This is a genomic window from Pseudomonas sp. FeN3W, assembly GCA_030263805.2.
GTDB classification, from domain to species: domain Bacteria; phylum Pseudomonadota; class Gammaproteobacteria; order Pseudomonadales; family Pseudomonadaceae; genus Stutzerimonas; species Stutzerimonas stutzeri_G.
The window spans coordinates 1,955,605-2,008,708 of record CP136010.1 but is presented as its reverse complement, the minus strand read 5'-3'; the positions used below and the strand labels follow the sequence as shown (position 1 = coordinate 2,008,708).

General features: G+C 63.3%; 67 protein-coding genes and 1 riboswitch (2 of these 68 running past the window's edge). Of the genes, 49 read left to right on the top strand and 18 right to left on the bottom strand.

What is annotated here, in order from left to right; translation table 11 throughout:
• The 24 genes from rpsS to P5704_009510 form a co-directional block, all read left to right on the top strand.
• Positions 1–154 carry the 3' portion of a 30S ribosomal protein S19 gene (rpsS, locus tag P5704_009625; protein ID WOF80718.1) on the top strand. 122 nt of this gene lie to the left of the window's left edge, so 154 of the gene's 276 nt are visible here — the last part of the coding sequence; its start codon lies beyond the left edge, outside the window; the stop codon is at positions 152–154.
• A gap of 13 nt (positions 155–167) precedes the next feature.
• On the top strand, positions 168–500 hold the full coding sequence (gene rplV / locus P5704_009620; GenBank protein ID WOF80717.1) for a 50S ribosomal protein L22: 333 nt from the start codon (positions 168–170) through the stop codon (positions 498–500).
• Positions 501–513: 13 nt separating this feature from the next.
• Entirely contained in the window at positions 514–1,200 is a 687-nt protein-coding gene (gene rpsC, locus P5704_009615; protein ID WOF80716.1) for a 30S ribosomal protein S3, read from the top strand.
• 12 nt (positions 1,201–1,212) lie between these two features.
• Entirely contained in the window at positions 1,213–1,626 is a 414-nt protein-coding gene (gene rplP / locus P5704_009610; protein WOF80715.1) for a 50S ribosomal protein L16, read from the top strand.
• Positions 1,626–1,817 carry a 50S ribosomal protein L29 gene (rpmC, locus tag P5704_009605; protein ID WOF80714.1) on the top strand — a complete coding sequence of 64 codons (192 nt, stop codon included), beginning with the start codon at positions 1,626–1,628 and terminating at the stop codon, positions 1,815–1,817. The genes rplP and rpmC overlap by 1 nt, the downstream gene beginning before the upstream one ends.
• 2 nt (positions 1,818–1,819) lie before the next feature.
• A complete protein-coding gene (gene rpsQ, locus P5704_009600; protein ID WOF80713.1) occupies positions 1,820–2,086 on the top strand; it encodes a 30S ribosomal protein S17 in 267 nt (88 codons plus the stop codon).
• Positions 2,087–2,109: 23 nt separating this feature from the next.
• Positions 2,110–2,478, top strand: coding sequence for a 50S ribosomal protein L14 (gene rplN, locus P5704_009595; GenBank protein WOF80712.1), 369 nt, complete (start codon positions 2,110–2,112; stop codon positions 2,476–2,478).
• An 11-nt stretch (positions 2,479–2,489) separates the two neighbouring features.
• Positions 2,490–2,804 (top strand): 50S ribosomal protein L24, encoded by a 315-nt coding sequence (gene rplX, locus P5704_009590; GenBank protein WOF80711.1) that lies wholly within the window; start codon positions 2,490–2,492, stop codon positions 2,802–2,804.
• Positions 2,805–2,823: 19 nt separating this feature from the next.
• On the top strand, positions 2,824–3,363 hold the full coding sequence (rplE, locus tag P5704_009585; GenBank protein ID WOF80710.1) for a 50S ribosomal protein L5: 540 nt from the start codon (positions 2,824–2,826) through the stop codon (positions 3,361–3,363).
• Positions 3,364–3,376: 13 nt separating this feature from the next.
• On the top strand, positions 3,377–3,682 hold the full coding sequence (gene rpsN, locus P5704_009580; protein ID WOF80709.1) for a 30S ribosomal protein S14: 306 nt from the start codon (positions 3,377–3,379) through the stop codon (positions 3,680–3,682).
• A gap of 183 nt (positions 3,683–3,865) precedes the next feature.
• On the top strand, positions 3,866–4,258 hold the full coding sequence (rpsH, locus tag P5704_009575) for a 30S ribosomal protein S8 (protein WOF80708.1): 393 nt from the start codon (positions 3,866–3,868) through the stop codon (positions 4,256–4,258).
• 12 nt (positions 4,259–4,270) lie between these two features.
• Positions 4,271–4,804: a 50S ribosomal protein L6 gene (rplF, locus tag P5704_009570; GenBank protein WOF80707.1), complete on the top strand. Its 534-nt coding sequence runs from the start codon at positions 4,271–4,273 to the stop codon at positions 4,802–4,804.
• Between the two features lie 10 nt (positions 4,805–4,814).
• Positions 4,815–5,165, top strand: coding sequence for a 50S ribosomal protein L18 (gene rplR / locus P5704_009565; GenBank protein WOF80706.1), 351 nt, complete (start codon positions 4,815–4,817; stop codon positions 5,163–5,165).
• A 3-nt stretch (positions 5,166–5,168) separates the two neighbouring features.
• Positions 5,169–5,669, top strand: a complete 501-nt coding sequence (gene rpsE, locus P5704_009560; GenBank protein WOF80705.1) for a 30S ribosomal protein S5 — start codon at positions 5,169–5,171, stop codon at positions 5,667–5,669.
• A gap of 2 nt (positions 5,670–5,671) precedes the next feature.
• A complete protein-coding gene (gene rpmD / locus P5704_009555) occupies positions 5,672–5,851 on the top strand; it encodes a 50S ribosomal protein L30 (GenBank protein WOF80704.1) in 180 nt (59 codons plus the stop codon).
• A gap of 3 nt (positions 5,852–5,854) precedes the next feature.
• Positions 5,855–6,289: a 50S ribosomal protein L15 gene (rplO, locus tag P5704_009550; GenBank protein WOF80703.1), complete on the top strand. Its 435-nt coding sequence runs from the start codon at positions 5,855–5,857 to the stop codon at positions 6,287–6,289.
• Positions 6,290–7,618, top strand: coding sequence for a preprotein translocase subunit SecY (gene secY, locus P5704_009545; protein ID WOF80702.1), 1,329 nt, complete (start codon positions 6,290–6,292; stop codon positions 7,616–7,618).
• 29 nt (positions 7,619–7,647) lie between these two features.
• On the top strand, positions 7,648–7,764 hold the full coding sequence (gene rpmJ / locus P5704_009540) for a 50S ribosomal protein L36 (protein WOF80701.1): 117 nt from the start codon (positions 7,648–7,650) through the stop codon (positions 7,762–7,764).
• Between the two features lie 129 nt (positions 7,765–7,893).
• Positions 7,894–8,250: a 30S ribosomal protein S13 gene (rpsM, locus tag P5704_009535; GenBank protein ID WOF80700.1), complete on the top strand. Its 357-nt coding sequence runs from the start codon at positions 7,894–7,896 to the stop codon at positions 8,248–8,250.
• A gap of 30 nt (positions 8,251–8,280) precedes the next feature.
• The gene (gene rpsK, locus P5704_009530; protein ID WOF80699.1) at positions 8,281–8,670 is read left to right on the top strand and encodes a 30S ribosomal protein S11; all 390 of its coding nucleotides are present in this window, start codon (positions 8,281–8,283) and stop codon (positions 8,668–8,670) included.
• A 17-nt stretch (positions 8,671–8,687) separates the two neighbouring features.
• Positions 8,688–9,308 carry a 30S ribosomal protein S4 gene (gene rpsD / locus P5704_009525; protein WOF80698.1) on the top strand — a complete coding sequence of 207 codons (621 nt, stop codon included), beginning with the start codon at positions 8,688–8,690 and terminating at the stop codon, positions 9,306–9,308.
• Between the two features lie 22 nt (positions 9,309–9,330).
• Positions 9,331–10,332, top strand: coding sequence for a DNA-directed RNA polymerase subunit alpha (gene rpoA / locus P5704_009520; GenBank protein WOF80697.1), 1,002 nt, complete (start codon positions 9,331–9,333; stop codon positions 10,330–10,332).
• 45 nt (positions 10,333–10,377) lie between these two features.
• Positions 10,378–10,764, top strand: coding sequence for a 50S ribosomal protein L17 (rplQ, locus tag P5704_009515; GenBank protein WOF80696.1), 387 nt, complete (start codon positions 10,378–10,380; stop codon positions 10,762–10,764).
• Between the two features lie 184 nt (positions 10,765–10,948).
• Complete coding sequence (locus tag P5704_009510; protein ID WOF80695.1) at positions 10,949–12,409, top strand: catalase; 1,461 nt, start codon at positions 10,949–10,951, stop codon at positions 12,407–12,409.
• Between the two features lie 58 nt (positions 12,410–12,467).
• On the opposite strand, the gene uvrA is transcribed toward P5704_009510, so the two are convergent.
• A complete protein-coding gene (uvrA, locus tag P5704_009505; protein WOF80694.1) occupies positions 12,468–15,314 on the bottom strand; it encodes an excinuclease ABC subunit UvrA in 2,847 nt (948 codons plus the stop codon).
• A 131-nt stretch (positions 15,315–15,445) separates the two neighbouring features.
• Between uvrA and P5704_009500 the strand changes: the two genes are divergently transcribed.
• From P5704_009500 to P5704_009485, 4 genes are all read left to right on the top strand, one after another.
• Positions 15,446–16,813, top strand: a complete 1,368-nt coding sequence (locus P5704_009500) for an MFS transporter (protein ID WOF80693.1) — start codon at positions 15,446–15,448, stop codon at positions 16,811–16,813.
• Positions 16,814–16,970: 157 nt separating this feature from the next.
• Entirely contained in the window at positions 16,971–17,465 is a 495-nt protein-coding gene (locus P5704_009495; protein WOF80692.1) for a single-stranded DNA-binding protein, read from the top strand.
• A 10-nt stretch (positions 17,466–17,475) separates the two neighbouring features.
• A complete protein-coding gene (locus P5704_009490) occupies positions 17,476–18,360 on the top strand; it encodes a sugar nucleotide-binding protein (GenBank protein ID WOF80691.1) in 885 nt (294 codons plus the stop codon).
• Positions 18,353–19,282, top strand: a complete 930-nt coding sequence (locus P5704_009485) for an NAD-dependent epimerase/dehydratase family protein (GenBank protein WOF80690.1) — start codon at positions 18,353–18,355, stop codon at positions 19,280–19,282. The genes P5704_009490 and P5704_009485 overlap by 8 nt, the downstream gene beginning before the upstream one ends.
• A gap of 72 nt (positions 19,283–19,354) precedes the next feature.
• Here P5704_009485 and P5704_009480 read toward each other — a convergent pair whose 3' ends face one another.
• Positions 19,355–20,032: an OmpW family outer membrane protein gene (locus P5704_009480; GenBank protein WOF80689.1), complete on the bottom strand. Its 678-nt coding sequence runs from the start codon at positions 20,030–20,032 to the stop codon at positions 19,355–19,357.
• A gap of 184 nt (positions 20,033–20,216) precedes the next feature.
• Here P5704_009480 and P5704_009475 point away from each other — a divergent pair, with 184 nt between their 5' ends.
• Genes P5704_009475 through P5704_009450 form a run of 6 tightly spaced genes read left to right on the top strand, consistent with a single transcriptional unit; the run spans position 20,217 to position 25,114 of the window.
• Positions 20,217–21,002, top strand: a complete 786-nt coding sequence (locus P5704_009475; protein ID WOF80688.1) for a DUF3450 domain-containing protein — start codon at positions 20,217–20,219, stop codon at positions 21,000–21,002.
• Positions 20,999–22,345, top strand: a complete 1,347-nt coding sequence (locus P5704_009470) for a MotA/TolQ/ExbB proton channel family protein (GenBank protein WOF80687.1) — start codon at positions 20,999–21,001, stop codon at positions 22,343–22,345. The genes P5704_009475 and P5704_009470 overlap by 4 nt, the downstream gene beginning before the upstream one ends.
• Positions 22,338–22,883 (top strand): MotA/TolQ/ExbB proton channel family protein, encoded by a 546-nt coding sequence (locus P5704_009465; protein WOF80686.1) that lies wholly within the window; start codon positions 22,338–22,340, stop codon positions 22,881–22,883. The genes P5704_009470 and P5704_009465 overlap by 8 nt, the downstream gene beginning before the upstream one ends.
• A gap of 11 nt (positions 22,884–22,894) precedes the next feature.
• Positions 22,895–23,308: a biopolymer transporter ExbD gene (locus P5704_009460; protein ID WOF80685.1), complete on the top strand. Its 414-nt coding sequence runs from the start codon at positions 22,895–22,897 to the stop codon at positions 23,306–23,308.
• On the top strand, positions 23,308–24,021 hold the full coding sequence (locus P5704_009455; protein ID WOF80684.1) for a TonB family protein: 714 nt from the start codon (positions 23,308–23,310) through the stop codon (positions 24,019–24,021). Before P5704_009460 ends, P5704_009455 begins: the two co-directional genes overlap by 1 nt.
• A gap of 1 nt (position 24,022) precedes the next feature.
• Positions 24,023–25,114 (top strand): hypothetical protein, encoded by a 1,092-nt coding sequence (locus tag P5704_009450; protein ID WOF80683.1) that lies wholly within the window; start codon positions 24,023–24,025, stop codon positions 25,112–25,114.
• A gap of 43 nt (positions 25,115–25,157) precedes the next feature.
• On the opposite strand, the gene P5704_009445 is transcribed toward P5704_009450, so the two are convergent.
• From P5704_009445 to P5704_009430, 4 genes are read right to left on the bottom strand one after another with little or no spacing between them, the layout of a single operon-like run.
• Positions 25,158–25,652 (bottom strand): DUF3299 domain-containing protein, encoded by a 495-nt coding sequence (locus P5704_009445; GenBank protein ID WOF80682.1) that lies wholly within the window; start codon positions 25,650–25,652, stop codon positions 25,158–25,160.
• A gap of 8 nt (positions 25,653–25,660) precedes the next feature.
• On the bottom strand, positions 25,661–26,926 hold the full coding sequence (locus P5704_009440) for an ABC transporter permease (GenBank protein ID WOF80681.1): 1,266 nt from the start codon (positions 26,924–26,926) through the stop codon (positions 25,661–25,663).
• A 3-nt stretch (positions 26,927–26,929) separates the two neighbouring features.
• On the bottom strand, positions 26,930–27,637 hold the full coding sequence (locus P5704_009435; protein ID WOF80680.1) for an ABC transporter ATP-binding protein: 708 nt from the start codon (positions 27,635–27,637) through the stop codon (positions 26,930–26,932).
• Between the two features lie 16 nt (positions 27,638–27,653).
• Entirely contained in the window at positions 27,654–28,283 is a 630-nt protein-coding gene (locus P5704_009430; GenBank protein WOF80679.1) for a DUF2796 domain-containing protein, read from the bottom strand.
• Between the two features lie 93 nt (positions 28,284–28,376).
• On the opposite strand from P5704_009430, the gene P5704_009425 reads away from it, so the two are divergent.
• Entirely contained in the window at positions 28,377–28,730 is a 354-nt protein-coding gene (locus P5704_009425; protein ID WOF80678.1) for a hypothetical protein, read from the top strand.
• A 25-nt stretch (positions 28,731–28,755) separates the two neighbouring features.
• On the opposite strand, the gene trxA is transcribed toward P5704_009425, so the two are convergent.
• The 4 genes from trxA to P5704_009405 form a co-directional block, all read right to left on the bottom strand.
• Positions 28,756–29,625 (bottom strand): thioredoxin, encoded by an 870-nt coding sequence (gene trxA / locus P5704_009420; GenBank protein ID WOF80677.1) that lies wholly within the window; start codon positions 29,623–29,625, stop codon positions 28,756–28,758.
• A gap of 102 nt (positions 29,626–29,727) precedes the next feature.
• Positions 29,728–30,246, bottom strand: coding sequence for an RNA 2',3'-cyclic phosphodiesterase (gene thpR, locus P5704_009415; GenBank protein WOF80676.1), 519 nt, complete (start codon positions 30,244–30,246; stop codon positions 29,728–29,730).
• Positions 30,247–30,314: 68 nt separating this feature from the next.
• Positions 30,315–30,971 (bottom strand): 50S ribosomal protein L11 methyltransferase, encoded by a 657-nt coding sequence (locus tag P5704_009410; GenBank protein ID WOF80675.1) that lies wholly within the window; start codon positions 30,969–30,971, stop codon positions 30,315–30,317.
• Positions 30,968–31,393, bottom strand: coding sequence for a YbaY family lipoprotein (locus P5704_009405; protein ID WOF80674.1), 426 nt, complete (start codon positions 31,391–31,393; stop codon positions 30,968–30,970). The genes P5704_009410 and P5704_009405 overlap by 4 nt, the downstream gene beginning before the upstream one ends.
• 112 nt (positions 31,394–31,505) lie before the next feature.
• On the opposite strand from P5704_009405, the gene nrdR reads away from it, so the two are divergent.
• The 12 genes from nrdR (at position 31,506) to P5704_009345 (ending at position 40,695) form a co-directional block, all read left to right on the top strand.
• Positions 31,506–31,973, top strand: a complete 468-nt coding sequence (gene nrdR / locus P5704_009400; GenBank protein ID WOF80673.1) for a transcriptional regulator NrdR — start codon at positions 31,506–31,508, stop codon at positions 31,971–31,973.
• Positions 31,970–33,073, top strand: coding sequence for a bifunctional diaminohydroxyphosphoribosylaminopyrimidine deaminase/5-amino-6-(5-phosphoribosylamino)uracil reductase RibD (gene ribD / locus P5704_009395; GenBank protein ID WOF80672.1), 1,104 nt, complete (start codon positions 31,970–31,972; stop codon positions 33,071–33,073). Before nrdR ends, ribD begins: the two co-directional genes overlap by 4 nt.
• Positions 33,074–33,665: 592 nt before the next feature.
• On the top strand, positions 33,666–34,328 hold the full coding sequence (locus P5704_009390; protein WOF80671.1) for a riboflavin synthase: 663 nt from the start codon (positions 33,666–33,668) through the stop codon (positions 34,326–34,328).
• A gap of 12 nt (positions 34,329–34,340) precedes the next feature.
• A complete protein-coding gene (ribBA, locus tag P5704_009385; protein ID WOF80670.1) occupies positions 34,341–35,420 on the top strand; it encodes a bifunctional 3,4-dihydroxy-2-butanone-4-phosphate synthase/GTP cyclohydrolase II in 1,080 nt (359 codons plus the stop codon).
• A 58-nt stretch (positions 35,421–35,478) separates the two neighbouring features.
• A complete protein-coding gene (ribE, locus tag P5704_009380; protein ID WOF80669.1) occupies positions 35,479–35,955 on the top strand; it encodes a 6,7-dimethyl-8-ribityllumazine synthase in 477 nt (158 codons plus the stop codon).
• Entirely contained in the window at positions 35,952–36,437 is a 486-nt protein-coding gene (gene nusB, locus P5704_009375) for a transcription antitermination factor NusB (GenBank protein WOF80668.1), read from the top strand. The genes ribE and nusB overlap by 4 nt, the downstream gene beginning before the upstream one ends.
• 12 nt (positions 36,438–36,449) lie before the next feature.
• Entirely contained in the window at positions 36,450–37,412 is a 963-nt protein-coding gene (gene thiL, locus P5704_009370; GenBank protein ID WOF80667.1) for a thiamine-phosphate kinase, read from the top strand.
• 51 nt (positions 37,413–37,463) lie between these two features.
• Positions 37,464–37,961, top strand: a complete 498-nt coding sequence (locus tag P5704_009365; GenBank protein WOF80666.1) for a phosphatidylglycerophosphatase A — start codon at positions 37,464–37,466, stop codon at positions 37,959–37,961.
• 85 nt (positions 37,962–38,046) lie between these two features.
• Positions 38,047–38,691 (top strand): TIGR02281 family clan AA aspartic protease, encoded by a 645-nt coding sequence (locus P5704_009360; GenBank protein WOF80665.1) that lies wholly within the window; start codon positions 38,047–38,049, stop codon positions 38,689–38,691.
• Between the two features lie 185 nt (positions 38,692–38,876).
• Entirely contained in the window at positions 38,877–39,494 is a 618-nt protein-coding gene (gene ribA, locus P5704_009355) for a GTP cyclohydrolase II (GenBank protein ID WOF80664.1), read from the top strand.
• Positions 39,491–39,898: a hypothetical protein gene (locus tag P5704_009350; GenBank protein ID WOF80663.1), complete on the top strand. Its 408-nt coding sequence runs from the start codon at positions 39,491–39,493 to the stop codon at positions 39,896–39,898. The genes ribA and P5704_009350 overlap by 4 nt, the downstream gene beginning before the upstream one ends.
• A complete protein-coding gene (locus P5704_009345) occupies positions 39,898–40,695 on the top strand; it encodes a cobalamin-binding protein (GenBank protein ID WOF80662.1) in 798 nt (265 codons plus the stop codon). The genes P5704_009350 and P5704_009345 overlap by 1 nt, the downstream gene beginning before the upstream one ends.
• Before the next feature lie 19 nt (positions 40,696–40,714).
• Here P5704_009345 and P5704_009340 read toward each other — a convergent pair whose 3' ends face one another.
• The 4 genes from P5704_009340 to P5704_009325 all read right to left on the bottom strand — a co-directional run bounded on the left by P5704_009340 (position 40,715) and on the right by P5704_009325 (position 49,544).
• Positions 40,715–42,568 (bottom strand): TonB-dependent receptor, encoded by a 1,854-nt coding sequence (locus P5704_009340; protein ID WOF80661.1) that lies wholly within the window; start codon positions 42,566–42,568, stop codon positions 40,715–40,717.
• A gap of 97 nt (positions 42,569–42,665) precedes the next feature.
• Positions 42,666–42,882, bottom strand: a riboswitch (cobalamin riboswitch).
• A gap of 185 nt (positions 42,883–43,067) precedes the next feature.
• A complete protein-coding gene (locus tag P5704_009335; protein ID WOF80660.1) occupies positions 43,068–46,721 on the bottom strand; it encodes an AAA family ATPase in 3,654 nt (1,217 codons plus the stop codon).
• Positions 46,718–47,953, bottom strand: coding sequence for an exonuclease SbcCD subunit D C-terminal domain-containing protein (locus P5704_009330; protein WOF80659.1), 1,236 nt, complete (start codon positions 47,951–47,953; stop codon positions 46,718–46,720). Before P5704_009330 ends, P5704_009335 begins: the two co-directional genes overlap by 4 nt.
• 718 nt (positions 47,954–48,671) lie before the next feature.
• Positions 48,672–49,544: a WYL domain-containing protein gene (locus tag P5704_009325; protein ID WOF80658.1), complete on the bottom strand. Its 873-nt coding sequence runs from the start codon at positions 49,542–49,544 to the stop codon at positions 48,672–48,674.
• Between the two features lie 325 nt (positions 49,545–49,869).
• Between P5704_009325 and P5704_009320 the strand changes: the two genes are divergently transcribed.
• Positions 49,870–50,085, top strand: a complete 216-nt coding sequence (locus tag P5704_009320) for a hypothetical protein (protein WOF80657.1) — start codon at positions 49,870–49,872, stop codon at positions 50,083–50,085.
• Positions 50,086–50,088: 3 nt separating this feature from the next.
• Here P5704_009320 and P5704_009315 read toward each other — a convergent pair whose 3' ends face one another.
• Genes P5704_009315 through P5704_009300 form a run of 4 tightly spaced genes read right to left on the bottom strand, consistent with a single transcriptional unit; the run spans position 50,089 to position 52,689 of the window.
• Positions 50,089–51,405: an ATP-binding protein gene (locus P5704_009315; protein ID WOF80656.1), complete on the bottom strand. Its 1,317-nt coding sequence runs from the start codon at positions 51,403–51,405 to the stop codon at positions 50,089–50,091.
• Positions 51,402–52,067 (bottom strand): response regulator transcription factor, encoded by a 666-nt coding sequence (locus tag P5704_009310; GenBank protein ID WOF80655.1) that lies wholly within the window; start codon positions 52,065–52,067, stop codon positions 51,402–51,404. The genes P5704_009315 and P5704_009310 overlap by 4 nt, the downstream gene beginning before the upstream one ends.
• Positions 52,067–52,372, bottom strand: a complete 306-nt coding sequence (locus P5704_009305) for a PepSY domain-containing protein (protein WOF80654.1) — start codon at positions 52,370–52,372, stop codon at positions 52,067–52,069. The genes P5704_009310 and P5704_009305 overlap by 1 nt, the downstream gene beginning before the upstream one ends.
• 8 nt (positions 52,373–52,380) lie before the next feature.
• Positions 52,381–52,689, bottom strand: coding sequence for a PepSY domain-containing protein (locus P5704_009300; protein ID WOF80653.1), 309 nt, complete (start codon positions 52,687–52,689; stop codon positions 52,381–52,383).
• Between the two features lie 172 nt (positions 52,690–52,861).
• Between P5704_009300 and P5704_009295 the strand changes: the two genes are divergently transcribed.
• Positions 52,862–53,104: the 5' portion of a copper-binding protein gene (locus tag P5704_009295; GenBank protein WOF80652.1), read on the top strand. 114 nt of this gene lie beyond the right edge of the window; the window shows 243 of its 357 coding nt (coding positions 1–243); its start codon is at positions 52,862–52,864; its stop codon lies beyond the right edge, outside the window.

Genomic DNA, 53,104 nt, shown 5'->3' with positions numbered 1-53,104 from the left:
GCCGCAAATGGTCGGTCTGACCATCGCTGTACATAACGGTCGTCAACATGTCCCGGTCCTCGTGTCCGAAGACATGGTCGGCCACAAACTCGGCGAGTTCGCTGCCACCCGTACATATCGCGGGCATGTGGCGGACAAGAAAGGCAAGCGCTAAGGGGTAAGGAACGATGGAAGTAGCCGCTAAGTTGTCGGGCGCTCGCATCTCCGCCCAGAAAGCCCGCCTGGTCGCCGACCAGATCCGCGGGAAGAAGGTGGGCGACGCGCTCAACCTCCTGGCTTTCAGCAGCAAGAAAGCCGCCGAGATCATGAAGAAAGTGCTGGAGTCGGCCGTTGCCAACGCCGAGCACAACGAAGGCGCAGATGTGGATGACCTGAAAGTCTCCACGGTCTTCGTCAACGAGGGGCGTTCGCTTAAGCGCATCATGCCGCGTGCCAAGGGCCGCGCTGATCGCATCGTCAAGCGGTCTTGCCATATCACTGTCAAGGTTGCGGACAAGTAACGGAGTCGATCAGATGGGTCAGAAAGTACATCCCACTGGCATTCGCCTGGGAATCGTCAAGGAGCACACCTCCGTCTGGTACGCAGACGGCCGTACGTATGCAGACTATCTGCTTGCAGATCTGAACGTGCGTGAGTACCTCCAAGACAAATTAAAAAGCGCGTCCGTAAGCCGTATCGATATCCATCGCCCGGCTCAAACCGCACGCATCACCATCCACACCGCTCGTCCCGGCATCGTGATCGGCAAGAAAGGTGAAGATGTTGAGAAGCTGCGTCAGGACCTGACCAAGCAAATGGGTGTGCCGGTGCACATCAATATCGAAGAGATCCGCAAGCCGGAGCTCGACGCAATGCTGGTTGCACAGAGCGTAGCTCAGCAGCTGGAGCGTCGCGTGATGTTCCGTCGCGCCATGAAGCGCGCCGTACAGAACGCCATGCGCATTGGTGCCAAGGGCATCAAGATCCAGGTCAGTGGTCGTCTGGGTGGGGCTGAAATCGCCCGTACCGAGTGGTATCGCGAAGGACGTGTGCCTCTGCACACCCTGCGTGCCGATATCGATTACAACACTTACGAAGCGCACACCACTTACGGTGTGATCGGTGTCAAGGTGTGGATCTTCAAGGGCGAAGTAATTGGTGGTCGCCATGAAGAGCTCAAGCCTCAAGCGCCTGCGCCTCGTAAAAAAGCTGCTAAGTAAGGGGTACGCCAAATGTTGCAACCCAAGCGTACAAAATTCCGCAAGCAGATGACCGGCCACAACCGTGGTCTGGCTCAGCGCGGTAGCAAGGTCAGCTTCGGCGAATTCGCGCTGAAGTCTGTTTCCCGTGGTCGTCTGACCGCGCGTCAGATCGAGGCTGCACGTCGTGCGCTCACGCGTCACGTAAAACGTGGCGGCAAGATCTGGATCCGCGTGTTCCCCGACAAGCCTGTAACCAAGAAGCCTCTGGAAGTCCGGATGGGTAAAGGTAAGGGTAGCGTCGAGTACTGGGTAGCCCAGATTCAGCCGGGCAAGGTGCTCTACGAGATCGAGGGTGTTTCCGAAGAGCTGGCGCGTGAGGCTTTCGCCCTGGCTGCTGCAAAGCTGCCGCTCGCCACCTCCTTTGTTAAGCGGACGGTGATGTGATGAAAGCGAATGAACTTCGTGAAAAATCCGTTGAGCAGCTGAACGAGCAACTGCTCGAGCTGCTGCGGGACCAGTTCAATCTGCGTATGCAGAAGGCGACTGGCCAGTTGGGGCAGTCTCACCTGCTCTCGCAAGTCAAGCGCGACATCGCTCGTGTCAAGACTGTGCTCAACCAGCAGGCAGGTAAGTGATCATGGCTGAAGCTCAGAAAACCGTCCGCACGCTGACCGGCCGCGTCGTCAGCGACAAGATGGACAAGACCATCACCGTTCTGATCGAGCGTCGCGTCAAGCACCCGATCTACGGTAAATACGTGAAGCGTTCGACCAAACTGCACGCCCACGACGAAACCAACCAGTGCCGTATCGGCGACAAGGTCACCATCCGCGAGACTCGTCCGCTGGCAAAGACCAAGTCCTGGATGCTGGTTGACGTCGTTGAACGCGCCGTCGAAGTCTAAGGGCTAGGGGTCGGAGAAATTATATGATTCAGACTCAATCCATGCTCGATGTGGCGGATAACAGTGGCGCTCGTCGCGTCATGTGTATCAAGGTGCTCGGCGGTTCTCACCGCCGTTACGCCGGCATCGGCGACATTATCAAGGTAACCGTCAAGGAAGCGATTCCTCGTGGCAAGGTCAAGAAAGGCCAGGTGATGACCGCTGTTGTGGTTCGCACTCGTCACGGCGTTCGTCGTCCTGATGGCTCCATCATTCGCTTCGATGGCAATGCTGCTGTTCTGCTGAACAACAAGCAGGAGCCTATCGGCACCCGTATCTTTGGGCCGGTGACGCGTGAACTTCGTACCGAGAAGTTCATGAAGATCGTCTCGCTCGCCCCTGAAGTGCTGTAAGGAGTAGCCGCATGCAAAAGATTCGTCGCAACGACGAGATCATCGTCATCGCCGGCAAAGACAAGGGCAAGCGCGGTAAGGTGCTGAAGGTGCTCGCGGACGACCGTCTGGTCGTTGGCGGGATCAACCTCGTCAAGCGCCATACCAAGCCGAACCCGATGTCCGGCGTTCAGGGCGGTATCGTCGAGAAGGAGGCGCCTTTGCACGTCTCTAACGTCGCCATTTTCAACGGTGAGACCAACAAGGCAGACCGCGTTGGCTTCAAGGTTGAAGAAGGCAAGAAAATTCGTGTCTTCAAGTCGACCCAGAAGCCGGTTGACGCTTGAGACTGCTAGGTAGATAACCATGGCACGACTAAAAGAAGTTTATCGGAAGGAAATTGCGCCCAAGCTGAAGGAAGAACTGAAGCTTGGCAACGTGATGGAAGTTCCGCGCATCACCAAGATCACCCTCAATATGGGTATCGGCGAAGCGATCGGTGACAAGAAGATCATCGATAACGCTGTTGCCGACCTGGAAAAGATCACTGGCCAGAAGGTTGTAGTGACCCACGCTCGCAAGTCCATCGCAGGCTTCAAAGTCCGCGAAGGCTGGCCGATCGGCGTCAAGGTCACGCTGCGCAGCGATCGTATGTACGAATTCCTGGATCGCCTGCTTTCGATCTCCCTGCCGCGCGTGCGTGACTTCCGCGGCCTGAATGCCAAGTCCTTCGATGGTCGCGGCAACTACAGCATGGGCGTGAAAGAGCAGATCATCTTCCCGGAAATCGATTACGACAAGATCGATGCCCTGCGTGGTCTGGACATCACTCTGACCACTACTGCTCGGACGGATGAGGAAGGTCGCGCTCTGTTGCGTGCTTTCAACTTCCCGTTCCGTAACTGATTGGAGTAGGCACATGGCTAAGCAAAGCATGAAGAACCGTGAGCTGAAGCGTCAGCAAACGGTCGCCAAGTTCGCCCAGAAGCGTGCTGCACTGAAAGCAATCATCGCCAGCCCGGAGTCCTCTCCGGAAGCGCGCTGGGAAGCTCAGGTCGCACTGCAGAAGCAGCCTCGTGATGCAAGCGCTTCGCGCCTGCGTAACCGTTGCCGCCTGACTGGTCGTCCGCACGGCGTTTACCGCAAGTTCGGTCTGGCGCGCAGCATGCTGCGTCAGGCCGCAATGCGCGGTGATGTGCCGGGCCTGGTTAAAGCCAGCTGGTAATAAAAGCATCCAGGACCTTCGGGTCCTGTTTGTTTTTCGATCAAGCCCCTTATGGGGCTTGATTCGTTTCTGGCAACTCTCTAGAATGCCCGGCTCGCCTGAGCCTTGCATTTTTGCAGGGTTTGCCCGTTGGCGACACGAGCCGTCCAAGGCTTATTTTTTTGTATTAGGAGCTAAGAGCCCATGAGTATGCAGGACCCGTTAGCGGACATGCTAACTCGTATCCGTAATGCCCAGATGGCCGAAAAGTCCGTCGTAAGCATGCCGTCTTCCACTCTGAAGGTGGCTGTTGCCAACGTTCTTCAAGGTGAAGGCTATATCGCGGGATACCAGGTCAGTGGCGACGCCAAGCCGCAACTGTCCATCGAGCTGAAGTATTTCGAAGGCCGTCCGGTCATCGAGGAGCTCAAGCGCGTAAGTCGTCCTGGCCTGCGCCAGTACAAATCCGTTGACCAGTTGCCGAAAGTACGTGGCGGCTTGGGTGTGTCGATCGTCTCCACCAACAAGGGTGTGATGACTGATCGGGCTGCTCGGGCTGCTGGTGTTGGCGGCGAAGTGCTTTGCACTGTGTTCTAAGGGGGGATAAGCATGTCTCGCGTTGCTAAGAACCCCGTCAAGCTGCCCGCTGGCGTCGAAATCAAGATGTCCGGTCAACAGCTTTCGGTGAAGGGTGCCAAAGGCGCTCTCGAACTGAATGTTCATCCCTCCGTGGAAATCATCCAGGAGTCTGGTGAGCTGCGGTTTGCTGGCCGTAATGGCGACCAGCAGACTCGCGCCATGGCCGGTACTACCCGCGCCCTGGTCAATAACATGGTGATCGGTGTCAGCCAGGGCTTCGAGCGCAAGCTCCAGCTGGTTGGTGTTGGTTACAAGGCGCAAGCCAAAGGTCAAGTGCTGTCCCTGGCTCTCGGTTTCTCGCATCCGGTGGATTACGAACTGCCGCAAGGCGTTACCGCTGAGACCCCCAGCCAGACCGATATCCTGATCAAGGGTGTCGACAAGCAACTGGTCGGTCAGGTGGCTGCTGAAATCCGTGACTTCCGTCGCCCTGAGCCTTACAAGGGCAAAGGTGTGCGGTACTCGGATGAAGTAGTCCGTCGCAAAGAAGCTAAGAAGAAGTAGGGCATAGCAAATGAGCGTAAAGAAAGAAACTCGTCTGCGTCGCGCTCGCAAGGCACGCCTGAAGATGCGCGAGCTGGAAACCGTACGCCTCTGCGTGTACCGCTCTTCCCAGCACATCTACGCCCAGGTCCTTTCGGCCGACGGCGGCAAGGTCCTGGCCAGCGCCTCGACTCTGGACAAAGAACTGCGTGACGCCGCCACCGGCAACGTTGACGCTGCCAAGAAAGTCGGTCAGCTGGTCGCTGAGCGCGCGAAAGCCGCAGGTGTCACTCAGGTGGCGTTCGACCGTTCTGGCTTCAAGTACCACGGTCGTGTGAAGGCACTGGCTGAAGCTGCTCGTGAAGGCGGGCTGGAGTTCTAAGTTATGGCAAATAACGAGCAAAAGCGCGACGAAGGCTACATCGAGAAGCTGGTTCAAGTTAACCGCGTCGCAAAAACTGTAAAAGGTGGTCGTATCTTCACCTTCACCGCGCTGACTGTGGTCGGTGACGGCAAGGGTCGTGTCGGCTTCGGTCGTGGCAAGTCCCGTGAAGTGCCGGCTGCTATTCAGAAGGCCATGGAGGCGGCTCGCCGCAACATGATCCAGGTTGACCTGAACGGCACGACTCTGCAGTACGCCACCAAGGCCGCGCATGGCGCGTCCAAGGTCTACATGCAGCCTGCCTCCGAGGGTACCGGTGTGATTGCCGGTGGTGCCATGCGCGCCATCCTGGAAGTTGCTGGTGTTCAGAACGTCCTAGCCAAGTGCTACGGCTCTACCAACCCGGTCAACGTGGTTCACGCCACCTTCAAGGGTCTGAAGGCGATGCAGTCGCCTGAGTCGATTGCTGCCAAGCGCGGCAAGAGCGTCGAGGAGATTTCCTGATCATGGCCAATACCGTCAAGGTCACGCTGATCAAGAGTGTCAGCGGTCGTATCCCCAATCACAAGCTGTGCGTCAAGGGTCTTGGCCTGCGTCGCATTGGTCACACCGTCGAGGTTCAGGACACTCCTGAGAATCGCGGCATGATCAACAAGGCTTATTACATGCTCCGTGTGGAGGGCTAAGCCATGCAACTGAACGATCTGCGTTCTGCGCCGGGTGCCCGTCGCGAAAAGCTGCGTCCCGGTCGTGGTATCGGTAGCGGCCTGGGCAAGACCGGTGGCCGTGGTCACAAGGGTCAGACTTCCCGTTCCGGCGGCAAGATCGCTCCCGGTTTCGAGGGCGGTCAGCAGCCTCTGCATCGTCGTCTGCCGAAGTTCGGTTTCGTTTCGCTGAAAGCCATGGATCGTGCTGAGGTTCGTACCTCTGAGCTGGCCAAGGTTGAAGGCGATGTCGTTACCGTGCAAAGCCTGAAAGACGCCAACGTGATCAATCAGAACGTACAGCGCGTGAAAATCATGCTGTCGGGCGAGGTTGGTCGTGCGGTTACTCTCAAGGGTATCGCAGCCACCAAAGGTGCGCGTGCGGCTATCGAAGCAGCTGGCGGCAAGTTCGAGGAATAAATGGCTAAGCAAGGTGCTCTCTCCGCGCTGAGTAATGGTGGTCTGTCCGAGCTCTGGGCTCGTCTGCGCTTTCTGTTCATGGCGATCATCGTCTATCGGATTGGCGCACACATCCCTGTACCAGGGATAAATCCCGATCGGCTGGCCGAGCTGTTCCGTCAGAACGAGGGGACCATCCTTAGCTTGTTCAACATGTTTTCCGGCGGTGCGCTGGAGCGTATGAGCATCTTTGCCTTGGGGATCATGCCGTACATTTCGGCGTCGATCATCATGCAGCTCATGACCGCTGTCAGCCCACAGCTGGAGCAGTTGAAGAAAGAAGGTGAGGCCGGTCGTCGCAAGATCAGTCAGTACACGCGTTACGGTACGCTGGTGCTGGCCATCGTTCAGGCGATCGGTATGTCGGTCGGGTTGGCGGGCCAAGGTGTCGCGTTCAGCAACGATTTCGGCTTCTACTTCGTGGCCATCACCACTTTCGTGTCTGGCGCGATGTTCATGATGTGGCTGGGCGAGCAGATCACCGAGCGCGGTGTCGGCAACGGTATCTCGATGCTGATCTTCGCGGGTATCGTCGCCGGCTTGCCGGGTGCGCTCGGTCAGTCGTTCGAGTCTGCTCGTCAGGGCGATATCAATATCATCGCGCTGCTGGCTGTCGGCCTGCTCGCTGTTGCGATTATCGGCTTCGTGGTGTTTATCGAGCGTGGTCAGCGCCGCATCGCGGTTCACTACGCGAAGCGTCAGCAAGGTCGTAAGGTCTTTGCTGCGCAGACCAGCCACCTGCCGTTGAAGGTGAATATGGCCGGGGTCATCCCGGCTATCTTCGCCAGCAGCATCCTCTTGTTCCCGGCTTCGTTGGGGCAGTGGTTCGGTCAGTCAGAGAGCATGGGCTGGTTGGCTGACATTTCGCAGGCGATCGCGCCCGGGCAGCCGTTGAACATTCTGCTGTTCAGTGCTGGGATCATCTTCTTCTGCTTCTTCTATACGGCATTGATGTTCAATCCGAAGGACGTAGCAGAGAACCTGAAGAAGTCTGGCGCGTTTATTCCCGGGATTCGTCCTGGTGAGCAATCGGCTCGCTACATTGATGGCGTGCTGACTCGCTTGACCATGTTCGGCGCCCTGTACATGACGGCTGTCTGCCTGCTGCCACAGTTTCTTGTGGTTGCAGCCAACGTGCCGTTCTACCTTGGTGGGACCTCGTTGCTGATCGTGGTCGTGGTTGTAATGGACTTCATGTCTCAAGTGCAGTCACACCTCATGTCGCACCAGTACGATTCCCTGATGAAGAAAGCCAACCTGAAGGGCTACGGCAGCGGAATGCTCCGCTGAGGTGGTTCGTAAGGTTCTAGGAGTTGGTGATGAAAGTTCGTGCATCGGTTAAAAAGCTGTGCCGTAACTGCAAGATCATCCGTCGCGACGGTGTCGTGCGCGTGATCTGCAGCGCAGAACCGCGTCACAAGCAGCGCCAAGGCTGATTGTGTAAGGCGTTATAACCCGGCAGCTAGTGCGCTGCCGGGTTGAATATTTGTTATTACAGCGTTAATATCTCGCGCCCTTTTCTTGGCTTCCGGGGCGTAGGTAGCTGTCAATTGGAGTTTCACTGAATGGCCCGTATTGCAGGCGTCAACATTCCGGATAACAAGCACACTGTTATCTCGCTGACCTACATCTACGGTGTTGGTCGCACCCGTGCACAGGAAATCTGTGCCGCTACCGGTGTGAATCCGGCAGCAAAGATCAAGGATCTTTCCGACGAGCAGGTCGAACTGCTGCGTGGCGAAGTCGGCAAGTTCATCGTTGAGGGCGACCTGCGTCGCGAAGTCAACATGAAAATCAAGCGCTTGATGGACCTGGGTTGCTATCGCGGCCTGCGTCATCGTCGTGGTCTGCCGGTTCGCGGTCAGCGTACCAAGACCAACGCACGTACCCGTAAGGGCCCGCGCAAGCCGATCCGCAAGTAATCGCGTTAGCGAATCGACAGGAATTTAGTCATGGCAAAACCTGCTGCTCGTCCTCGTAAAAAAGTCAAAAAGACAGTGGTTGATGGCATCGCCCATATCCACGCGTCTTTCAACAACACCATCGTGACCATCACCGATCGTCAGGGCAATGCGTTGTCCTGGGCCACTTCGGGTGGTTCCGGTTTCCGCGGCTCGCGTAAGAGCACTCCGTTCGCTGCCCAGATCGCTGCAGAGCGCGCTGGTCAGGCTGCGCTGGAGTACGGCCTGAAGAACCTCGACGTAAACGTCAAGGGCCCAGGCCCGGGTCGTGAGTCCGCCGTGCGTGCTTTGAACGCATGTGGTTATAAAATCGCCAGCATCACCGACGTGACGCCGATCCCGCATAACGGGTGCCGTCCGCCGAAGAAGCGCCGCGTGTAATCAGGAGACAGTGAAGAATGGCTCGTTATATTGGTCCCAAGTGCAAACTGTCTCGTCGTGAAGGCACCGATCTCTTTCTGAAGAGTGGTGCGCGCGCGCTCGAATCCAAGTGCAATATCGAAACTCCGCCGGGTGTTCATGGCCAGCGTCGCGGTCGCCTGTCTGACTACGGTACCCAGCTGCGTGAAAAGCAGAAGGTTCGCCGTATTTACGGTGTGCTGGAGCGCCAGTTCAGCGGTTACTACAAGGAAGCTGCCAGCCGTAAGGGCGCTACCGGTGAGAACCTGCTGCAGCTGCTCGAGTGCCGTCTGGACAACGTCGTGTACCGCATGGGCTTCGGCTCCACGCGTGCCGAGTCGCGTCAGCTGGTCTCGCACAAGTCGATCAGCGTGAATGGTCAGACCGTGAACATTCCTTCGTACCAGGTCAAGGCCGGTGACGTCGTTGCTGTTCGCGAGAAGTGCCGTAATCAGCTGCGTATCGCCCAGGCCCTCGAACTGTGCGCTCAGCGCGGTCGCGTTGAATGGGTCGAAGTAGATGCCGACAAGAAATCCGGTGTTTTCAAGAATGTTCCGGCTCGCAGCGATCTGTCCGCCGACATCAACGAAAACCTGATTGTCGAGCTCTACTCCAAGTAAGGGCTAGAAAATAGGTGTATCCATGCAGAGTTCGGTAAATGAGTTCCTGACCCCCCGCCATATCGATGTGCAGGTGGTCAGTCCGACCCGTGCCAAGATCACTCTCGAGCCCCTCGAGCGTGGTTTTGGCCACACCCTGGGCAACGCGCTGCGTCGTATTCTGTTGTCCTCCATGCCCGGCTGCGCTGTGGTCGAGGCTGAGATCGACGGTGTGCTCCACGAGTACAGCGCCATCGAGGGCGTGCAGGAAGATGTCATCGAAATCCTGCTCAACCTCAAAGGTATCGCCATCAAGCTGCACGGCCGTGATGAAGTGACCTTGAGCCTGGTGAAGAAGGGCGCGGGCGCTGTTACCGCTGCCGATATCCAGCTGGATCACGATGTTGAAATCGTCAATGGTGATCATTTGATCGCCAATCTGGCGGCCAACGGCTCGCTCAACATGAAGCTCAAGGTCGCTCGCGGCCGTGGTTACGAGCCTGCTGATGCGCGTCAGAGCGATGAAGACGAAAGCCGTAGCATCGGCCGTCTGCAGCTCGACGCGACTTTCAGCCCGGTTCGTCGCGTGGCTTATGTTGTCGAGAATGCTCGTGTCGAGCAGCGCACCAACCTGGACAAACTGGTCATCGACCTGGAAACCAACGGCACTCTGGATCCCGAAGAAGCGATCCGTCGTGCAGCGACCATCCTGCAGCAGCAGCTGGCTGCGTTCGTCGACCTCAAGGGCGACAGCGAGCCGGTGGTTGTCGAGCAGGAAGACGAGATCGATCCGATCCTGTTGCGTCCGGTTGATGACCTGGAGCTGACCGTACGTTCGGCCAACTGCCTGAAGGCGGAAAACATCTACTACATTGGTGATCTGATCCAGCGCACCGAAGTAGAGCTGTTGAAAACGCCGAATCTGGGCAAGAAGTCCCTGACTGAGATCAAGGACGTTCTGGCTTCGCGTGGTTTGTCCCTCGGTATGCGCCTGGATAACTGGCCGCCGGCAAGTCTCAAGAAGGACGATAAGGCCACTGCCTGATCGCCCCCAGTAACCGAACTGAACGTTTGGTAAGGAATTTCAATCATGCGTCATCGTAAAAGTGGCCGTCATCTGAGCCGCACCAGCGCCCACCGCAAGGCCATGTTCCAGAACATGGCGGTGTCGCTGTTCGAGCACGAACTGATCAAGACCACCCTGCCCAAGGCCAAGGAACTGCGTCGCGTTGCCGAGCCGCTGATCACTCTGGCCAAGGAAGACAGCGTCGCCAACCGTCGCCTGGCTTTCGACCGTACTCGTTCGAAAGCTGCCGTAGGCAAGCTGTTCAATGATCTGGGTAAGCGTTATGCCACCCGTCAGGGCGGTTACCTGCGTATCCTCAAGTGCGGCTTCCGTGCTGGCGACAACGCTCCTATGGCTTACGTCGAGCTGGTTGACCGTCCGGTCACCGGTGAGGTGGAAGCAGCCGAGTAAGTTTGGCGCTGTCGAAGAAAACCGAGCCCCAGGGCTCGGTTTTTTTATGCCTGAAAGATTTGCTCTATCGAAAGCGTTGACCTTCATCATTAGTCGGCGTTGCGCTTGATTCCTATGATGGCATTCAACCAGCAGGTGACCACTACCGTCCCTGGAAATGTTGAATGGCCAAGGAGATGCAGCCATGACTGACAAGCCCAAGCTCACTACCGTTGCCGGTGCGCCGGTATCCGAAAACCAGAATTCGATGACCGCGGGTCGCCGCGGGCCGATGCTGCTGCAGGATGTGTGGTTCCTGGAGAAGCTGGCGCATTTCGACCGGGAGGTCATTCCGGAGCGGCGCATGCATGCCAAGGGCTCCGGTGCCTTCGGTGAGTTCGTCGTGACCCGCGACATCACCCGCTACACCAAGGCCAAGCTGTTCTCCGAGATCGGCAAGCGCACCCCGCTGTTCGCCCGTTTCTCCACCGTGGCCGGAGAGCGTGGCGCCGCTGATGCCGAGCGTGACATCCGCGGTTACGCCCTGAAGTTCTACACCGAGGAAGGCAACTGGGACATGGTCGGCAACAACACGCCGGTGTTCTTCTTCCGCGACCCGCTGAAGTTCCCCGACCTCAACCACGCGGTAAAGCGCGACCCGCGCACCAACATGCGCAGTGCCAACAACAACTGGGACTTCTGGACCGGCCTGCCCGAGGCGCTGCACCAGATCACCTACGTCATGGGCGATCGCGGTATTCCGGCGTCCTATCGGCATATGCACGGCTTTGGCTCGCACACCTACAGCTTCATCAGTCCGAGCAACGAGCGCTACTGGGTCAAGTTCCACTTCCGCACCCAGCAGGGCATCAAGAACCTGACCGATGCCGAGGCCGCAGCGATCGTCGCCAGCGACCGTGAAAGCTCGCAGCGCGATCTGTTCGAGGCGATCGAGCGAGGCGAATATCCGCGCTGGACGATGTACGTGCAGGTGATGCCGGAAGCCGACGCGGCCAAGGTGCCGTACCATCCGTTCGACCTGACCAAGGTCTGGCCGCACGCCGACTACCCGCTGATCGAGGTCGGCTACTACGAGCTGAACCGCAATCCGGACAACTACTTCCAGGATGTCGAGCAGGCGGCGTTCACCCCCGCCAACGTGGTGCCCGGTATCAGCTTCTCGCCGGACCGCATGCTGCAGGGGCGGCTGTTCTCCTACGGCGATGCGCAGCGCTACCGCCTGGGCGTGAACCACCACCAGATCCCGGTGAACGCGCCGCGCTGCCCGGTGCACAGCTACCACCGCGATGGCGCCATGCGCGTGGATGGCAACCAGGGCGGTCGCCTGCACTACGAGCCGAACACCTATGGCGAGTGGCGTGAGCAGCCGGACTTCAGCGAGCCGCCGCTGGCGCTGGATGGCGCGGCGGATCGTTACGATTTTCGTGCCGACGACGCCGACTACTTCACCCAGCCGGGCAACCTGTTCCGCCTGATGCAGACCGACGAACAGCAGCGTCTGTTCGAGAACACTGCCAGGGCCATGACGGGTGTGGAGCGCCACATCAAGCTGCGCCACATCAAGCACTGCTACCTGGCCGATCCGGCCTATGGCGGCGGCATCGCCAAGGCCCTGGACATTCCGCTGGAAGAAGCCCTGGCCTGATCCAGCATCGCCAGAAAAAAGCCCGCAGCATGCTGCGGGCTTTCGTTTTTCAGCACGCTCAGCCCTTGGGCTGGGCGTCTCGTTCCAGCAGCGGTTTGAGGAAGTGACCGGTATGCGATTGCGCCATGTTTGCAACCTCTTCCGGGGTGCCGCAGGCGATGATCTGGCCACCTTTGGAGCCGCCTTCCGGACCAAGGTCCACCAGCCAGTCGGCTGTCTTGATCACATCCAGATTGTGCTCGATGACCACGACCGTGTTGCCGTGATCGCGCAGGCGGTGCAGTACATCGAGTAACTGCTGGATATCGGCGAAGTGCAGGCCGGTGGTCGGCTCGTCGAGGATGTAGAGGGTCTTGCCGGTGTCACGCTTGGACAGTTCGCGCGACAGCTTGACCCGCTGCGCCTCACCGCCGGACAGGGTTGTCGCACTCTGCCCCAGCTTGATGTAGGACAGGCCGACATCCATCAGCGTCTGCAGCTTGCGCGCGACCGCCGGCACCGGGTCGAAGAACTCCCGCGCCTCCTCAATGGTCATGTCGAGGACCTCGGTGATGCTCTTGCCCTTGTACTTCACTTCCAGAGTTTCGCGGTTGTAGCGCTTGCCCTTGCACACGTCGCAGGGCACGTAGATGTCCGGCAGGAAGTGCATCTCCACCTTGATCACGCCGTCGCCCTGGCAGGCTTCGCAGCGGCCACCCTTGACGTTGAAGGAGAAGCGGCCCGGACCATAGCCGCGCGAGCGTGCTTCCGGCACGCCGGCGAAGAGCTCGCGAATCGGCGTGAACAGCCCGGTGTAGGTCGCCGGGTTGGAGCGTGGGGTGCGGCCGATCGGGCTCTGATCGATGTCTACCACCTTGTCCAGGTGCTGCAGCCCATCGAAGCTGTCGTGCGCGGCCACTTCCAGCGTGGTCGCTCCATTGAGCGCGGTGGCGGTGATCGGGAACAGCGTGTTGTTGATCAGCGTCGATTTGCCCGAGCCCGATACGCCGGTGATGCAGGTGAGCAGGCCAACCGGAATCTCCAGGTCGACGTTGCGCAGGTTGTTGCCCCGTGCGCCCTTGAGCTTGAGCAGCTTTTTCGGATCGCGGCGGGTGCGCTGCGGCGGATAGTTGATCTTCACTCGGCCGGAGAGGTACTTGCCGGTCAGCGAGTCCGGGTGCGCCATCACCTCGTCCGGCGTGCCTTCGGCGACGATGCGGCCGCCATGCACACCGGCGCCGGGGCCGATATCGACTACGTAGTCGGCGAGGCGGATGGCGTCCTCGTCATGCTCGACCACGATCACCGTGTTGCCGATGTCGCGCAGGTGGCGAAGGGTGCCGAGCAAGCGTTCGTTGTCGCGCTGGTGCAGGCCGATCGAGGGTTCATCGAGGATGTACATCACCCCGACCAGGCCGGCGCCGATCTGACTGGCCAGGCGAATACGCTGGGCTTCGCCGCCGGACAGGGTGTCGGCGCTGCGGTCCAGGGTCAGATAATCCAGGCCGACATTGACCAGGAACTGCAAGCGCTCGCGGATCTCTTTGAGGATCTTGTCGGCGATCTCGCCGCGTCGTCCGCTGAGCGACAGGTCGCCGAAATAGTCGGTGGCGTCGCCGATGGGCATGGCCGTGACCGCAGGCAAGGTCTTGTCGCCAACCCAGACGTGGCGGGCTTCGCGACGCAGGCGCGTACCACGACAGTCCGGGCAGGGCTGGGTGCTGAGGTACTTGGCCAGCTCTTCGCGCACCGAATTGGATTCGGTTTCGCGGTAGCGGCGTTCCAGATTGGGAATGATGCCTTCGAAGGGATGCGAGCGCTTGACGATATCGCCGCGATCGTTGAGGTAGCGGAACTCGACATTCTCACGGCCGCTGCCGCGCAGGATGGACTTCTGATGATCGGCGGCCAGTGAGTCGAAGGGCTCGTCGAGACTGAAGCCATAATGTGAGGCCAGTGAGCCGAGCATCTGGAAGTAATAGACGTTGCGCCGATCCCAGCCGCGTATGGCGCCCTCGGCCAGGGTCAGCTCGCCATTGACCAGGCGCTTGGCGTCGAAGAACTGCTTCACGCCCAGGCCGTCACAGGTCGGGCAGGCACCGGCCGGGTTGTTGAAGGAGAACAGCTTGGGCTCAAGCTCGCTGATCGAGTGGCCACAGATCGGGCAGGCGAAGCGCGCGGAGAAGATTATCTCCTCGCTGTCGTCGTCCTCTTCCATGGAGGCGACCAGGGCGATGCCATCGGCCAGTTTCAGCGCCGTTTCGAAGGATTCGGCCAGGCGCTGCTGCAGGTCACCACGAACCTTGAAGCGATCCACCACCACGTCGATAGAGTGCTTCTTCTGCTTGTCCAGCTTGGGCAGTTCGTCCAGTTCGTACAGCTTGCCGTTGACCCGTGCACGGACGAAGCCCTGGGCGCGCAATTCGTCGAACACCGCCAGGTGCTCGCCCTTGCGCTCGCGGATGACCGGCGCCAGCAGCATCAGCTTGCGCCCTTCGGGCAGTGCCAGCACTTGGTCGACCATCTGACTGACGGTCTGTGCTTCCAGCGGTGCGTCATGGTCCGGGCAGCGAGGCGTGCCGACCCGCGCGTAGAGCAGGCGCAGGTAGTCGTAGATCTCGGTGATGGTGCCGACGGTGGAGCGCGGGTTGTGCGAAGTCGATTTCTGCTCGATGGAAATCGCCGGAGAGAGCCCTTCGATGGTGTCGACATCGGGCTTTTCCATCATCGAGAGGAACTGCCGAGCATAGGCCGAAAGCGATTCGACGTAACGGCGCTGGCCTTCTGCGTAGAGGGTGTCGAATGCCAATGATGATTTGCCGGAGCCGGACAGGCCGGTGATGACGATCAGCTTGTCGCGCGGCAGGGTGAGGTCGATGTTCTTCAGGTTGTGGGTGCGGGCCCCACGAATCAGAATCTTGTCCAAAACAGCCTCGCGTGGCGGGCGGAAACCCGAAAGTATACGGCCGGGGTGATGGTCGCGGCAAAACCGCGCGCCTGTGCCGAACAGGGTAGGGCTGCTAGAATCGCCGCCGGTTCATACAAGCGAGACCCTCCATGCAGGACCCCTACAGCGAGCGCATGAGCGCCAGCGAAACACGCGCAGCTTCCGGGCTGGCTCTGGTTTTCGCTTTTCGCATGCTCGGCATGTTCATGGTTTTGCCCGTGCTGGCAACCTACGGCATGGACCTGGAAGGCGCTACGCCGACCCTTATCGGCCTTGCGATAGGTGCCTATGGTTTGACCCAGGCGCTGCTGCAAATTCCCTTCGGTATCCTTTCCGATCGTATCGGCCGCTTGCCGATCATCTATTTCGGCCTGCTGATCTTCGCCGCTGGAGCGGTGTTGGCGGCGATGTCGGACAGCATCTGGGGCGTCGTTGCCGGGCGCATTCTGCAAGGCGCCGGGGCGATTTCTGCGGCGGTCATGGCGCTGCTATCGGACCTCACCCGCGAACAGCATCGGACCAAGGCGATGGCGCTGATCGGCGTGAGCATCGGGTTCTCGTTCGCTGTGGCGATGATCGTCGGGCCGTTGCTGACCCGCGCGTTCGGCCTGTCCGGGCTGTTCTGGGTAACTGCCGGCATGGCTTTGCTTGGCGGCGTCATCGTCGCGTTGCTGCCCAAGGCCCAGGCGCATGTGCGCCACCGTGAGTCGGGCGTCGCCAAGCAGGCCCTCGGCCTGACGCTGCGCCATCCTGATCTGCTGCGTCTGGATTTCAGCATTCTGGCGTTGCACGCGATTCTGATGGCCAGCTTCGTCGCTTTGCCGCTGGCGCTGGTGGAGCAGGGTGCGTTGCCCAAGGAGGAGCACTGGTGGGTGTATCTCACCGCACTGCTGGTCGGTTTCTTCGGCATGATTCCCTTCATCATCTACGGCGAGAAGAAGCGCCAGATGCGTCGCGTGCTGCTCGGGGCGGTTGTGGCGCTGCTGCTCTGCGAGCTGTTCTTCTGGTGGTTCGGTAATGGCTTGTGGATGCTGGTCGTCGGCATGGTGGGTTTCTTCATTGCGTTCAATCTGCTGGAAGCGTCGCTGCCTTCATTGATCAGCAAGGTCGCGCCGGCCGGCGGCAAGGGCACCGCGATGGGCGTCTATTCCACCAGTCAGTTCCTCGGTGCCGGTCTCGGTGGCGTGCTGGGCGGCATGCTCTATCAGCAGGGTGGCCTGGCGCTGGTGTTCGCCGGCTGCGCTGCGCTGTGTGCGCTGTGGTTCGTGGTGGCCTTCAGCATGCGCGAGCCGCCTTATGTAACCAGCCTGCGCTTGCCGCTGTCGGCCGGAGCGCTGGCCAACGCCGGGCTTGGGCGTGAGCTGCTGGAAGTCGCAGGCGTGAGCGACGTGCTCATCGTCACCGACGAGGCGGCGGCTTATATCAAGGTCGATACGCAGCAACTGGATCGTGAGGCTCTTGATCGCCTGGTTGCCTGAAGCGCCTGATCGCAGCTGCCTAATGCGGCGCAACTTGAAAGTGCGTCGGTTGGCCGTCAAGGGTGGCTGAGGTAAGATTCGCGGTCATCGGCTTTGCTGGCAGTACAACTGCCATCGGTGAACCCATCCAATTCAATGTTCCAATGAGGAGTTACCCATGGCCAGAGGGGTGAATAAAGTCATCTTGATCGGCAATGTCGGCGGCGACCCGGAAACCCGCTACATGCCCAATGGCAATGCGGTGACCAACATCACGCTGGCAACCACCGATAGCTGGAAGGACAAGCAGACCGGTCAGCTTCAGGAGCGCACCGAGTGGCACCGCGTAGTGCTGTTCGGCAAGGTCGCCGAGATCGCCGGCGAATACCTGCGCAAGGGTTCGCAGTGCTACATCGAGGGCCGCCTGCAGACCCGCGAGTGGGAGAAGGACGGCGTCAAGCGCTACACCACCGAAATCGTCGTCGACATGAACGGCACCATGCAGCTGCTCGGTGGCCGTGGTGGCAGCTCCGACGATGCCCCGCGTCAAGCCCGTCCGCAGCAGCGCGAGCCGCAGCAGGCGCCGCGTCAGCAGGCCCAGCCGCAGCAGCCCGCTGCACGGCAGCAGCCGGCACCGGACTATGACAGCTTCGACGACGACATCCCCTTCTAGAGTTATCTGAATGCGAATGCGCCTGATGCTGTTGGGCGGCGGCAATGCCCTGGGCCAGGCGCTCATCCGCCTCGGCGCCGAGGAAGACATCGGCTTTCTCGCGCCGCGGCCGCCCGCTCAGGGCTGGGATGCCGCCAGTCTTACCAAGTTGCTCGACGACAACCGCCCGGATGTCGTGGTCAACCTCGCCTACTATTACGACTGGTTCCAGAGCGGGCAGCCCAACGAGCCAGCGCTTGAAGCACAGGAGCGCGCGGTCGAGCGCCTCGCCGAGCTCTGTCAGCACCATGATTTCGTCCTGTTGCAGCCATCGAGCTATCGGGTATTCGATGGTGCCCGTACTACGGCCTACAGCGAAAAGGACGAGGTGTCGCCGCTGGATGCACGGGGCAGGGCGCTCTGGCGCATCGAGCAAAGTGTGCGGTCGCTATGCCCGCGCCATGTCTTGCTGCGTTTCGGCTGGTTGCTCGACGACAGCCGGGACGGTGTTCTAGGGCGCGTGCTACAGCGACTCGAGCAGAGTGAACCGATCTTGCTGGCGGATGACCGACGTGGCAATCCGACGCCTGTCGACGATGCTGCGCGTGTGATCCTCGCGGTGTTGAAGCAGCTCGACTGCCAGGCTCCACTGTGGGGTACCTATCACTACGGCGGACATGAAGCTTCCACCCCATTGCTGGTCGCCCAGGCGCTGCTCGGCGAGGCCGGGAAGTACCGCGATGTGACAACGGCGAACCTGACGGCCGTTGCTCATGCCGCCTGTTCGGACGCCGCAGCCGAGCCGCAGCATGGTGTACTCGCCTGCAAGAAGATTTTCACCACTTTCGGCATCAAGCCGCGCGCCTGGCGCACGGGATTGCCGAGCCTGCTGGAGCGTTACTACCGTCATGGCTGATGCGCCTATCCTGGTCACCGGTGGTGCCGGGTTCATTGGCTCGAACCTGGTCGACGCGTTGCTGGCGCGCGGCTATGCCGTTCGTGTGCTGGACAACCTCTCGACCGGCAAGCGCGAGAACCTTCCACAGAATCCACGCGTCGAGCTGATTGTCGGCGATGTGGCAGACGCCGGCTGCGTGCGTCGTGCGGTGCAGGGGTGTCGGGCGGTGGTGCATCTGGCTGCGGTGGCGTCGGTGCAGGCGTCGGTGGATGATCCGTTCGCTACTCATCAGAGCAACCTGATCGGCACGCTCAATCTGTGCGAGGCGATGCGCGAGGCAGGTGTGAAACGTGTGCTGTTCGCCTCGAGCGCGGCGGTCTACGGCAACAATGGTGAAGGCCATGCTATCGATGAGGAAACACCGAAGGCGCCCCTGACACCCTACGCGGTGGACAAGCTGGCCAGCGAGCACTACCTGGATTTCTATCGGCGCCAGCATGGGCTGGAGCCGGTGATCTTCCGCTTCTTCAACATTTTCGGGCCGCGGCAGGATCCGTCGTCGCCCTATTCCGGGGTGATCAGCATCTTCACCGAGCGGGCGCAGAAGGGGCTGCCGATCGCGGTGTTCGGCGATGGTGAGCAGACACGAGATTTCCTCTATGTGGCCGATCTGGTCGAGGTGCTGGTGCAAGCTTTGGAGGCGCCCGAGGCGGTGGAGGGTGCGGTGAACGTCGGGCTGAACCAGGCTACGTCGCTGAATCAGCTGCTTGCGGCCATCGGTGACGTATTGGGCGGGCTCCCCGAGGTGAGCTATCAGGCGGCGCGGCCGGGGGATATTCGTCATTCACGGGCGAACAATGCTCGGCTGCTGCAGCGCTATCGTCTGCCGGAGCCGCCGACCGGCATGCGCGAGGGGCTGGCCCGGTTGCTGGGCAAATAAGCGCAAGCGGAAAACACAAAAGGCGCCCTTGGCGCCTTTTGCTTGGCTGCGATTCGGCGAATGCCGGTGTCGTCAGAACTTGTAGCCGAGACCGACCATATAGACGAAGGGGTCTACGTCTACGTCGACTTTGACTTTGCCCAGTGCGGCATGATTGGAAGTCGCTTCAGTATCGATGTCGATATAGCGAACCTGGGCGTTGAGCATGATGTTGTCTGTGAGCATGTAATCCATGCCTACTTGTGCAGCCAGGCCCCAAGAGTCTTTCAGGTCCAAGCCGTTGAAACCATTGCCCTCAGCCTGGCTGCTCAGCTTGTCGTCGAAGAACCATGTGTAGTTTATGCCGGCCCCAACATACGGTTGAAACGCCGACGTTTTATCCAGCGGGTAGTAGATAACGCTCAGGGTCGGCGGCAGGTGTTTGATGGTTCCGAACTTACCGTCCAGCGGTGCGCCAAGGCCTTTCACGCCAACGTCGTGGCTGAATGGTGTAGCGGCCAGCAGTTCGATCCCTACCTTGTCGGTGACCATGTAGGCGAAGTTGAGGCCAAGCTGAGTATCGCTGTCGAGTGTGGCCTTCGTGCCCGCAATTGGGCCGGTCACTGCGGTAGAGATAGAGCTGCTATCTTCACGCGGATCAACGGTAACCGCACCAGCGCGAACGATGATGTCCCCGGCTTCGAAAGCCTGGGCGAAGGGGGCGGCCAGCGCCAGGGCCAGCGCGGAAGCGGTGAACAGGGTCTTGCGCATGATGATGCTCCGTTTGTTGGAATGCGATTGAGCGCCATGGTAGGGATTGAGCGCTGGGGCTTTTTGATCCAGCTCAATGAAAAATGCCTGCTCGACTGCGACGAAACGCCTGGGTTGCTTTGCGTCAACTCACAGATGATAATGTTTCTCTTTTGAGTTAACGACCGTCTGCAAGGACCCTTCAATGCCTTCGTTCTTTTCCCGCCTGTTGGCGGTTGCCGTGCTGCCATGCTGTCTTCAGCTTTATGCCGGGTCGCTGTCTGCGGCACCGCTGGACGCTGCGCTGGATGAGAGCGAGCGTTTGTCTGCCGAGGCGAAGGCTTCGCAGGCACGGATCGACCAGCTCGATGACGCCACCCGCGAGATGCTCAACGAGTACCGCAGTGCTTTGCAGCAGACCGAAGCGCTGAAGGCCTACAACAAGCAGTTGCAGGCGCTGACCGCAGCGCAGAACAAGGAGCTGGTGGGCTTTCAGCGCCAGCTGGACAGCATCGAACGCACCCAGGAAGCCGTGACGCCGCAGATGAGCCGCATGGTCGACGTGCTGGGTGAGTTCATCGCGGCCGATCTGCCGTTCCTCCCCGATGAGCGTGCCGACCGCCTGGCCGGCCTGCAGGACCTGCTGCCACGCGCTGACGTCAGCCTGGCGGAAAAGTACCGGCGCATCCTCGAGGCCTATCAGATCGAAAGCGACTACGGTCGCACATTGGAAGCCTGGCGTGGCGAGCTGCCGGGCGACGCCGAGTCACGCAGCGTCGAATTCCTGCGGCTCGGCCGAGTGATGCTCTATTACCAGACCCTCGATGCTCACGAGAGCGGCTGGTGGAATCCGCAGACGCGCGCCTGGGAAGTGCTCGACGGCAGCGCCCGCCGCCCGCTGACGCAGGCCATCGCCATCGCCCGTCAGCAACAGGCTCCGGCCTACCTGCAATTGCCCGTGAAGACCCTGGCCGAGGAGGCCGCGCAATGAGCCGTCTGTTTTCCCTCTTTCTTGTCGCGCTGTTGCCTCTCACGGCTCATTCGGCAGAACCGCTCAGCCCCGACCAGCTGCTCGAGCGCATTCGCAGCGATCGTGCCGCCGAGGTCAGCGCCATGCAGGCCCGCGAGCAGGCCTTCGTGCGCGATCGTGGCGAGCAGCAGCAACTGCTTTCCCGTGCCCGTGCCGCACTGGCCGAGCAGAAGGCCGAGGCCGAACGCCTGAAGGCCGATTTCGATCGCCAGGAGGCCGAGCTGGCGGAGCAGGAAAAACTCCTGGCGCAGCGTGTTGGCCATCTGGGTGAGCTGTTCGGCGTCGTGCGCCAGAGTGCAGGTGACATCGCTGGCCAGTGGCAGGACAGCCTGCTCAATGCCCAGTACCCCGAGCGCCTGACCCAGCTGCGCAGCCTGGCGGAAAGCCGCGAGCTGCCGTCGGCCGAGGATCTGGACGCATTCTGGATGACCCTGCTGGAAGATCTGGCCGCCAGCGGCCGGGTGGAACGCGTGCAGCTGCCGGTGGTGGGTACCGACGGTGCGCGTAGCGAGCAGCCGGTGCTGCGTGTAGGCAGCTTCTCCGCATTCACCGACGAGGCGTTCCTGCGTTACGACGCCGATGCCGGCGAGTTGCTGGTGCCGACACGCCAGCCGTCCGGTCAGGGGCTGATCGAAGACTATCTGAGCAGCTCCGATGCGCTGGCCACATTGCCGGTGGATCCGAGTCGCGGCACGCTGATCGCCCAGTTGCAACGCCAGCCTGATCTGTGGGATCGCGTCAAACAAGGCGGTCTGGTGGGTGGCGTGATTCTGGTGCTCGGTGCCATCGGCCTGCTGCTGGCGATCTGGCGCATGGTGTATCTGGGTGGCGTCGGTCGCAAGGTGGGCAGCCAGATGCGCGAACTGAACCAGCCGCGCGACGACAATCCGCTCGGGCGCATCATCGGCGTGCTGGGGCCGAAGCCTCAGCTGTCGGATCTGGAGACCCTCGAGCTCAAGCTCGACGAGGCGATCCTCCAGGAAACCCCTCCACTGGAACGCGGCCAGCCACTGCTCAAGCTGCTCGCCGCCGTGGCGCCGCTGCTCGGCCTGCTCGGTACCGTGACCGGCATGATCATCACCTTCCAGGCCATCACCCAGAGCGGTGGCGGCGACTCGCGGCTGATGGCCGACGGTATCTCCCAGGCGCTGGTGACCACGGTGCTGGGCCTGGTGGTCGCCATCCCGCTGCTGTTCCTGCACAGCCTGCTGGCTAGCCGCAGCAAGGCGCTGATCCAGTTGCTGGAGCAGCAGAGCGCCGGCCTCATCGCGCTGCACCTGTCGGGGGCGCCACGCCGTGACTGATCTGCGCGCTCACTGGCTGGGTCTGATCGACAACGGTCACGCGCTGCTCGATTTCATGGCTGCCGGCGGCGTGGTGATGTGGGCGCTGGCCGGCCTGTGCGTGCTGTATTGGACACTGGTCTTCGAGCGCCTCTGGTTCATGCGACGGGTCTTCCCGCACTGGGTCGAGTCACGCCGCCAGGCCTGGGCACAGATGGCCGATGAGCCTGGCAGCTGGCAGCGAGCAGTGCGTGCGGCCTGGCTCGCGCAAGCGCAGCAGCAGTTGTCCGGGCCGCTACGGCTGAGCAAGACCCTGGTGGCGATGTATCCGCTGCTCGGGTTGCTCGGCACGGTCAGCGGCATGATCGCGGTATTCGATGTGTTGGCGCTCAGTGGCTCCGGCAACCCCCGCGGCATGGCCGCAGGGGTCTGGCAGGCGACCCTGCCGACCATGGCCGGCATGGTGCTGGCCATCACAGGATTGTTCAGTCTGGCGCGCCTCGAGCGAATCGCGCGCCAGTCTCTCGACCGGCTGGCTGACCAGCTGCGTCACGACTGAGGATTAGCGGGATGCGTATGCGTCGTCATCATTACCAGCAGGAAGAAGATACCGGCATCGATCTCACGCCGATGCTCGACGTGGTCTTCATCATGCTGATCTTCTTCATCGTCACCAGCTCCTTCATCAAGGAATCCGGTGTCGAAGTCCAGCGCCCGCAGGCTGACACCGCCAGCACCCAGGACAAGGGCAATATCCTCATCGCCGTCACGGCCGATGGCCAGGTCTGGATCGACAAGCAGGTGGTCGACGTACGCAGTGTGCGGGCGCATGTCGAGCGGCTGCGCGTGGATCAGCCGGAGGGCGCTGTGGTCGTCCAGGCTGACCAGGATGCGCGTACCGGCCTGGTGGTGCAGGTCATGGACCAGGCGCGTCAGGCCGGCGTGCAGGACGTTGCGCTGGCCGCCAGCACGGGGTCGCGCTGATGCAACCGCGGCTGGTCCGTTTCAGTCTGGCCTTCGTCGCCGCCTGCGTGGTGGCGCTGCTGCTGTTCGCCCTCATGCTGAGCATGGTCAATCCGCCGCGCAGCAAGATTGAGGAAGATCCGTTGGCGATTGCCAATTTCGTGCGCATGGACGGGCGCAACGAGGATACCGCCACGCGTTCACGTCAGCAGGCGCCACAGCCACCGCAGCCGAAGACGCCGCAACCGCCGACGCCACCGACGCCGAACATGGCGACGCCAGACGCCAATCTGCCCAAGCTCGACCTCGACCTGCCGAGCATCGATGCCGGCGTGTCGGTCGCTACCGCTCCGGCGCCGAGTCTGTCCGGCTTGACCGCGGCGCAGAGTGCCCCGGCCGCGGCGCCAGCGCCGGCCAGTGCGGCAGTCGAAGCGGCGGGCAAGCCCGGCGGTCCGGAGCAGGAAGTGATGCCGCTCAATGATGTGCGTCCGGAGTATCCCTACCGTGCACGGCAGCAGGGTATCGAAGGGCATATCAAACTGGCGTTCACCATCAACCCGCAGGGGCGGGTGGAGAACATCCGCGTGCTGGAAGCCTCGCCTCGTAACGTGTTCGATCGCGAGGCCCGGCGCGCGGCGGCCCGCTGGCGTTTCGCGCCGCGTACCGAAAACGGTGCGCCGGTATCCCGTGAAGCCGTGAAAACCCTGCACTTCCGCCTGCAAGGAGAACGCTGAGATGCTTCGTTTGCTGCTCGTGCTGTCGCTTTTCCTCTCCGCTTCGGCCCAGGCGGCCCAGGCGATCGATCCCGCGGTGTTCATGGCGCTCGAGCGAGCGCAGACCGCGCAGAGCAAGGGCGACTATGCCGCTGCGCGCAAGGCGCTGGAAGGCGTCAGCGCCAAGGCTGGTAGCGGTGAAGAGGCGTTGCTCTGGCGCAGCCGCGGCTATCTGGCCTGGGCCGAAGGCAATAATCGCCAGGCCCTGGAGTGGCTGGACAAGGCAGTGGCCAGCGGCAAGCTGGACGAAGAGCTGCTGGCCGGCGAGCGGATGAACCTCGCGAGGCTGAACCTGGTCGAGGGGCGCTACGCCAAGGTGGTCAGCCTGCTCGGCTCGGCCAATCAGGCCGACGAGCAAGTGCTGCAAATGCTGGTGCAGGCTTATCAGGGCCTCGGACAGCATGCCAAGGCGCTGCCGCTGGCCGAGCGTTATGTGCAGGCGAACCCGAAGGCGGGCGATACCTGGCTGCAGTTTCTGGTCGCCGGCAATGCCGAGCTCAAGCGTTATCAGGCTGCCGAACGCTGGCAACAGAAGTTGCTGCTGCGCCACCCCGATCAGGTCAAGGCCTGGCGGCAGTTGGCCGGCTTGCAGCAGATGGCTGGCGCCGAAGACCGCGCGCTGGCGACGCTGCGCACAGCGCACGCGAAGGGCTTGCGCTTCAGTGAGGCGGAGCTGGACAACCTGGTCGCTCTCGCTAGTGCCGCCGGCCAGCCATGGCAAGGTGCAAAATTGCTCGAAGGAATGCTGGCGTCACGCTTGCTGCCGAGCAATGCCAGTCGCCAGGAGCGCATGGGCATGCTCTGGTGGCAGGCCCGCGAGCGCACCGAGGCCGCGAAGATCTATCGCCAGCTGGCGACTCAGACCGGCAGCGCCAAGTTCTGGATGAATGTGGCGCAGCTCGAACTGGAGCAGGCTCGCTGGCAGGCCGGGCTTGACGCGTTGAAGCAGGCCGAGCGGGCCGGCGCCGAGCGTCGTCGTGTGCGCGAATGGCGCGAGTGGGCGGAAGGTGAGCTCAGTTTCGAGCGTGAGAGGCAGATCGCCAGCGCGCGCTGATCGGCTGGCAACGTGTAATCGCCGTCGCGCTGCCGGCTGGCGATTACTGCAGTTCGTAGGGATAGATCTTCTGTGCCTGCATGCGATAACCCGCCTCCGCCAGCTCGCTGCTGGCGTGTTCCACCCTCAGCGGCCCCTCGATCCAGAACGGTTCATATAGTGCTTCCACCCGCACGCCCAGCTCGCTGGTGGCATGCACGATCTGGTTGGACGGCGGCGGTGGCACGTGAATGCAGGCGCCGAAGTAGGGCACCAGCAGGAATTCGATGACGCGACCTTCCTCGGTCATGTCCAGCGGCACGATATACCCCGGCAACTTCACCATCAGCCCATCGAGGGCTTCGACCACTGGCGCGGCCGGCGATTGTTGCGCGGCCGCCAGCGCATCGGCCAGCTGCGACATGTCATGCATGGCCATTGGCGGCGGTGGCGGCGGCGCGCCCTCGGGAATCAGCTCCGACCACTGCAGGTTGCGGACGTCATCGGCATGCGCAGAGACCGCACAGGCCAGTAGCAGAGCGAGCAGCAGGCGCGACATCGGGTTCCTCACAGTCGAATCGACAGGCCATCGGCCAGCGACTGGCGATAGGCCCGCCAGGCCGGCACGCTACCCATCAGCAGTGCCGCCAGCAGGATAGCGCCGAGCAGTCGCCACTCATAGGCGCTCGGCCAGGCCAGCGGTAGATAAAGGCCGTAGAGGCTCTGCAGCGGCGACTGCGCGATCGCGATGCCGATATACAGCAAGGCCAGCCCGAGCAGCGTGCCAGCGAGGGCCAGGCCGAGCGCCTCGATGATCAGCAGCGCCGCGATATGCCAGGGCCGCGCGCCCACCGAGCGCAGGATCGCCATCTCCCGGCGGCGCTCGTTGAGGCTGGTGAGGATCGCCGTCAGCATGCCGATCAGGCCGGTCAGCACGACGAACAGCGAGACCACGAACAGCGCCTTCTCGGCCGTGCCCATCAGGCTCCAGAGTTCCTGCAGGGCGACGCCGGGCAGAATCGCCAGCAGCGGCTCGCCGCGGTACTGGTTGATTTCCCGTTGCAGGGTGAAGGTGGCGACCTTGCTGTTCAGACCGAGCAGGAATGCGGTGATCTGCTGTGGCTGGAGATCGAGTGCCCGCGCTTGCTCGGCGTCGATACGCGCGGCGCCGCGGGCCGGCATGCCGTTCTGCCAGTCGATGTGCAGCGCCTCCATCCCAGCCAGGCTGATGTGCAGGGTGCGGTCGACCGGCGTGCCGGTGCGCTGCAGCATGCCGACCACGCGGAACGGTTTGTCATCGTGTTGCACAAGGCTGACACGCGCTACGCCGTGGGCGAGGACGATGCTGTCGTCGAGTTTGTAGCCCAGTGCGCTGGCTACTTCGGCACCCAGCACGACCTCGAACGGATCGCTTTCGAAGGCGCGGCCTTCGGCCAGTTGCAGCGGCTGTTTGCGGCCGTAGCGGTAATGCTCGAAATAGTCCGTGCTGGTGCCCATTACGCGGTAGCCACGATGGGAGTCGCCGAGGGAAATCGGAATCGCCCAAGCGACCCGCGGGTGTTCGGCGAAGTGCTGGTAGCTGTCCCAGCGGATGTTGTTGGTCGCATTGCCGATGCGGAACACCGAGTACAGCAACAGATTGACCGAGCCGGAGCGCGCGCCGACCACCAGGTCGGTGCCGCTGATGGTGCTGGCGAAGCTGGCGCGGGTTTCGTTGCGCACCCGCTCGACGGCGAGCAGCAGGCACACCGAGAGGGCAATGGCGAACACGGTCAGTAGGGCGGTGAAGCGACGATTGTTCAGGCTCGCCAGGGCCAGGCGCAGGAGATACATCGCTCAGCGCTCCACTGCGCGGGTTGCGCGATTGAGCTCGGCCAGCGACAGGCTGCGGTCGAACAGCGGCGCCAGGCTCTGATCATGGCTGACGAACAGCAGGCTGGCACCCGCCGCGCGGCACTCGGAAAACAACAGCTGCAGGAAGGCTTCGCGGCTATCCGCATCCAGCGCCGAGGTCGGCTCGTCGGCGATGACCAGCTCCGGCTGGCCGATCAGTGCACGGGCCGCGGCGACGCGTTGCTGCTGGCCGATGGAGAGCGCATCGGCACGACGCTCGAACAGCTCCGCGGACAGCCCCAGATGCTCCAGCAGACTCGCCGCCGCGGCATCCGTGCTGCCGTGCCGCTTGCGTGCACGTTCGGTACGCAGCCGCGAAAAATGGCAGGGCAGGCCGACGTTCTCGCGTACCGAAAGAAAAGGCAGCAGGTTGAACTGCTGGAAGATGTAGCCGGTGTGATCGACGCGGAAGCGGTCACGGGCGCCGGCCGAAAGGCTGCCGAGGTCGCGGTCGAGCAGGCGGATGCTGCCGCGGTCGGCCTTCTGCACACCGCCGATCAGGCCGAGCAGGGTGGTTTTGCCGCTGCCCGACGGGCCCTTGAGGAACAGGCTTTCGCCGCGTTCGAGGCGAAAACTGGGAATGTCCAGCAGCTCGGCCTGGCGCGGCCAGGCGAAGCCGAGGTTGTCGATTGCGAGAAGTGGAGCGGTCATCGGGGTCAGTGCTGGTTCAGAAGGGCAACTGCGCGCGGGCCGGAGTCAGTTCCGTGCCCTGCTGGCCGCTGGGGCCGATCAGTTGTACCTGAATCTTTTCCGTGCCGGGAAAGCTTTCGAACAGCCGTGTGAGATCCAGTGCGTGCAGTGCCTCTGGGTTGCTGCAGTCGAGTTGGTAGTGCGCTTCGATATCGCTGTGGCCACCGGCTTCATGGTCGTCGTGGTCGTGCTTATGCTCCGGCTCGTGTTCGTGATCATCACCGCGCTGATAGCCTGCATGGACCGAGCCGAGCAGTTCGCCGGCAAACTGCTGTTCACTCACGCTGCAGCCAGCTGCCGCCGGTAGGCCGAACAAGGCCAGGGGTTGTTCCAGTTGCGAGCGGACGCTGGCGATCTTCGCTTCATCCGCTGCGCTGGCAGCTGCATGCTCGAAGCCGAGCAGGTTCATCGCCGGGCTGATCAGCTCCAACTCCAGCTGGTTGCCATCCAGTGCCGCATTCAAATGCGCCGCACCGTGCTCGTGGGCAGAAAGGCTGGCGGCGCCTTCGTGTTCATGGTGATGATCGTCTTCATGTGCTTGGCTGTAGCTCAGGGGCAGCAGAAGCATGGGCACGGCAAGGAGTAGGTGGCGCATGGTCGGCTCCATCGAAAGGTCGGTTACGTTATAACAACTTTTCCCGGCGGCTGGCCAGCCCGCTGCCGTCATGTGAGGATGAACGCATAACTCTGGAGGGACAGCATGATTCGAATCCGCGGTCGCATAGGTGATTGGCCGGTCGATCTGGAAATCGAGCTGGGCGGCCAAGACTGGTCGGGCCTGACGCGTGGCCTGGGTGCCGTAGATGTCGCGTCGGCCGGGCGGCCTGCCACAGCTGGCTCCGCACCGGGCGATGCTCTCTGGCACAGCGCCCGGGAGTGCCTGCGCAGTGCCGGCAAGCTGGATGGGCCGCAGTTATTCGCCGAGCTGGAGGCGATCACCGGGAGCGCGCAGTTGGCCAAGCGGCTGCTGGTGCGCCTGCGTCATTGCGACGAGGTGCGAGTCGAGCACGGCGCCGACTCGGCCTGTTATCACTGGATCGGCGAGCCGTCCTGAACGGCTTGCCTGATGTCGCGCACGATCAGTAGATCGCCTGGTAGAGCTTGCGGCGGTACAGCGTCACCAGTGGATGGTCGTTACCCAGCAGATCGAAAACCTGTAGCAGCGTCTTGTGCGGCTGCCCGTCGGCATAGTTGCGATTGCGCACGAACAACTTGAGCAAGCCGTCGAGCGCCGCTTCGTATTGCTGCCGCGCCAGTTGCTGGATGGCCAGCTGATACGCCGCTTCATCGTCCTCGCCGTTCTGCGCCAGACGGCTCTTCAGCGTGGCGGCATCGGGCAGGTCATTGGCCTGACGCAGGAACGTCAGCTGCGCGCGGGCGCCGGCCAGGGCCTGCTTGTGTTCATCGCCTTTGACCGCGTTGAGCACCGTTTCCGCTTCGCCCAGTTCCCCGCGCTCGGCCAGGCAGCGGGCATAGAGGATCAGTCCGGCTGCGTTCTCGTTGTCTTCGCTCAACAGCTGCTGCAACTGCGCTTCGGCCTCGGCGAAACGGCCTTCGGCGAAGGCGGCCTGCGCACTCTCCAGCAGGTTGCCCTGCGGCGTCGCCGGGGCCTGCACGTGGGGCTCGAGCATGGCGCGAATGGCCGACTCCGGCTGCGCGCCGGCGAACCCGTCCACCGGCTGACCATCCTTGAACAGCACCACGGTCGGCAGGCTGCGAATGCCGAAACGGGCGACGACTTCCTGCTCGATATCGCAGTTGACCTTTGCCAGCAGCAGCTCGCCCTGATACTCCTCGGCGATCTTCGCCAGCAGCGGCATCAGCGCTTTGCACGGCGCGCACCATTCGGCCCAGAAGTCGACCAGTACCGGCTTGTGAAACGAGTTCTCGAGCACCAACTGTTCGAAGCTGGCGGTGGTGACATCGAAGATATAGGGCGTCTGGCTCATCGGGATTCTCGTGGGCACGAATGACAGGAAAGGCGTGCATGGTATGTGGGGACGCCCGCCACGGGAAGCAAGTGGCTCGCATGCAGTCGGCCTGAGCCGTAGCTAAGGCAGAAGTGGCCAGCTGCCTAGCTCGTCGTAGCGCACGCCGTCCGCCGTATTGACTGAACGGTAGAGCACGAAGCGATCGACGTGCCAGGTGAAGCGCGGCGCCGGTTGCTGCGCTCGGCTCCGGGCCTGGCGGCTCAGCGTCAGGTGCGGCAGGAATGGCCGGCAGTCGAGCACGACGCCAAGCGCTGCCAGCCGTTCGCTCAGTGCTTCGACCAGTTGCAGCAGTGCGGGCGGTGTGGCGGCGGGCTGCAGGCAGGTGAAACCTTTGCCGATGGTGGTCAGGCGGTCGAGGGTCAGGCTGAAAGCCTCGGCGTGCACGGTTGCAGCCATCTGCAGCAGGGCGTCGAGGTGTTCTTTCGGTTGTGCGCCAAGAAAGGCCAGGGTCAGGTGCAGATTGTCCCGCGGCACTGCTCTGCCGTCGAGGGTCTGGTCGTCACGCCATGCGCAGATGGCCGTCGCCTGCTCGGGCGGGCAGGGCAGGGCGAAGAACAGGCGCAGGGTGTCGTCGATCATGGCTGGTCTCCGGCCGCAGCGGCACAGTTTGCGGAAACGCTTCGCGGTTTTCACCTACCTCAGGCTCTTCAGCTCCTCGCAGCGTGATAGAGACTCACGTGCCTGAACTCCGCAGGCTCTGCCAGATCCGGCCAGGTGCAGGCATCCATCACGCCCAGGCGCCGATACAGCGGATGAGCGAAATCGCGTACCCGTGAGTCGGCCACCAGCGCTTCGCGGCCTCGGCTGAGGAAGTGATCCAGCAGCGGCAGGTTGGCCCGGTCATAGAGCACGTCGGCAACGATGATCAGATCGTAGCGATCCGCCTCGGCGAAGAAGTCCTGCGAATAGCGTAGCTCGACGTCGTTCAGTGCGGCGTTGGCCTGGCAGGCGGCGAGCGCCAGCGGATCGAGATCGCAGGCCACCACTTCGAGCGCGCCCGCCTTGGCGGCGGCGATGGCTGCGACGCCCGAGCCCGCGCCGAAATCCAGCACGCGCTTACCGCGCACCCATTCCGGTCGTTCGGCCAGCCAGCGCGCCAGCACCAGGCCGCTGGCCCAGCAGAAGCTCCAGTACGGCGGCTCTTCGAGAATGCGCCGGGTTTCCTCGGGGCTGAAGGCGCGATCCATGTTGGCCGCATCGATCAGCCAGAGTCGCAGATCAGTGTCCGGCAGCGGCTCGGCAACCAGGTGTGCGTCGCCCAGCAGGTCGTTCAGTGCCGCTTGTAAGGGGGGCGGTGCCGTCACGGTGCCGGGACCAGCTGCAGCGGGCCGAGCGCCTGGCTGGCGGGGCTGGTAATGCTGCGCGATGGCAGGCGCATGATCAACTGCCCCGCCCGGGTGACACGGCCGCGCAGTTCCACTCGCTGACCCGGACGAAAGGTGTCCGGATTGAACTGCAGGATGAATGGCAATTCGCTGCCGCGGCCCTTGAGCTGCACGTTGCTCAGCAGGCGGTCCGGCTGGTCGCGGCGATCGACTTCCAGCAAGGCGAGTTCAACGTCGCTGCCAACCGGCGCGCCGATCAGGCTGCCGCTCAGCTCGTTGAGCAATTTGGAGTGCGGGGCGGTGCTCAGCTCGACCGGCTCGGTCGGTGGCTCGCTGGGTTGGCTGCTGCAGCCGGCGAGCAAGGCCAGGAAGGCCGGGAGAACGAAAAAACGTGGCGGCACGGACAGCCTCCTGTACGACTATTGTGGGTTGTATAGCAGCAAAGCCGTCGCCTTGTCTTGCGGGTCGGATGCGCTACCATGGCCGTCCCGACGTACGACCGATTTCAGCCCCATGCATTGTCCCTTCTGCGGTGCCCACGATACCAAGGTCATCGATTCCCGCCTGGTCGCCGAGGGCGATCAGGTGCGCCGTCGCCGCGAGTGTTTGGCCTGTGGTGAACGCTTCACCACCTTCGAAACCGCCGAGCTGGTGATGCCGCGGCTGATCAAGTCCGACGGCAGTCGCCAGCCGTTCGACGAACAGAAGCTGCGCGCCGGCATGCAGCGTGCGCTGGAGAAGCGGCCGGTGAGTGTCGAGCGTCTCGAGGCCGCCATTGCCCATATCAAGCATCAGCTGCGTGCCACCGGCGAGCGTGAGATCAAGTCGCGCGTGCTCGGCGAGCTGGTGATGGCCGAGCTGCAGAAGCTCGACGAGGTTGCCTATATCCGCTTCGCCTCGGTCTACCGACGCTTCCAGGACCTCAACGAATTCCGCGAGGAAATCGAGCGGCTGTCCCGCGAGCCCGCGAAGCCCGAATGACCACCGATCACGCCTGGATGGCCCGCGCGCTGCAGCTGGCGCGCAAGGGGCTGTATTCGACCCACCCGAACCCGCGGGTCGGCTGCGTCATCGTCGCCGATGGCGAGCTGGTCGGTGAAGGCTGGCATGTGCGTGCCGGCGAGCCGCATGCCGAGGTCCATGCGCTGCGCCAGGCGGGTGAACGGGCCCGCGGCGCCACCGCCTACGTCACCCTAGAGCCCTGCAGCCATTACGGGCGTACGCCGCCCTGTGCCGAAGCGCTGATCAAGGCCGGCGTCGGGCGTGTGGTGGCGGCCATGCAGGACCCCAATCCGCAGGTCACCGGGCGCGGTCTGGAGCTGCTGCGCAGCGCCGGCATCGAGATCGCCAGCGGCGTGCTGGAGGCCGAGGCGCGGGAACTCAACAACGGCTTTATCAAGCGTATGGAAAGCGGTCTGCCGTTCGTTCGCGCCAAGCTGGCGATGAGCCTGGACGGGCGTACCGCGATGGCCAGCGGCGAGAGTCAGTGGATCACCGGGCCGGCCGCGCGCGCCGAGGTGCAGCGCCTGCGCGCCCGTTCCAGCGTGGTGCTGACCGGCGCCGATACCGTGCTGATGGACGCCGCGCGGCTGACCGTGCGCGGCGGCGAATTGGGGCTGGATGCGGAGACCACGGCGCTGGCGTTGCAGCGCCCGCCGCTGCGGGTGCTGGTCGATGGTCGGCTGCGCGTACCGCTGGATGCACCGTTCTTTCAGGCCGGCGAAGCGCTGGTCGTCACGGCGGTAGCGGGCTGCGAAGATGCCTATCGCCGCGCCGGCCACGAGGCGCTGGTGTTGGGCCAGGAGCGGGTCGATCTGGCTGCGTTGTTGCGTGAGCTAGCGGCGCGTGGTGTCAACGAGGTGCTGGTCGAGGCCGGCCCGCGGCTGGTCGGCGCCTTCGCCAGTCTCGGCCTGGTCGACGAATACCAGATATTCATGGCGGCCAAGTTCCTCGGCTCGTCGGCGCGGCCGCTGCTGGAGCTGCCTCTGGAACGGATGAGCGAGGCGCGCGAGCTGAAGATCGTCGACATTCGCGCGGTGGGCGACGACTGGAAGATCGTGGCGCGCCCGCGCCTGGCGTAGGTTGAGGGGGGCGTCCAGGTTGAGCGCAGCGAAGAGTGATGTTGGGCTTCGGCGCTACGCGCCTCAACCCAACCTACCGAGTCGGGCACCGTGGCGCGATGCCGAATCTCGGTGCCACGCGCCGACCCCAACGACCCGCGCCTCATGCATCGTCCCGACAAATGTGGTAAAACGCCACTCGGCCACAGGCGTGGCCGCAACGTTCTCAGGGCGGGGTGCGATTCCCCACCGGCGGTAATGGCGCAGTTACAAGGATGAAAGCGTAGCGAGCGCTGAGCAGGCGAGGCGTGATTCGACGAGAAGGCGGAGTTTACCCTGGTAAATGAGCACTTCGAGGAGGACCACAACGCAGCATGCTCTGCGCGCAGTAGCTTTCAATCGCGTCTAGCCCGCGAGCGCTTGCTTCGGCAAGGTCAGCAGACCCGGTGTGATTCCGGGGCCGACGGTATAGTCCGGATGAGAGAGAGCGGGATATTCCGATGGGCGCCATCCGTGTGCCCGTCATGCATCCCTATCGATCCGTAGCGCCCTGTTTTTCAAAAACAGGAGTTCGTCGTATGCAGCGTTTTACCCGCCTTCCACGGGAGGCCACATGTTCACCGGAATAATCGAAGCCATCGGCACCATTCGTGCGCTCACGCCCAAGGGTGGCGACGTACGCGTGCTGGTCGAAACCGGCAAGCTGGATCTGGGCGACGTCAAGCTGGGCGACAGCATCGCGGTCAATGGCGTCTGCCTGACGGCGGTGGAACTGCCGGGCAACGGTTTCTGGGCCGATGTCAGCCGCGAAACCCTGGCGCGCACCGCCTTCATCGATCTCAAGGCCGGCAGCCGGGTCAACCTGGAGAAGGCCTTGACGCCCACCAGCCGCCTCGGCGGGCATCTGGTCAGCGGCCATGTCGACGGCGTCGGCGAGGTCGTGGCGCGAGAAGATAACGCCCGTGCCGTGCAGTTCCGCATCCGCGCGCCGCGCGAGCTGGCCAAGTACATCGCGCTCAAGGGCTCGATCACCGTCGACGGCACCAGCCTCACGGTCAACGCGGTCAATGGCGCCGAGTTCGAGCTGACCATCGTGCCTCACACCCTCGGCGAAACCATCATGGCCGACTACCGCCCCGGGCGGCAGGTCAACCTGGAGGTCGACCTGCTGGCGCGTTACCTGGAGCGCCTGATGATGGGCGACAAGGCCGCCGAACCCAAGGCCTCGGGCCTCACCGAAAGCTTTCTCGCCGAACACGGCTACCTGAAGAATTGAGGAGACGCCCCGATGGCGCTCAATACCGCTGAAGAACTGATCGAAGACATCCGCGCCGGCAAGATGGTCATCCTCATGGATGACGAGGACCGCGAGAACGAGGGCGACATCATCGTCGCCTCCGAATGCGTTACCGCCGAGCACATCAACTTCATGGCGCGCTTCGCCCGCGGCCTGATCTGCATGCCCATGAGCCGCGAGCGCTGCGAACTGCTCAAGCTGCCGCTGATGGCGCCGCGCAACGGTTCGGGTTTCGGTACCAAGTTCACCGTCTCCATTGAGGCGGCCGAGGGGGTGACCACCGGCATCTCCGCCGCCGACCGCGCGCGTACCGTGCAGGCGGCCGTGGCGCGCAACGCGGTGGCCGAGGATATCGTCAGCCCCGGTCATATTTTCCCGCTGATGGCCCAGCCGGGCGGCGTGCTGGCGCGCGCCGGGCATACCGAGGCGGCCTGCGACCTGGCGCGCATGGCCGGCTTCGAGCCGAGCGGGGTGATCTGCGAGATCATGAACGATGACGGCACCATGGCGCGCCGCCCGGAGCTCGAGCTGTTCGCCGAGCAGCACGGGCTGAAGATCGGCACCATCGCCGACCTGATCCACTACCGGATGATCCACGAGCGCACCGTCGAGCGGGTTTCCGAGCAACCGCTGGAGACCGAACTGGGCCAGTTCAACCTGGTGACCTATCGCGACGGCGTCGAGGACACCGTGCACATGGCGCTGACCCGCGGCGATATTTCCCCGGAGGAGCCGACGCTGGTACGCGTGCACAACATGGAGCCGCTGCGCGACCTGCTGCTGGTCACCGTGCCGGGCCGCTGGAGCCTGCGCGCGGCGATGGGTGAGGTGGCCAAGGCCGGCAAAGGCGTGGTGCTGCTGCTCGGCAATCCGCTGACTGGCCCGCAGTTGCTGGCGCAGCTGACCCGTCAACAGCCACCAGCGCCGGCCACCTACAGCACCGTCGGTGCCGGCTCGCAGATCCTGCGTGATCTTGGCGTACGCAAGATGCGCCTGATGAGCGCGCCGATGAAGTTCAACGCGATATCCGGCTTTGATCTGGAAGTTGTAGAATACCTCCCGGCCGAATAATCAGAGGCGCCGCGCAGTCCGCGGCGCCTTCGTTCTTTAAAGAGATGAGAAAGCACCCATGCCCCTGAAGACCATCGAAGGAACCTTCATCGCCCCGCAGGGCAAATACGCCCTGGTCGTAGGCCGCTTCAACAGCTTCGTCGTCGAGAGCCTGGTCAGCGGCGCGGTTGACGCGCTGGTTCGCCACGGCGTCAGCGAGAACGACATCACCCTCATCCGCGCCCCGGGTGCCTTCGAGATTCCGCTGGTCGCGCAGAAGGTCGCGCAGCAAGGTGAATACGACGCCATCGTCGCCCTCGGCGCAGTCATCCGTGGCGGCACGCCGCACTTCGAATACGTCGCTGGTGAATGCACCAAGGGGCTGGCCCAGGTCTCCATGGAGTTCGGCGTACCGGTCGCCTTTGGCGTGCTGACCGTCGATTCCATCGAACAGGCCATCGAGCGCTCCGGCACCAAGGCTGGCAACAAGGGCGCCGAAGCCGCCCTTTCCGCCCTGGAAATGGTGAGCCTGCTGTCGCAGCTGGAGGCGAAGTGAGCCTGAATCACGACGACAGCCAGGACGCTCCGCAGCCCAAGGCCAAGGGCAAGATCGCCACGCGCCGGGTTGCCCGTAGCTTGGCGATGCAGGCGCTGTATCAGTGGCATATGGCCGGTCAAAGCCTCAACGAAATCGAGGCGCAGTTCCGCGTCGACAACGATTTCTCCGGCGTGGACGGCAGCTATTTCCATGAGCTGCTCAACGGTGTTGCGCGCAGCAAGAGCGAAGTCGACGGTGCCATCGCGCCGAATCTCGACCGTCCGCTGGAGGAACTCGATCCGGTGGAGCTGGCGATTCTGCGCCTGTCCACCTACGAGCTGATGCAGCGCATCGACGTGCCTTATCGTGTGGTCATCAACGAAGGCATCGAGCTGGCCAAGGTCTATGGCGCCACCGACGGGCACAAGTTCGTCAATGGCGTGCTGGACAAGCTGGCGCCTTCGCTGCGCAGCGCCGAAGTGCGCAACAACAAGCGCTGAGGGCGGCTCGCCTTGCTGGGTGAGTTCGAGCTGATCCGTCACTACTTCGCCGCCGCCGCTTGCGCCAGGGCCGGCGGCGAAGTCGTTCTCGGCATCGGCGATGATTGTGCCCTGCTACAGATTCCTGCCGGCGAACAGCTGGCGGTGTCCACCGATACCCTGGTCGCCGGGGTGCATTTCCCCGATCCCTGCGATCCCTTTCTGCTTGGCCAGCGCGCGCTGGCCGTGGCCGCCAGCGATCTTGCCGCCATGGGCGCCACGCCCATCGGCTTCACCCTTGCCCTGACCTTGCCTGCTGGCGATCCACTCTGGCTGGCGGAACTCGCCCGCGGCCTGGACGCTATGGCGCTCGATTGCAGCCTGCGTTTGATTGGCGGCGACACCACGCGCGGCCCACTGAGCCTGACCGTCACCGTATTCGGCCGGATGCCGGCCGGCCGCGCACTGGTCCGGCATGGCGCGCGGGTCGGCGATCTGCTCTGCGTCGGCGGCGTGCTCGGTGAGGCGGCCGGAGCGTTGCCGCTGGTACTGCACCAAGCCAACACTGACGCGGAGATCGCCGAGCATCTACTGGCGCGCTACTGGTCGCCACAGCCACAGCTGGCCCTGGGTGAAGCCTTGCGAGGCAAGGCCACGGCCGCGCTGGATATCTCCGACGGGCTGCTGGCCGACTGCGGGCATATCGCCAAGGCCTCGGGCGTTGCGCTGCAGATCGAGTCTGATCGCCTACCGCTGTCCGAGCCGCTGCGGCGTTTCGCCGGTGAATCCGAAGCGTTGCGCTGTGCGCTGGCCGGCGGCGACGACTACCTGCTGGCGTTCACCCTGCCGCCTGCCGAGCTGGCACCGCTGCAGGCCGCCGGCTGGCCGGTGCAGGCCATCGGCCGGGTGGCGGCCGGGCAGGGCGTGCAATTGCTCGATGCGGCGGGCAACGAGGTGGCCGTGTCCGAACGTGGCTACAACCATTTCAATCCATAGGGGCGTTGCGGGGCTGCTCAGCCCGCGCTCGCTCCGAGAAGGAACGCTGTTTTGACTGATACCTCGCCGGTCGCGGCCAAGCCGCAAACCCTGGTCTGGTCCGATCCCTGGCACAACCTGGCGTTCGGCTTCGGTTCCGGGCTGATGCCCAAGGCGCCGGGTACCTGGGGTTCGCTGGTGGCGCTGCCGTTCGTGCCGCTGTGGCAGTTGCTGCCGGGCTGGGGCTATCTGCTGATGCTCGGTGCAACCATGCTGTTTGGCGTCTGGCTGTGCGGCAAGGTGGCGCACGAGCTCGGCGTGCACGACCACGAAGGCATCGTCTGGGACGAATTCGTCGGCATTTGGATCACCTTCTGGCTCGTGCCGGAAGGCTGGTATTGGCTGCTGCTTGGCTTCGTGGTGTTTCGCGTGATGGATATCGCCAAGCCCTGGCCGATCAGCTGGGTGGATCGGCATATCCATGGCGGGGTGGGGATCATGCTCGATGATGTCCTCGCCGGTGTCGCGGCCTGGGCGGTCATGCAGGGACTGGTGGCGCTGTTGGTTTGATTGTGCGTCCGGTCGCTGCAGGTGGCTGACCATTGAAGGATGATCGGCGTCCGGCCTGGGACCTGGTTTCGAGGAAGAAATAGCCATGCGTAGCATCTCCGTCCTGTTCGCCAGCCTGTTGCTCCTGTCCGCTCTCGCGCAGGCCGCCTCCATGGTGCAAGTGGTCGGGCTGTTTCCAGGCGCTGCGGTGGTCAATGTCGACGGTCAGCGCAAGCTGGTCAGGGTCGGCCAGACCGGTCCCGGCGGCGTCCAGGTAGTGAGTGCCGATGCCAGTGGTGCGGTGCTGCGCGTCGACGGCGTCGAGCGTCATTACAACCTGAGTCGCGAATACAGCGGCGCCTACGCGGCACCAAGCAAGACCCAGCTGAGCGTCGCCAAGGGCACCGGCGGCCATTACTGGATCGCCGGTACGATCAACGGCCAGTCGATCCAGTTTCTCGTCGATACCGGCGCCACCTCGGTGGCGATCAACGAACATCAGGCCCGTCGCTTGGGTATCGACTACCGCGTCAACGGGCGGCCCATGGTGGTGAGCACGGCCAGCGGTACGGCGAAGGCCTGGCGCGTGCATCTCAATAGCGTCAAGGTCGGTGCAATCGAGGTGCTCGGCGTTGACGCCGTGGTCGTCGAGGGCGGCTCGCCCACCGAGGCGCTGCTCGGCATGAGCTTCCTCGGGCGCGTCAGCTGGCGCGAGGAGCAGGGCGTGCTGGTGCTGGAGTCGAAGATCTAAAAAGCAGCTTGAAGCCTGAAGCTGAAAGCTTGAAGAAAAGCTTGACGGGGTTCTGACCCCGCCCCGCACACTGATTCGCTTCCAGCTTCCAGCTTCCAGCTTCCAGCTTCCAGCTTCCAGCTTCCAGCTTCCAGCTTTTAGTTAGTGTTACAATGTCCGCTTTTCTGCCTCTGGGATTTCCGCCCGTGTCTGTCGTGTTCGTCGCCGCCTCCAAACTGCCGACGCCATTCGGCGTGTTCACCATGCATGGTTTTCTCGACCAGGACACTGGCAAGGAACATGTCGCACTGACGCTCGGCGATGTCGCCGACGGCAAGCCGGTGCTGGGTCGTCTGCACTCCGAGTGCCTGACCGGCGATGCGTTGTTCAGCCTGCGCTGCGATTGCGGCTTCCAGCTGGAAGCGGCGCTGCGCGCGATTGCCGACGAAGGCCGCGGCGTGCTGCTCTATCTGCGCCAGGAAGGCCGTGGTATCGGCCTGCTGAACAAGATTCGCGCATACGAACTGCAGGATGCCGGCGCCGACACCGTCGAAGCCAACGAGCGCCTGGGCTTCGCCCCGGACATGCGCGACTACGGCATCTGCCTGCCGATGCTCGAGCACCTGGGCATCGCCGAGATCAAGCTGATGACCAACAACCCGCGCAAGGTCAAGGCGCTGCAGGGCTTCGGCATTCGCGTCGCCGAGCGCAAGCCGCTGCAGGTCGCGCATAACCCGCATAACCGCAAATACCTCGCCACCAAGGCCGGCAAGCTCGGCCATATGCTCGGCGAGATCCACCAGGGCGAAGCCGAGCAGTCGTGACGCGAGCCGCCGCCCTTCGCCAGCTCGGGCGCGATGGCTGGCTGCATACGCTGCTGATGGTGCTGCCGGTGCTGGTGCTCGGCCGCGCATCGGTGGTGTTTGCCGATTGGGGCCTGCCACTCTTCGCTGCAGGCCTGGTCTCACTGTTCTTCAGCCTGCGGGCCTTCACCCGATTCAAACATGCACTGATCGCCACCGAACAGGCTCTGAACGGCCCGGCGGAGAGCGACGCTTGGAATACTCTGCGTCGCGTGCGCCGTCGTGGCCTGCTGATCGCGTCATTACCGGCCTGGTTCGGCGCTGCGGGTGCGCTATTCGGCATGGAGCCGGTTGCCCGCCTGTTGCTGGTATTCGGCAGCCTGGTTTTGCTGGTGCTCTACCGCATTCCGCGGCAATTGCACTGATGCGGCTGCTGCTCTTCGTCCTCGTTTCGCTGATGACGCTGCCCACGCTGGCGGCAGATAGGGTGGTGAGTCTGGCGCCATCGCTCAGCGAGATCGTGCTCGAACTCGATGCCACCGACCGACTGGTCGGCGTCCTGGATGGTGGCGAGCGCCCAGCTGCGCTGCAGTCTGTGCCTTCGGTCGGGCGTTATGGCCAGGTGGAGATGGAAACCCTGCTCAGCCTGCGTCCTGACCTCGTGCTGCTCTGGCCGGACAGCGTGCCACGTAGCCAGCGTGAGCAGTTACAGCAATTCGGCATTCCCGTTCTGGTTGTCGAGCAAACCCGTCTCGAAGGGCTGGCCGAGCAGTTCGTCGTGGTGGGTAATGCCGTGGGCCGCGCCGAACAAGGCGAACGACTGGCCGAGCGCTTTCGTACAGGACTCGCCGAGTTACGCAGCAACTACACGCGCGCCGAGCCGCTGCGGGTGTTCTATCAGATCTGGAATCGCCCGCTGTATACCCTCGGCGGGCAGCAGATCATCAGCGAAGCGATCGAGGTGTGTGGTGGGCAGAATGTTTTCGCCGACCTGACCTTGGCGGCGCCGCAGGTCAGCATCGAAGCCGTGCTTGCCCGTGATCCTGAAATCATTCTGGCCGGTAGCGGTGCGCAGCTGGATGAGTGGAAGGCCTGGCCGCAGCTCAGTGCAGTGCGCAGCGGTCGCCTGCTTGAAGTGCCCGACAAGGGGCTGGAGCGGCCAAGCTTCCAGATGCTGGGTGCGATCCGGAAGCTCTGCCAGGTGATGGCGGCAGCGCCCTGAGCGGGCGCGTCGGTAGCGATTACAGCGAGGGAGTCCAGGTGACGGAGACTAGGGCGGTGCGGCCTTCACCCATGTACTCGGCGCCAGTCCAGTGGATGGCTCGGGTGTACTCCTTGTCCAGAACGTTGTCGACTTTGAGTCCCAGGGTGATTTCCGGGGTTGCCTGCCAGCTGCTGCGCAGGCTCAGCAGGCCATAACCAGGCAGTTCCTCAGTGTTGGCGAGTGTGTCGTAGCTGCGGCTGAATGCCTGCCAGGTGGCGCCGATACCGATGTCACCGAGTTGGCGATCGAGATCCAGGCTGAGGGTGCGCTTGGCGCGACGGGGCAGGGTGTGGCCGCTGTCGCGATCGCGCGGATCGATGATGCTCAGGGCGGCGCTGCCCTGCCAGCCAAACAGCTCTTGCTGCAACGAGGCCTCGAAGCCATTTATGCGTGCTTTCTGTACGTTGCGCGGAATGTCGACGAAGACGATGGCGTCTTCAATGTCAGTGCGGTACAGCGAGGCTTGCAGAAGTGTCTTCTCTGCCAGTTGGCCGCGCCATTGCAGTTCATAGGTCTTGGACTTTTCCGGGCCCAGGTTGGGGTTTGAGCTCGCCCCCCACATCGGGTCCGCAGGCCAGTACAGGTCGTTGAACGTCGGTGCGCGGAAGCCTTCCGCATAGGACAGGATCACATCGTTATCGGCATCGAGGTGATAAGTCAGTGCACCATTGAAGGTGTTCTCGCTGCCGAACTGTTCGTTCTTGTCATGACGCAGGCCGAGTTCGGTCGAAAAAACTTCACCCTGCCAGCTGTGCTGCATGAACAGCGCCTGGTTCCAGCGCTCGTCTTCATCGTATTGAGTGTCGCTATTGAGCGAGTCCATGTACCAGTCGATGCCGAGCAACAGGTTCTGACCGCCGCCCAGGTTCAGCGTGTTCAGCCAACTGGCCGAGTCGCGGTAAGTGCTGAACGGGCCGCTCAGACTGGCGTCATCCGCGCGCTCGACATAGCGGTTCTCGCTATGACCCAGTTCCACGCGGGACGTCCAACGTTCGTTGATGTTGGCGCTGAGAAAGCCCGAGTAGCTGCTCAGCTGAAAGTCCGAGTAGGGATAAGCGCCATAGCTACCGTAGTCGAATTCGCTTTCGCCACGTTGATCCAGCACGCTGAACCCACCTTCCAGGCGTTCGTTGAAGCGATGGTTGAGGTTCAGAGAGAAGGCATTGTTGCGGTAGGCGTCGTGGTCGCTGTCGGGGCGCACACGGCTGTCCGTATGGTTGATACCGCGGGTGTCGTCAGCGCTGGCGCTGAGGCTGAAACGGGTGCTTTCGTTGCCGCCGGAAAGCCCCAGGCTGCGCTCCCAGGTATTGCGGCTGCCGTAACCCAGACGCAGGCGGGGATTGAGTCCTTCGCCACTGGCGCGACGCGTGAAAATCTGAACGACCCCGCCAATGGCGTCGGCGCCATAGACCGCCGAGCGTGGACCGCGCAGCACTTCGATACGCTCGATCTGTTCGACGTTCAGGTACTCCAGTGGCGAGCCACCAGCGGAAGCTGATCCGATCCGTTGGCCATCCACCAGCACCAGGCTTTGGGCGCTGCTCGTGCCACGGATGAAAAGGCTGCTGCTGGTGCCGCGCCCGCCATTCTGAATGACTTGCACACCGGGTACACGGTTGAGCAGTTCGCTCACGCTGGAGGGCTGTAGCCGGTCGATATCCTCGCGGGTGAACACCGTGCTGGCAGCACTGCTTTCGCTGCGCTGCTGCACGTCACGGTTGGCCGTGATCAGAGTATCGGACAGCTTCAGTGCGTCCTCGCGGGACGATGTCTGGGCGAGCGCCAGGCCGGGCGTCAGGGCGATGGCCAGGGCCAAACGGGACAGTTTCATCGGTAAGAAATCCTCAAAAGATCGCAGACTTTTGAGGAGGGCAGGAACAAGCGCGAGGATGACGGGCAGCAGCGCTTGACGGTGCTGCCCTCCGCAACACCAGTCGAATCCGTCAGGCCGGTCTCCGGGCTTTCGACACGCATCACGCTCACCTTCCCATGTCGGAACACAGTGGCTGTCGAGCGGACGGCGATCCCAAGGGATCGCGGTCGATTACCGTTGCGGGGGCAGCGCCGGCCTAGCTCATCGAGCGCACCGGCTTCCCGTTTAATGCGGACCTTGCGGTCGTGCACACCTGGGCGGATAAGAAAAAACGCGCGAACCATACGGCCGGGCGCGGCGAAACACAAGCGGATGAAAGCGCGCAATGACAAAGGGCGGACGCTCCCGGGTAGGTTGGTGCTGAGCACAGCGAAGCCCAGCTGGAACGTGTTGGGCTTCGTCGCTTCGCTCCTCAACCCGACCTACGCTCGGTGCATGCGGTGCGCGGAGCGCACCCCTACGATGGTCCGCCGACGATGCGCAGCGCGCTCTGCCCGTTGCCTTGGCGCTGCACCTGAATCTGCACCGGAATGCGCTCGTGCATTTCCGCCACATGGGAAATCACCGCCACCTTGCGGCCCTGGGCCTGCAGCGAATCCAACGCATCCATGGCGATCTGCAGCGACTCGGGGTCGAGGCTGCCGAAGCCTTCGTCGATGAACAGCGATTCGATCTTCAGCTTGCTCGAGGCCATCGAAGCCAGGCCCAGCGCTAGGGCCAGCGAGACGAGGAAGGTCTCGCCGCCGGACAGCGAATGCACCGAGCGCAGCTCGTCGCCCATCTCGGTGTCCATCACCAGCAGGCCCAGCGGGCTGCCGCCGCGCTTGAGCCGATAACGGCGGGCCAGCTGGCGCAACTGCACGTTGGTGTGCTGCACCAGCAGGTCGAGGTTGTAGGCCTGGGCGATCTTGCGGAAGGCACCGCCGTCACTCGAGCCGATCAGTGCGGCGATACGTCCCCAGCGCTGATGCTCGGCCCGCGCGGCGTCGATCTGGGTGAGCAATTCCCGGCTCTGATCGCGGCGCTTGTCGTCATCGATCAACTGGGCACGGGTCTCCGCGCAGCGCTGGTCGGCCTGCTCGCACTGCTGCAGTTGCTCGGCATGGCGCTGCTGCAGCCGTTCGGTGTCCGGCGTTTCAGCCTGCTGCAGTTTGTGCCCGTTCAGGCGGTTGAGGCAGCCGTCCAGACGCTCGCGACAGCGGGTCAGGGTTTCGCTGTTCTCGCGCAAGCGCTGGCGCGCCTCGGCAATCAGCTGGTCATCCATGTGCAGCAGCTGGGCGAGTGTGGCGTCGTCCAGCTCCGGATGGCTGGCGCGCCAGGTTGCCAGTTCCGCATTCAGCGCATCGCGTTCCTGTTCCAGTTCGGCGTGGCGCTGACGACAGCTCTGCTGCTCGCTGTTCAGCCGCGTCAGACCGAGCTTGCTCTCGTTGAGTTGCCGATCGATCTCGGCCTGGGCCTGCCGTGCAGCCTGAATGGCCGCGTCCAACTGCTGCTGCCAGGCGCTGGCGCTGGTCTGTTCGCCGAGGCTGGTACGCAGCGCCTGCTGGCAGGTCAGCAGCCGTTTCTCGCGTTCAGTCAGTCGCGCGCTGCAGCCTGCCTGTTTCTCCTGACGATGGTGCTGTTGCAGCTGTTCGTCGCTGCGGCGCTGCTCGCACTGGCGCAGCTCCTCGGCCAGCTCGGCCTGAGCCTGCAGTTGCTGCAGGCGCGCCGCGATGCTGGCGTCCAACTGCATAAAGGTCTGCGCCGGGTTTTCGCGCCAGCGCTGTAGGTGCTCGGCGGGCAGCACTTCGGCGAAGGCCAGCAGCTCCTCGTCGAGCTGTTGATCATCGCGGGCGAGCGCATCGCGTTGGCGCGCGAGTTGCTGAGTCGCCTCGACACAGGCTTCGCGTGCGGCCTGCCAGGCCAGCTGCAGGGTTTCGCTGCGCTGTTGCAGGGCGAACAGTTGCTGCTGATGCTGGCTGGCGCTGGCGATCTGGTCTTTCAGTGCCGTCAGCCGCGCTTCCAGCCACTGCGAGCGTTCGGCTTCAGGCTGCTCAAGCAATTGTGCGTGCGCAGGCAGGGCGAGCAGGCGCGGTGCCAGGGCCTGCAGCTGCGCGTCGACTTCGCACTGGCGCTGCTGCGTCTGGCGCAACTGCGTGCTGAGTGCGACATGCCGGTCGCGCAGTTCCTGCAGACGCTGATCCTGTTCCTGTAGCGCCTGCTGCGCGCGCGCGGCCTCGCTGTCATCGTGCCGGTCGAGATTGGCGACCAGCGCATCGGTGTGCTGCCAGGGATGCTCGTCGCTGCCGCAGACCGGGCAGGGTTCGCCCGGAATCAGCGCCGCGCGCAGCGCTTCGACAGTCTCGCTGCGCGCCAGGCGTTGGCGCTCGAGCACGGCAAGGGTGACCTTGAGCGCTTGCTCGGCGGCATCACGATCACTGCGCACCTGTTTGCCCAGCGGCACCAGGCTGTCCAGTTGGGCCTGCTGGTGGTTGTGGGCGTCGCTCAGTTCGCGCTGGCTGACGGTGAGCGTGAGCTGCTGCGCCCAGAGTTGTTGCAGCGCATCGGTTTCGCGCTCGGCCTGGCGCCGTTCTTCGAGCTGTCGATGCAACTGGGCCAGCTGCTCGGCCAGCCCGACATCGCTGTCGCGCTCGCGTTGCAGATTGTCCAGCGCCTCGCGCGCCAGGCTTTGCTGGGCTTCGGCGGCCTTGGCCTGCGCTTCCAGCAGCGGGATTTCGCCCTGACCTTTCTGCAGGCGTGCCGCCAACTGAACAGCCTGTTGCAGACGCGGACGGTAGCCGCCCCAGGCTGCACAGAGCGGTTGCAGCGCGGCGCTCGTCTCGAGTTGCTCAGTCAGCGTCGCGAGCTGTCCGGCGGCGCGCTGTTGCTGTTCACCGAGCTCTTTGAGCGTTGCCTCGCCGGCGCTGGCCGCGGCATCGGCTTGGACGCTTTCTTCGCGGATCGCGACGAGGTCGGCGTTCAGATGCTGCAGGCGTTCTTCTTCACGACGCGCCTGGGCCAGCCGTGGCTCGGCGTCCTGGCGCGCCTGTTCGGCCGCACGCAGGTCGTTGCCGGCCGCTTCGCACTGGCTCTGCAAGGTGTCGAGACGTTGCTGCAGGCTTTGCGCCTCGTGCTGCAGGCGAGAGAGGCTGTCGGCGGCCTTGCCCAGCAGGGGTTCGAGTTCGTGCTGGCGCAGAAAACGATGGCGCTGCGGCGCGAGCCGTTCGAACAGATCGAAAATACGGCGGGCTTCGCTCAGACTCTCGCGCTCGTCTTCGGCATCCTGCAGCTGCTGGCGTGCCGCTTCGCGCTCGTTTTCCAGGCGCTGCAGTTCGGCGAGCCACTGTCGCTGCGCTTCCAGTTCCTTGAGCTGCTGTTGCAGCTTCTTCAGTTCTTCGAGCTGGGCCTGATGTTCGCGCTCCAGTACGTCACGCTGCTCGGGCTCCAGCGGCTGCAAGCCGCCGGCCTGCTGTTCCAGGCGGGCGAGGTTTTCCTTCGCCTGCTTGGCGGCCTCGAAGGCGGCCTGGCCGAGGCGGCTGTAGAGCCCGGTGTCGGTGAGCTTTTCCAGTAGGGTGCCGCGCTCGTTGTCGTCGGCTTTGAGAAAGGCGGAGAACTCGCTCTGCGCCAGCAGCACGGCGCGGGTGAACTGCGCCAGGGTCAGCCCCAGGCGCGCTTCGAGCAGCTCCTTGAATTCGCGCTTCTTGCCGCTGGCCAGGAGCGTGCCGCTGTCCAGGTCGGTAAGGCTCTGGCTGCTGGCCTGCAGGCGGCCGTCGATCTTCTCGCGGGCGCGCTTGGCCTCCCAGCGGGCGCGGTAGCGGTGGCCGTCGACGCCGACGAAATCCACCTCGGCGAAACCTGCGCCACAGCCACGGCGCAGCAGGTTGCGCTCATCGCCGCCGCCGATCTCAGCTTCCATGTCGGGAACCTTGTTCAGCGGTGAGACGCTGTCGAGCCGTGGCGTGCTGCCGAACAGCGCCAGGCAGAGGGCATCGAGAATGGTGCTCTTGCCGGCACCGGTGGGCCCGGTGATGGCGAACAGACCAGCGCTGGCCAGCGGTTCGGCGGTGAAGTCGATGACCTGTTCGCCAGCAAGGGAGGCCAGGTTTTTCAGGCGAATGGCGAGGATTTTCATCGGGCGTCCTCCTCATGGACGAACTCGACCTGTTGCAGCAGCGTGGCGAAATCGTCCAGCGCCTGCTCGTCTGCCGGGTTGCCGTACTGTTCTTCCCAGGCGCGGGCGAACAGCTCCTGCGGGCTGATCTGGTCGAGGCCGAGCAGCACGTCCGATTCCGTCTCGCCGCGCTTGCCGGCGTATTCACTGGCGATGCGCACCAGGCGGCAGGCCTTGCCGGTTATCGCGGTTTCGATGCGCTGGCGCAGGTCCGGCAGCGGCTCGTCGAGCAGCACGCGTACTTCCAGCCAGGGCAGGTGTTCGTCGAACAGGCCGGTGGGCGGCAACGCCTCCAGCGCGGCGATCACCTCGGCCAGCGGTGCACGGCCGATGCGGATCATCTCCACCGCGCGCGGCACCGGCAGGCTATCGACCTGCGCCAGCTGCTCGCCGACGAGTTCGACCAGCAGCACCTGATGCGGGTAGTTGACCTCGGCGAAGGACAGCGGCAGCGGCGAGCCGCTGTAGCGGATGCGCGCCTGCCCGGCGACCTGCTGCGGCTTGTGCAGGTGGCCAAGGGCGACGTAAGCGACGGACTCGGGAAACAGGCTGGCCGGCAGCGCCTCGGCATTGCCGATGACGATATTGCGCTCGGACTCCTCCGACACCGCGCCGCCGGCCATGTGCGCGTGGCTCATGGCGACCAGCGCCTGGCCAGGCTGGCGTGCGGTTTCGGCGGCGGCGATCAACCGTTCATGCACCTGACGGATGCCGGCCATGTAGTCGTCGCCCAGTTCCATGCCGGTCACTTCGGCCGGGCGCAGGAAGGGCAGGGTGAGGCACCAGGCAGCGGTATTGCCAGTGGCGTCGTGCAGCGGCACCAGCAGCCGCTGGTGATCCAGCTGGCCTTCGGCGACCCAGCTGATGCGGCCGACGGCGTGGGCATTGAGGCGTTTCATCAGCGGCGCCGGCAGCTCGATGCGCCCGCCCGAGTCGTGGTTGCCGGCGATCATCACGATGTCCAGCTGCGGGAGCTTTTCGTGGGCGCGGACGATGAAGTCGTAGAGGCGTTCCTGGGACTTGAGTGGCGGGTTGACCGTGTCGAACACGTCGCCGGCGATCAACAGGGCGTCGGCGCGGTGGGCTACCAACTGGTCGAGCAGCCAGGCGAGGAACTGCGCGTGCTCGTGGTCGCGGTCCTGGCCGTGGAGGGTCTGGCCGAGGTGCCAGTCGGAGGTGTGGATCAGGCGCATGGGCTCAGGCTCATTGTGTGCGGGCGCAGCGGCGAGCCGCTGGCGTGGGATGTGCTGCGAGTGGTTGCGACGGATGTAAGGCTTGCGGAGCTCGTGACTGTCGTGGGCTTCGGCGGACGGTTTGGGCGCGCCGCGCCTCCACTCGGCCTTCTGACGGGGGGTGGGGTCCGAGCCGACTGGAAATTTCTAAACGGGTCCGTAGCGTGGGTAACGCGAAGCCTACCCACCGGTTTGCAAATTAATCCGCGCTGGCCCGGCAAGAACTTACTTGTAGCTTGTGGTGGAAAATGCTGCGCAGTTTTCCACCCTACATCACCGGCGAGACATGGGGGCAGAGCTGTCTGTAGGTCTCCGGCGGTAGTCTCAGCATGGTGTTTCTTGCACGAACGAGCAGGCGACACCAATCGCCCCGTCAGGAGGCCGAACGTAGTCGCTGTGGAAGGGGTTGAGCGGCATGGATGCCGCGAGAGCTGCGCAGGGCCATGGATGGCCCTTCGCAGCGTGCCCCTGGAATGGCGATGGAGTGAGGGTACCCTTCGCGCAGCGAAGGGCCGGATGCCGGGGTGGCCTTCTTTTTGGTTACTTTTTCTTGGCCAGACAAGAAAAAGTGACGCGCCGTGAGAGGCGCAACCTGGATTCCAGGCCCAGGAAAGCGCGGCGATCACATACCGAAATCCGTGCCGACGCCCTTCGCGGCCAAGACCACCCCCACAAGCCCTCACGAGTACAACCACCCCTTCAACGCCTGCAGATTCCCCACCTGCAGCTGCTGCGCCGCCGCATTCGCCTGCACGGTATTCGGGTCGATGCCGAAGCGCTGCAGCACGTACTGCACCAGCGCCCCGCGCGTCTCCACCGGCAGCTGGCCCTCTGCCATGCCGAAGTCCACCTCGATGATCGCCTTCTGCGCCGGGCTCAATCGCGCGTCCGGCTCGATCAGCACGGTCACCGGCGTGTTCCATGCCTCGTCCTGTTCGCGGGTGTGTTCGCTGGCGTCCATCAGGTCTGGCTCGCCGCGAAAGCGGCTGAGCACGAAGTCGCGGTATTCGCGGTTCTTCTCGCAGTAGGCGCGCACATGCCAGCGCATGCCGGTGAACACCAGCGTGTGTGGCGCCATCACGCGGATTTCCACCTCGGGATTGGCCAGCGAGACGTACTCGCTCTCCAGGCGCAGCCCTTCGCGACAGGCCTGCAGGATCGGCCGCAGCACCTCGGGTCGGATACTGCGGTCCGGCACCTGCAGCACCTCGGTATGCGCGTAGGCCAGCGCCAGGCCCTCGATATGCGGGGCGCGCACACGGTTCTGGTCGAGTAAATGCAGGTAGGCGCTGGCGCTGCCGTCGATGAACAGCGGCTGGAAGCCTTTGGTCGGCTTGTAGCCCTTCAGGTGGCGGTCATATGTCAGGTTTTTGGGCGCATGTTCGTTCAGGTAGGTGTTGATGTCCTTCGATGCCTGCTGGCGGCTGATGCCGAAACTCTGCATCAGGTGGCCCGTGGTCAGGCGGCCTTCCCACCAGGCGATGGTCTCGATCAGCCGGTAGCGCAGCGCCAGGTCCCAGCGAATCTGACTGATCGATTGCTTGCGTTTCATCGCCTCTGCACCTATTCCAAAGATTTACATGCCTATGTCGAGCAGGTCGACGTGTCGCGCAACGCTACATATATTCGGGGTATGTTTCAACTCGATCCGGTGGATGAGGAAACCCTGACATGAGCCTGATGATCAATGCGTTGGTGATGTCCTGCATGGCGTTCGTTGTGATGCTGTTTCTGGCCTGGCTGGCCTATGGCAGCGGCGATCGGAAGGGGTGATGAGCGTTACAGTTCTATGAAGATCAGTGGATTCCCGATGGACGGCATGAATCTCCGAGCGATGAACAGGGTCTTTGTTTCAGGCTCATTGCTAGAGATGCTTCATGAAGACTCTTTCCCGCTACCTGGCCGAAACCTTCACCTCGCAGTACCGCACGCGCGTCGAGCCGCAAGCGGACGGTCGCCTGTTGGTGCATGTCGGCTACCCGATCAATGGCACCCACGCCACGCGCATCATGGCCGGGCACCAGGTGCAGAACACCCTGCTGGTCGAAACCATACTTGAAGACATGCGTAACGAACTGGCTCGTCCGCAATGATGCTCAGCGCGTCGCCGGCAGTGCGATGCTTACGCGCAAGCCGCCCAGTGGGCTTTCTTCAAGACTCCATTCGCCACGCCAGGCCGTCAGGATATCGCTGACGATCCCCAGCCCCAGCCCGTGACCTTCCGCCGACTCGTCCAGCCGTACGCCACGGTCGATGACCTGCTCGCGCTGTGCCGCCGGAATCCCCGGTCCGTCGTCGTCCACCAGCAGGACGAAGCCATCGCCGCTGCGCTCGATGCTCAGCTCGACGCGGCTACGGGCCCACTTGCAGGCGTTATCCAGCAAATTGCCCAGCAGCTCGAGCATGTCCTCGCGATCACGCGGCAGGCGGCAGCCGGCGGGCGCCTGCCAGCGCAGGTCGAGGCCGCTGCGGTGGATCATCGCCAGCGTATCGAACAGTGCCGGCAGTTCCGCGTCGCAGTCGAAATGCGCACCGGGCAGCACGTCCACCGATAGCCGCGCCCGGCCCAGTTCGCGGCTGACCCGTTGCTGGATCTGCGCCAGCTGCTCCTGCAGGCTGGCCTGCAGTTCGGGGTGGGCGGCGAGTTCTTCGCGTTGCACCAGGCTGCCGAGCACTGCCAGTGGCGTCTTCAGCGCGTGACCGAGGTTGCCCAGGGCATGTCGCGAGCGCTGCAAGGTGTCTTCGGTGTGGCTGAGCAGGTGGTTGATCTGCTCGACCAGCGGCTGAAGCTCGACGGGCGCGCGCTGGTCCAGCTGCTGGCGCTGGCCCTGCTGCAGCTGGGCGATCTGCTGCCGCGCGCGCTCCAGCGGGCGCAGTGCCAGCCCCATGGCGTAGCGCTGCAACAGCAGCAGGGCGAGCAGGGCGAAACCGACCAGGCCAAGGCCGCTCAGCCGCACGCGGGCAAAACTTTCGAGGACCGGCGTGTAGTCCTGCGCCACGCTGATGATGATCGGCTGGCCGTCGCGGCGGTACTCGGCGCGATAACCCAGCAGTCGCTGTTCCTGCGGGCCGTCGAGCAGCTCGTCCGCCAGGCCCGCACGTTCCGGCCATTCTGGTGAGGCGTCCCACAGCGAGCGGGAGCGCCAGGTGCGCTCGGGCAATTCGATCTTGAAGTAGTGGCCGGAGAACGGCCGTTGATAGCGCGGGTTGAGGCGCTGCACGTCCAGCTGATCGCCGTTCGGCCCCTTCACCAGGGCAATCAGCAGGCCCTCGGTTTCCTCGCGCAGATCGGTTTCCAGACTGCGCCTGAGGCCTGACTCGAAGAGCCACAGGCTGGTCTGCACCAGCACCAGCGCGACCAGTAGCAGGGTGGCGATCAGCGCCAGGCTGAGGCTGCGCTGGATGGACTTCACGGCTGGCCGCCGAAGCGATAGCCCTGGCCGCGGCGCGTTTCGATCAGCTCGCGGCCGAGCTTGCCGCGCAGCCGGTTGATATGCACCTCGATGACGTTTGAATCGCGTTCGGTTTCGCCGTCGTACAGGTGTTCGGTCAGCTGGGTTTTCGACAGCAGCTGCCCCGGATGCAGCATGAAATAGCGCAGCAGGCGGAATTCGCCGGCGGTGAGTTCGATGTCCTGGCCGTCCTTGCGACAGCACTGGCGCGACTCGTCCAGTTCCAGGCCGCCGGCCTGCAGCATGGGCTGGTTGGCCAGGCCGTGGGCTCGGCGCAGCAGCGCCTGGATGCGCAACAGCAGTTCTTCGGGATGGAAGGGTTTGGTCAGGTAGTCGTCGGCGCCGGCCTTGAGGCCGTCGATGCGTTCGGCCCAGGAGCCGCGCGCGGTGAGGATCAGCACCGGTGTGGTGAGGCCGCCGGCACGCCAGTCGCGCAACACCTCCAGCCCCGGTTTGCCAGGCAAGCCGAGGTCGAGAATGATCAGGTCATAGGGTTCGCTGGCGCCCTGATATGCGGCGTCGCGGCCATCGGCCAGCCAGTCGATGGCATAGCCGTTGCGGCTGAGGCTGGCGACCAGTTCGTCGGCCAGCGGAACGTTGTCTTCGACCAGTAGCAGACGCATCAGTCTTCTTCATCCTTGAGCAGGCGCCCGTCGCGGGCATCCAGTTCCAGTTCGCGGGCAACGCCGTCGGTGGTGAGCAATTCGATTTCGTAAACGTAGATGCCATCCTCCTCCTCCAGCTCCGCTTCCAGCAGGCTGGCCCCCGGATAGCGCTCCATGGCGCGCTGGAGCAGCGCTTCCAGCGGCATGATCAGGCCCTCGCGGCGCAGCCGCAGGGCCTCATCCTGGTCCAGATCGCGGCTCGCCGCCGGAGTGGCAGCGAGCAGCAGGGTCAGTGGAACGGTTACGAAAAGGGGGGCACGCATGGATGGCCTCAGTCGTCCTGATGGTCCTTCAGCACTTCGCCGGTCTTGGCATCGAGCTCGACGTCCCATTGCACACCTTTGTCGTCGCGCAGTTCAAGCTGATAGACGTAGCGGCCGTACTCTTCTTCCAGTTCGGTTTCCTCGACGGTGGCGCCTGGGTGCTTGGCCAGTGCCGCTTCGTTGAGTTTTTCGAACGACTGGATGGTGCCGGCATCGCGCAGCTTCAGTGCTTCGTCAGGACCGATGTCCTTGGCCATGGCCAGGTTGGCACCGAGGGCGAGAGTGGCGGCGGTGAATAGCGTAGTCAGTGTTTTCATGGTTTTGATTCCTGTGGTTGGTTTCGACGATTCACAGGTTACGGGGGCTTGCTTAAACGAAGCTGAACGCCGTTACCTGCCCGAGAATGCACCGTTCGGGCGAGGGCGAACCGCGCTAAGGGGACTACGCTTGCTGCAGGTGAGCACAACCGATCGATCGGGGGGAGACGTCATGAAAATCGTGTTTCTCGTACTGCTTGCAAGCCTCGGGTTGAGTGGCCAGGTCTCTGCCGAGGATCTGCTGAAGCCCTCCACCTCACCGCCACCGGTCGATGATATGGCGGTTGGCAACAGCCTGGAGGCCGAGCCCGCTTACAGGGCCGAAGGTGTGATCCGCGCCATCGATGCGCAGCAGGGCAGCGTCACCATCGCCCACGGGCCGGTGCCGGAACTGAAATGGCCGGCGATGGTGATG

What these genes read in the sequence shown, in the direction of transcription:
- rplV (WOF80717.1), top strand. Translation starts at nt 168, where the DNA reads ATGGAAGTAGCCGCTAAGTTGTCGGGCGCTCGCATCTCCGCCCAGAAA.
- rpsC (WOF80716.1), top strand. Translation starts at nt 514, where the DNA reads ATGGGTCAGAAAGTACATCCCACTGGCATTCGCCTGGGAATCGTCAAG.
- rplP (WOF80715.1), top strand. Translation starts at nt 1,213, where the DNA reads ATGTTGCAACCCAAGCGTACAAAATTCCGCAAGCAGATGACCGGCCAC.
- rpmC (WOF80714.1), top strand. Translation starts at nt 1,626, where the DNA reads ATGAAAGCGAATGAACTTCGTGAAAAATCCGTTGAGCAGCTGAACGAG.
- rpsQ (WOF80713.1), top strand. Translation starts at nt 1,820, where the DNA reads ATGGCTGAAGCTCAGAAAACCGTCCGCACGCTGACCGGCCGCGTCGTC.
- rplN (WOF80712.1), top strand. Translation starts at nt 2,110, where the DNA reads ATGATTCAGACTCAATCCATGCTCGATGTGGCGGATAACAGTGGCGCT.
- rplX (WOF80711.1), top strand. Translation starts at nt 2,490, where the DNA reads ATGCAAAAGATTCGTCGCAACGACGAGATCATCGTCATCGCCGGCAAA.
- rplE (WOF80710.1), top strand. Translation starts at nt 2,824, where the DNA reads ATGGCACGACTAAAAGAAGTTTATCGGAAGGAAATTGCGCCCAAGCTG.
- rpsN (WOF80709.1), top strand. Translation starts at nt 3,377, where the DNA reads ATGGCTAAGCAAAGCATGAAGAACCGTGAGCTGAAGCGTCAGCAAACG.
- rpsH (WOF80708.1), top strand. Translation starts at nt 3,866, where the DNA reads ATGAGTATGCAGGACCCGTTAGCGGACATGCTAACTCGTATCCGTAAT.
- rplF (WOF80707.1), top strand. Translation starts at nt 4,271, where the DNA reads ATGTCTCGCGTTGCTAAGAACCCCGTCAAGCTGCCCGCTGGCGTCGAA.
- rplR (WOF80706.1), top strand. Translation starts at nt 4,815, where the DNA reads ATGAGCGTAAAGAAAGAAACTCGTCTGCGTCGCGCTCGCAAGGCACGC.
- rpsE (WOF80705.1), top strand. Translation starts at nt 5,169, where the DNA reads ATGGCAAATAACGAGCAAAAGCGCGACGAAGGCTACATCGAGAAGCTG.
- rpmD (WOF80704.1), top strand. Translation starts at nt 5,672, where the DNA reads ATGGCCAATACCGTCAAGGTCACGCTGATCAAGAGTGTCAGCGGTCGT.
- rplO (WOF80703.1), top strand. Translation starts at nt 5,855, where the DNA reads ATGCAACTGAACGATCTGCGTTCTGCGCCGGGTGCCCGTCGCGAAAAG.
- secY (WOF80702.1), top strand. Translation starts at nt 6,290, where the DNA reads ATGGCTAAGCAAGGTGCTCTCTCCGCGCTGAGTAATGGTGGTCTGTCC.
- rpmJ (WOF80701.1), top strand. Translation starts at nt 7,648, where the DNA reads ATGAAAGTTCGTGCATCGGTTAAAAAGCTGTGCCGTAACTGCAAGATC.
- rpsM (WOF80700.1), top strand. Translation starts at nt 7,894, where the DNA reads ATGGCCCGTATTGCAGGCGTCAACATTCCGGATAACAAGCACACTGTT.
- rpsK (WOF80699.1), top strand. Translation starts at nt 8,281, where the DNA reads ATGGCAAAACCTGCTGCTCGTCCTCGTAAAAAAGTCAAAAAGACAGTG.
- rpsD (WOF80698.1), top strand. Translation starts at nt 8,688, where the DNA reads ATGGCTCGTTATATTGGTCCCAAGTGCAAACTGTCTCGTCGTGAAGGC.
- rpoA (WOF80697.1), top strand. Translation starts at nt 9,331, where the DNA reads ATGCAGAGTTCGGTAAATGAGTTCCTGACCCCCCGCCATATCGATGTG.
- rplQ (WOF80696.1), top strand. Translation starts at nt 10,378, where the DNA reads ATGCGTCATCGTAAAAGTGGCCGTCATCTGAGCCGCACCAGCGCCCAC.
- P5704_009510 (WOF80695.1), top strand. Translation starts at nt 10,949, where the DNA reads ATGACTGACAAGCCCAAGCTCACTACCGTTGCCGGTGCGCCGGTATCC.
- P5704_009500 (WOF80693.1), top strand. Translation starts at nt 15,446, where the DNA reads ATGCAGGACCCCTACAGCGAGCGCATGAGCGCCAGCGAAACACGCGCA.
- P5704_009495 (WOF80692.1), top strand. Translation starts at nt 16,971, where the DNA reads ATGGCCAGAGGGGTGAATAAAGTCATCTTGATCGGCAATGTCGGCGGC.
- P5704_009490 (WOF80691.1), top strand. Translation starts at nt 17,476, where the DNA reads ATGCGAATGCGCCTGATGCTGTTGGGCGGCGGCAATGCCCTGGGCCAG.
- P5704_009485 (WOF80690.1), top strand. Translation starts at nt 18,353, where the DNA reads ATGGCTGATGCGCCTATCCTGGTCACCGGTGGTGCCGGGTTCATTGGC.
- P5704_009480 (WOF80689.1), bottom strand. Translation starts at nt 20,032, where the DNA reads ATGCGCAAGACCCTGTTCACCGCTTCCGCGCTGGCCCTGGCGCTGGCC.
- P5704_009475 (WOF80688.1), top strand. Translation starts at nt 20,217, where the DNA reads ATGCCTTCGTTCTTTTCCCGCCTGTTGGCGGTTGCCGTGCTGCCATGC.
- P5704_009470 (WOF80687.1), top strand. Translation starts at nt 20,999, where the DNA reads ATGAGCCGTCTGTTTTCCCTCTTTCTTGTCGCGCTGTTGCCTCTCACG.
- P5704_009460 (WOF80685.1), top strand. Translation starts at nt 22,895, where the DNA reads ATGCGTATGCGTCGTCATCATTACCAGCAGGAAGAAGATACCGGCATC.
- P5704_009455 (WOF80684.1), top strand. Translation starts at nt 23,308, where the DNA reads ATGCAACCGCGGCTGGTCCGTTTCAGTCTGGCCTTCGTCGCCGCCTGC.
- P5704_009450 (WOF80683.1), top strand. Translation starts at nt 24,023, where the DNA reads ATGCTTCGTTTGCTGCTCGTGCTGTCGCTTTTCCTCTCCGCTTCGGCC.
- P5704_009445 (WOF80682.1), bottom strand. Translation starts at nt 25,652, where the DNA reads ATGTCGCGCCTGCTGCTCGCTCTGCTACTGGCCTGTGCGGTCTCTGCG.
- P5704_009440 (WOF80681.1), bottom strand. Translation starts at nt 26,926, where the DNA reads ATGTATCTCCTGCGCCTGGCCCTGGCGAGCCTGAACAATCGTCGCTTC.
- P5704_009435 (WOF80680.1), bottom strand. Translation starts at nt 27,637, where the DNA reads ATGACCGCTCCACTTCTCGCAATCGACAACCTCGGCTTCGCCTGGCCG.
- P5704_009430 (WOF80679.1), bottom strand. Translation starts at nt 28,283, where the DNA reads ATGGAGCCGACCATGCGCCACCTACTCCTTGCCGTGCCCATGCTTCTG.
- P5704_009425 (WOF80678.1), top strand. Translation starts at nt 28,377, where the DNA reads ATGATTCGAATCCGCGGTCGCATAGGTGATTGGCCGGTCGATCTGGAA.
- trxA (WOF80677.1), bottom strand. Translation starts at nt 29,625, where the DNA reads ATGAGCCAGACGCCCTATATCTTCGATGTCACCACCGCCAGCTTCGAA.
- thpR (WOF80676.1), bottom strand. Translation starts at nt 30,246, where the DNA reads ATGATCGACGACACCCTGCGCCTGTTCTTCGCCCTGCCCTGCCCGCCC.
- nrdR (WOF80673.1), top strand. Translation starts at nt 31,506, where the DNA reads ATGCATTGTCCCTTCTGCGGTGCCCACGATACCAAGGTCATCGATTCC.
- ribD (WOF80672.1), top strand. Translation starts at nt 31,970, where the DNA reads ATGACCACCGATCACGCCTGGATGGCCCGCGCGCTGCAGCTGGCGCGC.
- P5704_009390 (WOF80671.1), top strand. Translation starts at nt 33,666, where the DNA reads ATGTTCACCGGAATAATCGAAGCCATCGGCACCATTCGTGCGCTCACG.
- ribBA (WOF80670.1), top strand. Translation starts at nt 34,341, where the DNA reads ATGGCGCTCAATACCGCTGAAGAACTGATCGAAGACATCCGCGCCGGC.
- ribE (WOF80669.1), top strand. Translation starts at nt 35,479, where the DNA reads ATGCCCCTGAAGACCATCGAAGGAACCTTCATCGCCCCGCAGGGCAAA.
- P5704_009360 (WOF80665.1), top strand. Translation starts at nt 38,047, where the DNA reads ATGCGTAGCATCTCCGTCCTGTTCGCCAGCCTGTTGCTCCTGTCCGCT.
- P5704_009345 (WOF80662.1), top strand. Translation starts at nt 39,898, where the DNA reads ATGCGGCTGCTGCTCTTCGTCCTCGTTTCGCTGATGACGCTGCCCACG.
- P5704_009340 (WOF80661.1), bottom strand. Translation starts at nt 42,568, where the DNA reads ATGAAACTGTCCCGTTTGGCCCTGGCCATCGCCCTGACGCCCGGCCTG.
- P5704_009335 (WOF80660.1), bottom strand. Translation starts at nt 46,721, where the DNA reads ATGAAAATCCTCGCCATTCGCCTGAAAAACCTGGCCTCCCTTGCTGGC.
- P5704_009330 (WOF80659.1), bottom strand. Translation starts at nt 47,953, where the DNA reads ATGCGCCTGATCCACACCTCCGACTGGCACCTCGGCCAGACCCTCCAC.
- P5704_009325 (WOF80658.1), bottom strand. Translation starts at nt 49,544, where the DNA reads ATGAAACGCAAGCAATCGATCAGTCAGATTCGCTGGGACCTGGCGCTG.
- P5704_009320 (WOF80657.1), top strand. Translation starts at nt 49,870, where the DNA reads ATGAAGACTCTTTCCCGCTACCTGGCCGAAACCTTCACCTCGCAGTAC.
- P5704_009310 (WOF80655.1), bottom strand. Translation starts at nt 52,067, where the DNA reads ATGCGTCTGCTACTGGTCGAAGACAACGTTCCGCTGGCCGACGAACTG.
- P5704_009305 (WOF80654.1), bottom strand. Translation starts at nt 52,372, where the DNA reads ATGCGTGCCCCCCTTTTCGTAACCGTTCCACTGACCCTGCTGCTCGCT.
- P5704_009300 (WOF80653.1), bottom strand. Translation starts at nt 52,689, where the DNA reads ATGAAAACACTGACTACGCTATTCACCGCCGCCACTCTCGCCCTCGGT.